We start from the raw sequence: 57,671 nt of genomic DNA on the forward strand, positions 1-57,671 counted from the left end.
TGCGCCGCCAGGTCGCGAGCGAGCAACCCGCCCAGATTCTTGCCGCCGCCGGCAATCAGCGCCACTTTTCCCTTGATGCTGTGATCGGCCATGCTGGACCTCCTTTTCACGAGTGAAGCTTTGTTGGAGGTCAGCTTATCGTCTTGGATTTCGATATAAAGCTATCCATTTGAACATGACATGTTACAATCTAATACCAATCTGGTAGTAGGCCGTGGACCGCATCGATCTCTTCCGCATCTTCGTTCGCGTCGTCGACAGTTCGAGTTTCACGCGTGCCGCCAACACGCTGGGGCTGCCACGCCCCTCGGTCTCGGCCGCCATCAAGGATCTGGAGGCGCGCATGGGCGCGCGCCTGCTGCATCGAACCACCCGCAAGGTCTCCCCCACGCAGGACGGCCTCGCCCTCTATGAGCGCTGCCTGCGCCTTCTCAGCGATTTCGAGGAGACCGAAAGCCTGTTCCGGCAAGCCGCCACCGGCCCGGCAGGCCGCCTGCGTGTCGATCTGCCCGGTCGCATCGGCCGGCTGATCGTGGCGCCAGCCCTGGCCGAATTTCTCGACCTCTATCCCGAGATCGACGTCGACCTTGGCGTGACGGACCGCACCGTCGACCTGGTCGAAGACAGCCTCGACTGCGTGCTGCGCGTCGGCCCGCTCAGCGATTCGGGCCTGATCGCCCGTTCCATCGGTGAACTGGCCCTGATCAATGTGGCGAGCCCTGACTATCTCGAGCGCTACGGCGTGCCCCGCAGTCCCGACGATCTCGACGAACATCTGGCCGTGAACTACGCCTCCCCCAGCACGGGCCGGGTCGAGCCCTGGGAATGGGTAGGCCATGGCGGGATCCAGACGCGTTCGGTGCGCAGCCGTGTGGTCGTCAACGGCGCGGAGGCCTATATCGCTTGCTGCCTGGCTGGTTTCGGCCTGATCCAGATCCCGGCCTACGACGTCAAGAGTCACATGGCGGCCGGCGAACTCGTCGAGGTCATGCCGGACTATCGCGCCGCCTCCATGCCGATGACGCTGCTCTTCCCCCATCGTCGGCATTTCTCACGCCGGGTGCAGCTGTTCGCGGACTGGCTCGAGGCCCTGCTCAAGCGCGAGGTCCTGATACGGTAGACTTTGAATCGCGCATCCGTCATTGCGAGCGCCGCGAAGCAATCCAGAAATTCAAACGCCGCCTTCCAATGCCTGGATTGCTTCGCGGCGCTCGCAATGACGATCGAGACCACGCGAGGCAGAGAATCCGAGGCTATTCCAGCCCGAAGCGCAGGGCCCAAGCCGCCGCCACCGTGCCGAGCACGATGGAGAACAACGTCATGGCGCAGAGCAGCAGGAAGGGCGGCAGGAAGGGCATCGGGCCGGTGATCGCGGCGGTCGCGGCCGCCACCCCGAAGATCAGCACGGGAATGGTGAGCGGCAGGATCAGGATGGAGATCAGCATGCCGCCGCGCCGGAGCGCCACGGTCAGCGCCGCGCCGATGGCGCCGAGGAAGGTCAGGGCCGGCGTACCCGCCAGCAGGGTCAGCGTCACGGCTGCCAACCCCTTGCCGGGCAGGTTGACGAACAGGCCGAGCAGCGGCGTGGCGATCACCAAAGGCAGGCCGGTCGTCACCCAATGCGCCAGCGCCTTCACCGCCACCGCCAGTTCGAGAGGCGGGCCCCCGAGATGAATGAGGTCGAGCGAGCCGTCGTCGAGGTCGGCCTGGAACAGGCGGTCGAGGCCGAGCAGCGTCGCCAGCAGGGCGCCGAGCCAGAGCACGGCCGGGCCGATGCGGGTGAGCAGGTTGAGATCCGGGCCGACGCCGAAGGGAATGACCGTCACCACCGCCAGGAAGAAGATGACGCCGACGGGCGCCCCGCCGCCGGCCCTGACGGCTAGCCGCAGCTCGCGCATGAACAGGGCTGCGAGCGCACTCATCAGCATCGGACCTGATTTCGGAATCGAGTGCGATGCTTCAAGTTTCTGTTGTCGCATCGCTTCCTCCGAAAACCGGTGCCCACTTTTCGGAAGATGCTCATGCCGCACCGATTGTGAGGGTGAGGCTCGGCGCCAGTCCGAGGTCGCCATGGGTGGCGGCCAGGATCAGCCCGCCGCCGGCGAGATGCTCGCCCATCAGCTCGGCAAGACGAGCCTGGGTGGCGGTATCGAGCGCCGATGTCGGCTCGTCCAGGAGCCAGACCGGCCGCCGGGACACCAGCAGCCGGCACAGCGAGAGCCGGCGCTTCTGGCCGGCCGACAGATAGGCCGCCGGCAGGTCGATGAGATGCTCGATGGCGAAGAGATCGAGCGCATCCTCGATCGGCAGATAGGCATCGCCGTAATAGGCGCGCCAGAAGCCCAGATTCTCGCGCACGCTGAGCGAGGGTTTCAGGGCATCGGCATGGCCGCAATAATGCATGTGCTCGGCGGGCGTCTTCTCGGCATCGCCGCCGTCCAAGCGTATCGCCCCATCCCTGCGCGGCACCAGACCGGCGATCACCCTGAGCAGGCTGGATTTGCCGGCGCCGTTGCGGCCCGTCACGGCAACGAGGTCGCCGGCACCGGCGGAAAAGCCGACCCCTTCGAATACGAGCCGGCCCCCCCGCTCACAGGCGAGGTTTTCGATCGTCAGGCGCAGGGGCGGGGCATTGCTCACACGACGCCGATATTCAACAGGTCGAGCATATGGACCACCCCCACGGGCCGCCCACCTTCCACGGCGAACAGCACGGCGATGCGCCTGGTATCCATCACCTCCATGGCTTCGCTGACCAGGGCGTCAGGGCGGATGACCTTGGGCGTACGCGTCATGATGTCATCGACCCGCCGCGTCATCAGATCATCGCTCATGTGGCGCCTCAGATCGCCATCGGTGGCGATGCCGACCAGCATGCCCGACGCGTCGAGGACGCCGACGCTGCCGACCCCCTTCTTCGACATCACCAGGATGGCTTGCGACATCAGCGTGCCCTCGGTGACCAGCGGCACCGCATCGCCGGTACGCATGACGTCGCGCACGAATTTCAGCGAGGCGCCGAGCTTGCCGCCGGGATGGAAGACACGGAAATCGGCGGCGGTGAAACCGCGCGACTCCAGCATGGCCATGGCCAGGGCATCGCCGAGCGCCAGGATCATCAGGGAGGAGGTTGTCGGCGCCTGGCCGTTCGGGCAGGCTTCTCTGGCCTGGGGCAGGACCAAGGGCAGGTCCGCCGCCTTGGCCAGGGTGGAGCTCGCCACCGAGGTCACCGCCACCAGCGGCACGTTGAACCGGGTGGCGTAGTCGATGATGTCGCCGAGTTCGCGCGTCTCGCCCGACCAGGACAGGGCGATGACGGCGTCATCGGCGGTGATCATACCGAGATCGCCATGGCTGGCCTCGCTCGGATGCACGAAGAAGGCCGGTGTACCGGTCGAGGCGAAGGTCGCCGCGATCTTCTTGCCGATATGCCCCGATTTGCCCATGCCGGTGACGATGACGCGGCCCTTGAGGCCGGAAAAGCGCTCGATGCAGGCGCTGAACACGGGGCCGAGATCGCCTTCGATCGCCTCTGCCAGCGCCTCGAGGCCGGCCCTTTCGGTCGCGATGGTGCGCAGGGCCGATTGCTGCGCCGCCTTCAGCGTGCGATCACTTTGGCCATCACCTTGTTTCAAACCTGCCTCGTCACGATTTGTTTCGCGGCGGTGTTTATCACAGAATCGGTAAAGAGAATCAGGATTCGGGAACGCGCCCATGTCATGCACGCCTTCTAACACCATCGCGCGCACGATGCGGCTCGGATCCATACAGGGGCTCGCGATCCTCGGCCTGATGGTCCTCGGCCTGACCTCGCCTGCCCGCGCCGACAGCTATCTGAACTTCGTCACTGCGCTATGGCCGCGGGCCGAGAAGGCGGGCATTTCCCGCGAGACCTTCGATGCCGCCTTTGCCGGGCTCGGCGTCGATCCCAAGGTCGTCTCGCTCGCGGGCACCCAACCCGAATTCAACCAGACCATCCGCGCCTATGTCGAGACCCGCCTGAGCGCGGACCGCATCGCCCAGGGCAAGGCGATGGCGCAGCGCTGGAAATCCTGGCTCGACAAGGCCGAGGAGCGCTATGGCGTCGACCGCTATGTCATCCTCGCCATCTGGTCACTGGAGAGCAATTACGGCGCCTCGCCGGGCAATTCCGACATCGTCCGTTCGCTCACCACCTTGGCCTGCTGCACGACCAAGCGCCCCGAGCTCTTCCGCGACGAACTGATCGATGCCCTCAAGATCCTGCAGGAGCACGACATCACGCCGCGCGGCATGACCGGCTCTTGGGCCGGCGCGCTGGGCCAGGTGCAGTTCATGCCCTCCAGCTTCCTGAAATATGCCGTCGACATGGATGGCGACGGCAAGCGCGACATCTGGAACGAGGAGCCCGACGTGATCGGCTCGATCGCCAACTACCTCAAGCTGCACGACTGGGATGGCGGCAAGCGCTGGGGCTATGAGGTCAAGCTGCCGGCGAAATTCGATTTCACCGCCATCAATGCCCGTGACGGTGGCCCCTCCGGCGCCTGGGCCAAGCTCGGCGTCGCCAGGGTAGACGGCAAGCCACTGCCGGACGGCGACAAGGCCTGGCTGTTCCTGCCGGCGGGCGCCAAGGGGCCGGCCTTCCTGACCTTCCAGAACTACTGGGCGATCAAGACCTACAATATCTCCGATTCCTACACGCTGTCGGTCGGCCTGCTTGCCGACCGCATCCGCGGCATTGCCTCGCTGAAGGGGCGCTGGCCGGCGCAGGAGACCACGCTCAACCGTGCCCAGATCACGGCGATGCAGAAGAAGCTGAAAGCGCTCGGCTATCCGATCGAGACGATCGACGGCAAGATCGGCCCGGCGGCCCGGGCGGCCCTGCGCACCTGGCAGGCCAAGGCGGGACTGGTGGCGGACGGCTATCCCACCCCGGCCGTGTTGCAGAAATTGAGCGCCACGCCCTGAGGCGTGCTAGTCTGATCGAGAGCGCTTCATCCCCGCGAAAACGGAGACCGGCCTTGAAGCAGCGCCTCCTCCTGATCGTCCTGTTCGTGCTGGCGGCTGTCGTGCTGTCGCAACGACCTATCATGGCGCGTGACAGCGGGGGCGACACGCCGGGCGAGGCCCTGCGCCAATATCGGGAGATGCAGAACAAGGTGCGCCAGCAGAACGCCCGGCCGGCACCGGTCCGGCGCACCAAGGTCCGTGCCTCTCCCTTCGCCATGCCCAAGCCGGCGAAGGTCGCGCCGGCACCGGCCGTGCCGCCCTCCTCCTTCGTGCATGTCATCGGCGATTCCATGGCGGACCAGCTCGCAGCCGGGCTGACCGACGTCCTGGACGATCGGCCGGATATCGCCATCATCCGCAATACCAAGGCCGATAGCGGCCTGGTGCGCAACGATTTCTACGACTGGAACAAGGGCGTCGCCGATCTCCTCGCCGCCAACGCCCAGATCGATGCCGTGGTAATCCTGATCGGCTCCAACGACCGCCAGACCATCCGGGAGAACGGCACCCGCCTCGAACCGCAATCGGACGAGTGGGAGGCGGCCTATCGCAAGCGCATCGACGCGTTGATCGCGCCCCTGAAAGCCCGCGGCGTCAAGATCTTCTGGGTTGGCCTGCCGCCGATGCGCAGCGACGCCCTCAGCGCCGCCATGGTGCGTTTCAACAGCCTCTATCGCAGCCAGGTTACCGTGGCGGGCGGCATCTATGTCGACATCTGGGACGGCTTCGTCAATTCGGACGGTTCCTATGCCGCCAGCGGCACCGGGCTCGACGGTCAGCCAGCGCGCCTGCGCAAGGCCGATGGCGTACATTTCTCCGATGAAGGCGCCAAGCTGGCGGCGCATTTCCTCGAGAGCGATCTGAGGCGCCTGCTCGGCGAAGCACCGCCGGCGCCGATGGTTGCGACGGCCCCGGTCGCCGAGCCGACCTCCGAGACTCCAGGCGATTCACCGGCTGAAAAGCCCGAATATGGACCGGTCCTGCCACTCGATGCCTATGAGACCGCGCCCGGCGGCCAGCTGCTCGGCGGCGGCACCCCCAGACCGGGCAGCGCCGACCCCAGCGTCGCCAAGGTGCTTGGGCAGGGCGAAAGCCTGCCGCCACGCGAAGGCCGCGCCGACGATTTTCGCTGGCCGGCGCAGGCCATGCCCTGAAGGAAGCGCTTTGTTTTCACCGCCGTGCGGTGTCGAGCGCCATGCGGGCCGCGAGGCCCATCAGCACCGTACCCATCAGCCAGCGCTGCACCGTCGTCCACAGCGGGCGGCCGGCGAGAAACGCCGAAATCGTGCCCGCCATCACGACGAAGCAGGCATTGAAGAAGGCGCTGACCAGGATCTGGATGAGGCCGAGTTGCAGGGTCTGCGCGAGCACCGTGCCGGAATGGTCGACGAATTGCGGCAACAGCGAGAGATAGAGCGCCGCGATCTTGGGATTGAGCAGGCTGGTGAACAGGCCCATTCCATAGAGACGCCGCACCGAATCGGGCTTGAGCGCACGCACTTCGAAGGGTGAGCGGCCGCCGGGCTTCAGGGCCTGCCAGGCCATCCAGGCGAGATAGGCCGCGCCGGCAATGCGCAGAGCGTCATAGGCATAGGGCACCGCGAACAGCAGGGCGGTGATGCCGAAGGCCGCCAACAGCATGTAGATCACGAAGCCGGTGACGACGCCGATCAGCGAGATCAGCCCGGCGAGGCGCCCCTGGCAGATCGAGCGCGAAACCAGATAGGCCATGTTGGGGCCGGGCGTCAGCACCATGCCGACGGCGATAGCGGTGAAGGCGAGAACAGTGGTGAGGGAGAGCATGGCGGAAACCTCGGGTTTTGCCTTGCTACGCCCGCTCCTCCCATCCAGGCAAGCACCGACCCGCATCCATCATCACTTTGAATGCTGGCGTCAAAATCGGTGATGGAAAGGTGTGCCGGTCTGAAGACCGGCACACCGAAAACCGCCGCTCAGCGCGGCAGCGTCGTCGCACCCATCAGCGCCTCGTCGATGGCGCGGGCGGCCTGGCGACCCTCGCGGATGGCCCAGACCACCAGCGACTGGCCGCGGCGCATGTCGCCGGCGGCGTAGACCTTGTCCATCGAGGTGCGATAGTCCCGGTCGGTGGCCGACACATTGCCACGCTTGTCGAGCTCGACGCCCGACTGGTCGATCATGCCCACCTTGACGGGGCCGGTGAAGCCGAGGGCGATGAAGACCATGTCGGCCCTGAGCACGGTCTCGGTGCCCTCGATCGGCCGGCGCTTCTCGTCGGCACGGGCGATCTTGACGCCGGTGACGCGACCGTTCTTGCCGACGATGCCGAGCGTCACCGCCTGGAATTCACGCTCGGCGCCTTCGGCCTGCGAGGAAGAAGTCCGCATCTTGGTCGGCCAATAGGGCCAGATCGCCAGCTTGTCTTCCTTCTCCGGCGGACGCGGCCGGATGTCGAGCTGCGTCACCGAGATTGCCCCCTGGCGGAAGGAGGTGCCGACGCAGTCCGAGGCCGTGTCGCCGCCGCCGATCACCACGACATGCTTGCCGGTGGTCAGGAGGGGTTCTTCCTTGGAAATGTCCTCGCCGCCGACGCGACGGTTGCTCTGCACCAGATAGGGCATGGCGAAATGCACGCCTTCGAGCTCGGCGCCCGGCAAGGTCGGGTCACGCGGGGTCTCGGCGCCCCCTGCCAGCAGCACGGCGTCATGGCCGGATTTGAGATCGGCGAAACTCATTGATACGCCGATATTGACGCCATAGTGGAAGGCGACGCCCTCGGCCTCCATCTGGCGCACGCGGCGCTCGATGTGGTGCTTCTCCATCTTGAAGTCGGGGATGCCATAGCGCAGCAGGCCGCCGGCGGCGGGTTCGCGCTCATAGACATGCACGTCATGGCCGGCACGGGCGAGCTGCTGGGCGGCAGCCAGGCCGGCAGGGCCCGAGCCGACAACAGCGACCTTCTTGCCGGTCTTAACCTTGGCGATCTCGGGCTGGATCCAGCCCATGGCCCACGCCTTGTCGGCGATCGACTGCTCGATGGTCTTGATGGTGACAGGCACGTCCTCGAGGTTGAGCGTGCAGGCTTCCTCGCAGGGGGCCGGGCAGATGCGGCCGGTGAATTCCGGGAAGTTGTTGGTGGTGTGCAGGTTGCGCGCCGCCTCCTCCCAGTCGTCGTGATAGACGAGATCGTTCCAGTCCGGGATCTGGTTGTTCACCGGGCAGCCCGTCGGGCCATGGCAGTAAGGCACGCCGCAATCCATGCAGCGCGCCGCCTGCTTGCCGACATCCTTGTCGTCGAGCGGAAGGGTGAATTCGCGGTAGTGACGGATGCGGTCGGCGGCCGGAAGATACTTCTGGTCCTGCCGATCGATCTCGAGAAATCCTGTTGCCTTGCCCATGTTGAGTCCTCCGGTCGAACCGGACGCGCGCCGCGCCATCCGGGGCCGTGTCAAAAGATTCATGCCGCGGATCCCAGCATCCGCGACGATGCTGAAATCACTCCGCCGCCATCATGGTGCGGGCTTTTTCCATCTCGCGCAGGGCGCGGCGATATTCGACCGGCATCACCTTGACGAAGCGGGTGCGATAGGTGGCCCAATCGTCCAGCATGGTCTTGGCAAGCGTCGAGCCCGTGTAATGCAGGTGGTTCTCGATCATCTTGCGCAGGCGCTCCTCGTCATAGCGGCCCATGTCGCCGGAGACGTCGATGCGGCCCTTGAACTCGAGGTCGCCACCATGATGGTGCAGGCGCTCCATCAGATCCTCTTCCTCTTCCACCGGTTCGAGGTCGACCATGGAGAGGTTGCAGCGTTTGGCGAAGCTCTGGTCCTCGTCATAGACATAGGCGACGCCGCCGGACATGCCGGCCGCGAAGTTGCGGCCCGTCTGGCCGAGCACCACCACCACGCCGCCGGTCATATATTCGCAGCCATGGTCGCCGGTGCCCTCGACCACCGCCGCGGCGCCCGAATTGCGCACCGCGAAGCGCTCGCCCGCCACGCCGCGGAAATAGCACTCGCCCGCGATGGCGCCGTAGAGCACGGTGTTGCCGACGATGATCGACTTCTCCGGCACGGCCTGCGTTTCTTCGCTCGGCTTGATGATGATGCGCCCGCCCGACAGGCCCTTGCCGACATAGTCGTTGGCCTGGCCCACCAGCGTGAGGTCGATGCCTGCCGCCAGGAAGGAGCCGAAGCTCTGGCCGGCGGTGCCCGTCAGGTTCACCTTGATGGTGCCGTCGGGCAGGCCCTCATAGCCGTAGCGCATGGCGACCTCGCCCGAGAGCATGGCGCCCGCCGTACGGTCGACATTGGAGATCCTGCCCTCGATGGTGACCTCGCGGCCATAGTCGAGCGCCGGCGCTGCCTCGGCGATGAAGCCGCGGTCGAGCACGCTGTCGATCGGATGCTTCTGCTTCTCCTCGTGGCGGATGCCGACATTGGCCGGCATGTCCACCTTGTGGAAGAGCTTGGTGAAGTCGAGTCCCTTGGCCTTCCAGTGGTCGATCGCGTCCTGCTTGTCGAGCAGGTCGGAGCGGCCGATCAGCTCGTCGAGCTTGCGGAAGCCGAGCTCGGCCATCAATTCGCGCACTTCCTCGGCGACGAAGAAGAAGTAGTTGATGATGTGCTCGGGCGTGCCCTTGAAGCGCTTGCGCAGCACGGGGTCCTGCGTCGCCACGCCCACCGGACAGGTGTTGAGGTGGCATTTGCGCATCATGATGCAGCCGGCCGCAATCAGCGGCGCAGTGGAGAAGCCGAACTCGTCGGCGCCGAGCAGCGCGCCGATGACGACGTCGCGGCCGGTCTTGAGCCCGCCATCGACCTGCAGCCGCACACGCGAGCGCAGCCGGTTGAGCACCAGCGTCTGCTGGGTCTCGGCGAGGCCCGTTTCCCACGGGCTGCCGGCATGCTTGATCGAGGTCAGCGGCGAAGCGCCCGTGCCCCCTTCGAAGCCGGAGATGGTGATGTGGTCGGCACGCGCCTTGGCGACGCCGGCGGCAACGGTGCCGACGCCGACTTCCGAGACCAGCTTGACCGAAACATCCGCCGCCGGGTTGACGTTCTTCAGATCGAAGATCAGCTGCGCCAGGTCCTCGATCGAATAGATGTCGTGATGCGGCGGCGGCGAGATCAGGCCGACGCCGGGGGTCGAATGGCGCACCTTGGCGATGACGGCATCGACCTTGTGGCCCGGCAGCTGGCCGCCCTCGCCGGGCTTGGCGCCCTGCGCGACCTTGATCTGCATCATGTCGGCATTGACGAGATATTCGGCGGTGACGCCGAAGCGGCCGGAGGCAACCTGCTTGATGGCCGAACGCTTGGAGCGTCCGTCCGGCAGGATCTTGAAGCGCTCGGCTTCCTCGCCGCCCTCGCCGGTGTTGGACTTGCCGCCGATGGCGTTCATGGCGATGGCCAGCGATTCATGAGCTTCGCGCGAGATCGAGCCGAAGGACATCGCGCCGGTGGCGAAACGCTTCACCAGTTCGCTAGCGGGCTCGACCTCGGCCAGGGGCACCGGCGCCATGCCGCGCTCGCTAGCCGCCTTGATGCGGAACAGGCCGCGGATGGTCTGGAGCTGGCCGTTCTGCAGGTTCACCGCATTGGCGAAGTCGCGATAGCGGTCCTGCGCATTGGCACGCACGGCATGTTGCAGCGTCGCAACGCTGTCCGGCGTCCAGACATGGTCCTCGCCGCGGATGCGGTAGGCATATTCGCCGCCGACATCGAGGGCGCTGCGATAGATCGGCGCATCCGAGAAGGCGTCCTTGTGACGTGACACGGCCTCGGCCGCGACCTCATCGAGGCCGACGCCCTCGATCATGGTGGCGGTGCCGAAGAAGAACTCGTTGACGAAGCCCGAGGAGAGGCCGATGGCGTCGAAGATCTGCGCGCCGCAGTAGGACTGGTAGGTCGAGATGCCCATCTTGGACATCACCTTCAGCACGCCCTTGCCGATCGACTTGATGTAGCGCTTGACCACCTCGTATTCGTCGACTTCCTCGGGGAATTCGAGCTGGGCATGCAACGTGGCCAGCGTCTCGAAGGCGAGATAGGGGTTGATCGCCTCGGCGCCATAGCCGGCGAGGCAGCAGAAATGATGGATCTCGCGCGCTTCGCCGGTCTCCACCACCAGGCCCGCCGCGGTGCGCAGTCCCTTGCGGATGAGGTGATGGTGCACGGCCGCCGTCGCCAGCAGAGCCGGGATCGGGATGCGGTCCGGGCCGGTCTGGCGGTCGGAGAGGATGATGATGTTGTAGCCACCATGCACCGCCGCCTCGGCGCGCTCGCACAACCGCTCGAGCGAACCGCGCATGCCTTCGGCGCCCTGGATGGCCGGATAGGTCATGTCGAGCGTCTTGGTGTCGAAGCGCTCCTCGACATGGCCAATGCAGCGGATCTTCTCCAGATCCTCATTGGTGAGGATGGGCTGGCGCACTTCCAGGCGCTTCTTGCGCGAGGTGCCTTCGAGGTCGAGGATGTTCGGGCGCGGGCCGATGAAGGACACCAGGCTCATCACCAGCTCCTCGCGGATCGGGTCGATCGGCGGGTTGGTGACCTGGGCGAAGTTCTGCTTGAAATAGGTGTAGAGCAGCTTCGACTTGTCGGAGAGCGCCGAGATCGGCGTATCCGTGCCCATCGAGCCCACGGCCTCCTGGCCGGTGGTCGCCATCGGCGGCAGCAGCAGCTTGATGTCTTCCTGGGTGTAGCCGAAGACCTGCTGGCGATCGAGCAGCGACACGTCGGTGCGCGAGGCGCGCGCCTCCACCGGGCGCAGATCCTCCAGCACGATCTGGGTGCGCTTGAGCCAGTCGCGATAGGGGTTGGCCGTGGCGAGCGAGGCCTTCATCTCGTCGTCGGAGACGATGCGGCCTTCCTCCAGGTCGATCAGCAGCATCTTGCCGGGCTGCAGGCGCCATTTTTCGACGATGTCGGCCTCAGGAATCGGCAGCACGCCGAATTCGGAAGCGAGCACCACCAGCCCGTCCTTGGTGACGAGATAGCGGGCAGGCCTGAGGCCGTTGCGGTCGAGCGTAGCGCCGATCTGGCGGCCATCGGTGAAGACCACGGCGGCCGGCCCGTCCCAGGGCTCCATCAGCGCGGCGTGATATTCGTAGAAGGCACGCCGGTCCTCGGACATCAGCGGATTGCCCGCCCAGGCCTCGGGGATCAGCATCATCATGGCGTGGGCGAGCGAATAGCCGCCCTGCACCAGGAATTCGAGCGCGTTGTCGAAGCAGGCGGTGTCGGACTGGCCCTCATAGGAGATCGGCCAGAGCTTGGAGATGTCGTTACCGAACAGCTCGGAGTCGACCGAGGCCTGGCGCGCCGCCATCCAATTGACGTTACCGCGCAGCGTGTTGATTTCGCCGTTATGCGCGACCATCCGGTAGGGATGGGCCAGCGTCCAGCTCGGGAAGGTGTTGGTCGAGAATCGCTGATGCACCAAGGCAATGGCGCTCTGGAAGCGCTCGTCGGTGAGGTCCTTGAAATAGTCGCCGAGCTGGGTGGCGAGCAGCATGCCCTTATAGGTGATGGTGCGGCTCGACACCGAGACGGGATAGAAGCCCGCCGTCACCGGCCGACGCTCCACATCATTGTAGATGACGTTGGAGATCACCTTGCGGATGATGAAGAGACGGCGCTCGAATTCGTCCTGGTCGGGCGTGGCCGGCGAGCGGCCGATGAAGGCCTGCATGTGGATCGGCTCGGTCGGCAGCACGCTCTCGCCCAGGCCCGAATTGTCCACGGGCACGGCACGCCAGCCCAGGAACACCTCGCCTTCCTCGGCCACGACCTTCTCGACCACGCGCATGGCATGCACGCGGCCTTCCTCGTTGCGCGGCAGGAAGAAGAAGCCGACGGCGTAATCGCCGGGCGCCGGCAGCTCGAAGCCGAGATTGGCACATTCGGCGGCGAAGAAGTCGTGCGGGATCTGCACCAGCATGCCGCAGCCGTCACCCGCCTTCGGATCGGCGCCGACGGCGCCGCGATGGTCGAGATTGTGCAGGATCTGCAGCGCCTGGCTGATGATCTTGTGGCTCTTGCGGTTCTTCATGTCGGCGATGAAACCGACGCCGCAGGCATCCTTCTCATTGGCCGGATCATAGAGGCCTTGGGCTTGGGGCAGGCCGGGATCGCGCAGGACGGGCACGCGCGTCGCTTTGGGATCTTTCGTCACGGTGGCAATCGTTTTCGTCGCAGCGTCGATCGCCGCTGCCGAAACCGTCTGCTGTCCGTGTTGGAAGATCGCGCTCATCGCCTGTTTCCTCTTCGCCTCAATCACCTGTTGCCGCCAGCCCGCACACTCGCCCGCTCATCGCCTGCCCATGCAAGGGTCGGGCCGCGACTATGCCGCCGGATTGTGAAAGCTGTCACTCAATTGTCCACCACTTCGCGCTGAAACGCGAGAGCGGCGTTCTTGTCCTACGGCCAAGCCGGGCCTGTGGGCCATCTTCGGTTGGTCCGCGGGCTGCCGCAGAAAGCGGCAGCATCCATAATGGGACAGCATAGCTGTCCTAATATGGATGGCTGACATGGCATGATTCCAAGCTGGGGACAAGCATATAAAAGCGGCAGCGCGACTTTTTCTTGCGCGCAACCCCAGCGCGACAGCAAGAAAAGAAATGTGATCACATCAAAGCGAGACAGAGAGTTCTGAAAAATCGCCATTGTGGCGAGATCTTGTCAAGCGATGCGAAATTGTTTCGTGCGGGGCAGGACATCAAACCGCCCTATCAGGCGACGCCGATATCCGTCTGGCTGAAATCATTGCCCTTGAACAGGAGAGGCTCGCCCATCGCCTTGGCCAGGGCGTAAGAGAAGCAGTCCCCGAAATTCAGCCCAGCCTTATGGCGCCCCTTGCCGAAATCGAGAAAGGCCTGGCGAGCCAGTTCGCCCTGGTCGAGCGTCACCGGTTCGACGACGATGCCGGCTCGGCGAAAGAAAGCCTCCGCCTGCCGCATCCCCTCGGAACCGAGCTGGTTTTCGATCACCATCGACAATTCAACGTAATTTGCCACGCTGATGCGGCAGATGTCCGCATCGTGAATGCGCTGGGCATAGGCCGCCGCTTCCGGCTCCCTATAGAGAATGGCGACGACGGCCGAAGTGTCGAGGATCATTTCGGCAAGCCTTTTTCATCGTAGAGCAGGTCGGCGTGATCGGCATAAGGTTGCCGCACATGCGTGGCGGCCCGATCGGCGATGGCCAGCAACTCGGCGACGCTTGCTTTGGCCTTGCGCTGTTCGATCTTGGCAAGGCTGTCGCGCAGGGCCTCGATGACCACGCGCGTCATGTTCTCGCCCGTGGCACGGGAAATGGCCTGCGCCAGCTGATAGGCCTCGGGATCCTTGATATTGAGGCTCATCACAACCTCCATTCTAGAAAGATTCCTAAATTTCCACCTTTCTACCTCACCTGTCAACCGACACTGCTTCGGAAGCCCGGCGCTAGACCCGCAGCCCGAGAATCCGCCGCACGATGATCGGCAAGGCAATCGCGGCCACCAGCAGGACGCCGAGAATGACGGCGATGACGATGCCGGGAACGTTGATCAGCGTGAGGCCGAAAGTGGTGAGGCCGAGCACGAAGACGGCGATCACCACGCCCGGCATGGTGCCGGAGCCTCCGGCGATCGAGATGCCGCCAAGCACCACCATGGTCACCACTTCGAGCTCCCAGCCCAGCGCGATATTAGGCCGGGTCGAGCCGATGCGGGCGGTGAGCAGGGCCGAGGCAAGTCCGGCCAGGAGGCCCGTCAGCACGAAGAGCAGGAAGCGGATGCGATTGACCGGGATGCCCGAGAAGCGTGCCGCCACAGGATTGTTGCCGATGGCATAGAGCATGCGCCCCCACACGGTGTAATGCACCACGATAGTGAACAGCACGGCCAGGGCCAGGAACAGGATGAAGGCGAGATAAAGCGGCGGCTCCTGGATGATGTAGAGCTGGGCGAGGTTGGTGTATTCCTCCGGATAGGTGGTGATCGCCTGGTCCCCCAGCACGACCTGGGCGATGCCGCGATAGAGCGACATGGTGCCGATGGTGACCACGATCGAGGGCAGGCCGAAGCCGGTGACCAGCCAGCCGTTGAAGGCACCGCAGACGATGCCGACGCCAAGCCCGATGGCGATCAGCATGACAGGCCCATAGCCCGCCTGCGCGCCATAGCCGATGGCGAGCGAGGCCAGCGCCACGATGGCGGCGACGGACAGGTCGATCTCCCGGGTCAGGATCAGGAGCGCCATGCCGAGCGCGATGATCGCCTTCTCCGAGAAGTTCTGGGTCATGTCGGAGAGGTTGTAGAGATCGAGGAAATAGGGCGAACCCAGCGCGTTGACCACGATCACCGCCGCCAGCAGCAGACAGAGAATGGTCTCCCAGCGCAGCAGGCGGTCCGCCAGTGTGCGGGGCGCGCGGTCGAGCACCTGGTAGCGGGCGGTGTCCGTCATCAGCGGGCTCCCTCTCGGGCTGCGGCGCGGCGGCGCGCCTCGGGCAGGATCAGCTTGCCGCCCTTGCGCTCGGCGCGGGCATTGACCACCACCGCGGCCAGGATCACCGCGCCTGAGATCGCCATCTGCCAGAAGGGCGAGACATTGATCACCGGCAGGGCGTTGACCACCACGCCCAGGAACAGCGCGCCGAGCAAGGCGCCGCTGACCGAACCGATACCGCCGCCGATCGAGACACCGCCGATCACACAGGCCGCGATCACACTGAGCTCATAGCCGAGCGCGATCTCGGTATAGGCGATGCCGAAGCGAGCCACCCACAGATAGCCGCATAGGCCGGATACCGCGCCAGACAGGGTGAAGACCAGCAATTGCTGGCGGGCGAGATCGATGCCGCAATAGCGCGCCGCCAGGGGATTGCCGCCCACCGCATAGAGCCCGCGGCCGATGGTGGTGCGCCCGAGGAAGAGGGCCATGGCCAACGCTACCGCGATGGCGAACCAGACCAGGCTCGACAGGCCGAGAAATGTGGCATGCGGAAAGTTCAGGAAGGCCGGGGTCATCTTGTCGGAGCTGATCCACTTGCCGCCCGAGACGATGAAGACGAGGCCGCGATAGATGGCGAGCGTGCCCAGCGTCACCACGATGGAGGGAATGCCGACAAAGGCGATGAACACGCCGTTGATGAAACCGAAGAACGTGCCGACGGCGATGGCGACGAGGATGACCAGGCCTATCGGCAGATCGGGCGCCGCGATCGAAAAGAGCGCCGCGACCATGCCGCTGAGCGCGAGATTGGCCGCCACCGACAGGTCGATGCCGCGAATGAGGATCACAGTCATCTGGGCGAGCGCCAGCATGGCGAGGATGGCGGTATCCTTGAGCACGCCCATCAGGCTGTCGGCACTGAGGAAGACCGGCGCCCGCAGGCCGATGGCGAGCACCATGCCGGCCACGATGAGGGCGAGAATGATCTCGCGGCCGTAGCGGCGCCACAGGGTTTTCATGCCAAACCTTCCTGTCATGTCTGGCCTCCTGTGGCTGATGTAACGATGGCGGCGGCATCCATTTCGGCCCGCGCGAATTCCTTCACGATGCGCCCCTCATGCATCACCAGGATGCGGTCGGACATGCCCATCACCTCCGGCAGTTCGGAGGAGATCAGCACTACGGCGAGGCCCTCGGCGGCCAGGTCCACCATGAAATCGTGCACGGCGGCCTTGGAGCCGACGTCGATGCCCTTGGTCGGCTCGTCCAGGATGATGACCTTTGGATTGGTGGCGAGCCATTTGGCGATCACCACCTTCTGCTGGTTGCCGCCGGACAGGTCCTGCAGTTTCTGGTCCCAGGAGGCGGCCTTCACCGCCAGCCTCGTGCCGAGCCGGCGCGTATCCGATATCTCCGAGCGCTGGCTGAGGAAGCCGAAGCGGGCATGGCGCATCAGGCTCGCCAGCGTGGTGTTCTCGCGCACGCCGAAAGGCAGCACGGCGCCCTGGATCTGGCGATCCTCCGGCACATAGGCGATGCCGGCGGCGATGGCATCGGCCGGGCTCTTGATCGCAAGCGCCTTGCCGCGCACCCGGATCTCGCCCTTGTCCAGCCGGGACAGCCCGAACACCGCCTGCATCGCTTCGGACCGGCCGGCGCCGACCAGCCCGTAAAGGCCGAGAATCTCGCCCTGACGCAGCGTGAAGGAGATCTCGGCGAACTCGCTGTCATTGGCGAGGTCCCTGACCTCGAGCGCGACGTCGCCGATCGGCACCTCGCGCTTGGGAAAGACCTGGTCGATCGAACGCCCGACCATCAGGCGGACAAGTTCGGCCGGGGTCGCCTCGCTGATCGCGCCATCGCCGACATATTCGCCGTCGCGCAGGCAGAGCCAGCGGTCGGCGACGCGGAAGATCTCCTCGAATTTGTGGCTGATGAACAGGATCGCCCGTCCCTCGGCCTTGAGCTGGTCGATGATACGGAAGAGATCGTCGATCTCGCGGGCCGAGAGCGCCGCCGTCGGCTCGTCCATGATGACGATGCGGGCCTCGTGGGACAAGGCACGGGCGATCTCGACCAGGTGCTTCTGGGCCACGCTCAGGGCCTTCAGCGGCTCGCCCGGATCGATGTCGGCATCGAGGCGCTTGAGCAAGTCGCGCGTGCGCGCATGGACGATGCCCCAATCCACCAGGCCGCCGGCGCCCTTGGGCATATGCCCCATGAAGACGTTCTCGGCGACCGAGAGCTCGTCGAACATGATGGTTTCCTGGTGGATGGCGGTGATGCCGGCCGCCCAGGCATCGCGCGGGCTCGAAAAGCGCACCGCCTCGCCGCCGACCCTGAGCTCGCCCTCGTCCGGCGTGTAGATGCCGGTGAGGATCTTCACGATCGTGGACTTGCCGGCGCCGTTCTCCCCGAGCAGCGCCGTGACCTCACCGGGATGGAGGGTAAGACGCACGTCATGCAGCGCCCGCACGCCGGGAAAACGCTTGGAGACGCCGGAAAGGGAAAGCAGGGGAGTGGAGGTCATGAAACAGTCCGGCAAGGAAACGCTGCCATGCCGAATGAGGCGCGACAGGCCTTCTCCCCTTGCGGGAGAAGGTGGCATTGCGAACGCAATGACGGATGAGGGGTGTTAGAGCGGACTCTGCAAGGTTGCGTCTCTCCCCTCATCCGCCCCTTCGGGGCACCTTCTCCCGCAAGGGGAGAAGGCTGGGCGCGCCCCATTCACCCAGATCCGATCTTCAGAAGATCTTGGCGTATTTCTCGACGTTCGACTTGTCGAAGGTGAAGGGCTCGCCCATCACCGCCTCACCGTCCTCGCCGATCTTGGTCTCGCCCATGCGGCCCATCTTCACGGTGGAGCCGGGCTTGGCGTCCTCGCCGCCAATGATGCCGGCCAGGATCTGCGTGGCCGAATAGCCGTAATCAACCGGATTCCAGATCGCGAACGAGTCGCAGGCACCCTTCAGCACGGCGTCCTTCATTTCGGACGGCAGGCCGAGGCCGGTGATGAACACCTTGCCGGCCAGGCCGCCGTCGATGATCGCCTTGGCGCCGGCGCGGATGCCGATGGTGGTGGGCGAGATCACGCCCTTGAGATTGGGGTGCGTCTTCACCAGGCCCTGCATCTCGCGGTAGGACTTGTCGTCCTGGTCATCGCCATAGACGGTGTCGACCAGCTTGAGCTTGGCGTATTCGGGCTTCTCCCATTCCCGCTTCATGGCGGCGATCCAGGAATTCTGGTTCGTCATGGTGGAGGCGGCCGAGAGAATGGCGACCTCGCCCTCGCCCTTGAGGGTCTTGGAAATCATCTGCACCTGCTTGGCGCCGATCATCTCGGTGGAAGAGGCATTGAGATGCATGATGCGCCCGCCCTTGGCGATGGCGCTGTCGAAGGAGATCACCTTGATACCGCGCTGTGCGGCCTTCTTGCCGACGGGCACCAGAGCGTTGGCGTCATTGGCCGAGACGATGATGCCGTCGACCTTCTGGGCGATCAGGGCGTCGATCACCGCGATCTGGTCTTCGGCGGTCGCCTTGGTCGGGGCGGTGTAGATGATCTCGATGCCGCCGAGTTCCTTGGCCGCCTGCTGGGCGCCGTCGCGGCAGGCATCGAAATAGGAATTGCCGAGATTCTTGACCACCAGGGCGATGCGCTTGTTGGCGGCGAAGGCCGGCGTGACCGCGCCGAGCGGCAGGGCGCCTGCCAGCAGCGAGCCGCCCAGGATCTTCAAGGCGCTGCGACGAGACTGATCGTCGAACATGTCGTTCCCTCCAGTTTTATTTCTATTCTTGGCCAGCCGAGCCTTGCCGGTCTGTCTGCCCGCAGGTGGCTTGACCGCCGACTCTCCCGCGCAGAGGCGCCATTCATGCTCGCCTCGCCGGCGAATGCAAGAGTCGGCTGCAATTTGTCTGATTAATTTTGGCAAGGCAGCCATCGTCTTGTCCGAGCCTTCCGCGCGAATGTCTTGATGACCGGGGGTCCAGCCGCTACGACAGTGGAAATCGTCCCTTCTCCACACATTGCCTTTGGAACCGATGACTTCCCTTCCTTCCTTTGCGGCCTGGACCGTCTGCGGCATCGACGAGCTCGATCAGTTCAGCGGCTCCGGCGTCAGCCATGTGCTCTCGATCGTCGATCCGGACTGGCCTGAGCTGAGCGCCTTCGGTGCCTATGGCGCGCACCAGCGCACCATCCTGCAGTTCGACGACATCATCGATCCCCTGGCCGGCAAGATCATGCCGGCCCGCGAGCACATGGCCGAAATCCTGCGCTTCGCCCGCGACGAAGCCGGCGCCATCCTCGTGCCGGAACGCCTGCTGGTACATTGTCATATGGGCGTCTCGCGCTCGACGGCGGCGATGGCGACTTTGATGGCGCGCTCCGATTCGAACCTGCCCGAGGACGAGATCTTCGCCCGCCTGCGCAAGATCCGCCCGCAGGCCTGGCCCAATTCCGTGCTGATCGGCTTTGCCGACGATCTCTTGGGCCGCGGCGGGCGTCTGACGCAGGCCCTTCGCCGGCACTATGCCTTCCAGAAACAGCACCGCCCCGACATGGCCGATTGGATGGTCCGGCTCGGCCGGGCGCGCGAAGTCGAGATGGCGGCCTGAGGCTCATCCGAAGCGCCCGGTGGCATGGAGTGTCGACCTGCCGGTCGACGCTCCGCATGCTCTTCCGTCAAGCGACCTGCGGCAGCGCCGAGCGCCAGGCGGTCTTGTAGCGAAGCAGGGCCTCGGCATCGGCATAGGCCATTGCCGGTCTTGCCGGCTCACGCGCCGGCATGTCGGGCCAGGTCGCGAGAAGCGAGGTGCCATAGGCGGTGCCGGAGCTGTCGAGGCTGGGCAGGACCGCCTGCCCCGGGCGCAGTGCTGCGAGCAGGCTGCAATAGACCGGGTTGGCGGCAAAGCTGCCCTCGATCAGCAAGGGTCCGCTGTTGGCACCGAGCGCCTCGAGGAGATAGTCGGTCAGGAGCACGCAATAGAGGCTGGCGAGCGCCGCCCGCATGCCCTCGCCGTCTGGCAGCGTGCCCCGGATCGCGCCGGGATGCCCCGGAAATGGCCCGCCATTGGGCACGAAGCTCGGCAGCGCCAGCACGCCGGCCGCCATCACGGCCGCGGCATCGGCGAGCGAGCAGGTCGGCGACGCGCCATCGAGGATAACAGCAAATTCCCGCCCGCCCATGAATTTGGCCGCCGGCACCGGCCGGGCCTCGACATCGGCATAGGCCTGCATGTCCCTGGCCGCATCGAGCCGGCCGGGATCGGCGCCCAGGGCCATGATCACCGCCCAGGTGCCGGAGGAAACCAGCGTGAAGGGCGGCTCGAAGGCAATCAGGTGCGGCAGGATCGAGCCGTTGGAATCGTGGATGCCCGCACGCACCCTGACCGTATCCGGCAAGCCGGTCTCGGCCCGCACCTCGGGCCGCAGCGGGCCCAGCACGGCATAGGCCGCGATCGGCGGTGGGAACAGCGCCTCCCAGTCACGCCGGGTCACCAGGGAGGAGAGGCGCTTTTCACGGACGGCCCACAAATCGGAATGGCCGCCGATGCCGGTGACCTCGTTGCGGGCGATGCCGGTGAGGCGCCAGGTGAAATATTGCGGATAGGGCACGATATGCCGGACACGCGCGAATGCTTCGGAGTGGTGCAGCTGCTGGTAGAAGATCTGCTTGCCGGAATTGAGCCCCGCCGACATCGGCGGGGACAGAGTTTCGGCAAAGGGCGGGCGGAACGGCGCATACTCGGCCTCGACCGCGCCGACGCCCTCGAACTCGTAGTCCATCACCGGCAGGGCCAGATCATTGTCGCCGATCAGCGCCATGGCGGCGCCATGGGTGGTGACGGCGATATCCGCGATGGCGTGCTCGGCACCGGCCTGGCGCAGCCCTTCCATCAGGAAGCGCCAGATCGTCTCGACATCGGCATGCGGATAGGGCGGGCCGGCCAGCGTCCGGTTCGGCATCGAAGCCTGCCAAAGGCTGGCGGCTCCGTCGAACAGGACCAGTTTCACATTGGTCTTACCGACATCGAGCACGGCGGTGACGGACATGGTCGGCTCGCAGGATTATCTTTCACCAAGACATTTTCAAAGGAAGCAGACTTCCTGATCAAGAAAATGCCTCGAAACGAGGAACTAGAGCAACAAGCGTGCAGTGATGAATACGCTTGCTCTAGAGATCGGCATATTTGTCGAAATTCTTGGCATCGACCACGAAGGGACGCAGCGTGGCGACACTGTTCTCGCCGAGGGCGATCTGGCCGAGGCGGCCGGCGGTGACCAGGCTGCCAGTACCGGTGGTCATGGTGTTCCTGGCCAGCGCCGCGGCAATCTGCATGGCGGCATAGCCGATATCCACCGGATTGGCGGTTGCGAAATACTCCACCGCCTTGGCCGACATGGCGGCCTTCAGCGTGGCCGGACGGCCGAAGCCGGTAACGAAGACCTTGCCGGCAAGGCCCCTGTCCGAGACGCATTGTGCCGCCCCCACCAGCGCCGCCGGGCTGAAGACCAGCAGGCCCTTGAGGTTGGGGCGTTGCCTCAGCACGAAGTCAGCGGCGGCATAGCCGGCCTTTTCATTGTCATTGTCATAGAGCGTGTCGGCAAGCTTGAGCTTGCCATAGGCCGGCTTGAGCCATTGCTGCATGGTCTCCGAAACCAGCCCCTGCCCATCCGCGCCAGTGCGCGCACCGGCCAGGATGGCGACGTCACCGCCATCCTTGGCATCGTCGGCCAGCATCTGAAGGAAGGTCTCCGCTTTGCCGCGACTGCTGACGGGATCGACATGGGCCGTACGCGAATTGGCCGGCAAGGCCTGCTCGAAGGAAACTACCTTGATGCCGCGGATCATGGCGCGCTTGCACAGCGGCGCCAGCAGGCCGGCATCAACAGGGCTGATCAGGATGGCATCGACTTTCTGCTTCACGAAGCCGTTGATGAAGAGAGCCTGTTCGCGCACCTGACGCTTTTCCGGCGCCGCCACGGCCATGTCGAGCGTGCCGATCTGCGTCGCGGCCTCCTGGGCCCCGTCGGTGCAGGCCTTGTAGAAGGGATCATCCTTGACCGGCACGATCACCCCGACGCGCAACCTGCCCTCGGTCACCGGCAAGATCGGCGTCGGATCGGCCTTGGGCTTGGGTTTCGGACTGGGGGCCGACAAAGCTGATGACGACATGCCGACAAGCCCCAAGCCCCCCAGCAGCGTGACGATCTGGCGGCGGTTGAAGGTATCGGTCATGGGAACTCCGTCCGGGATGGTGCAAAAACGGCAAGTAACGCCGCGAGTTCGGCCGAACAGCCGGACAGGCAGCGAGAGCGGCCGAATCACGGCCGCGCCCATCTCATCACATGCCATGATCTTTGCAATCACGGCGTTAGCGCTAAATCGCGTTGCTTCAGGCCATCAACTCGCGGGCCTGCCGCCCCGCGGCCTGCAAAACTTCATAAACCCTGAACTTCTTCTCGTGGAAGGCACGGATCTCACCTTGACCGGGCGCGTAGGTGGCGCCGAGCGCGGACATGCCGCTCATCGCCTCGCCCAACGTGGGATAGGCCTTGCCGGCCACGGCGCCGAGCATGGCCGCACCGAGCAGGACCGGCTCCGGTGTCTCGGCGACCGCGACCTCGATGCCGGTGGCGTCGGCGATGATCTGGCGCACCAGCGGGCTCTGGGCCGCGCCGCCCGAGATGATGATCTGCTGGAGCACGATGCCCTTGGCCGCCATGGCCTCGACGATCTGCCGCGCGCCATAGGCCAGACCGCACAGCCCGGCGACATAGAGCCTGACCAAGCTGTCGAGATCGTCTTCGAGGTCCAGCCCCGCGATTACAGCCCGGGCATCGGGGTCGGCATGGGGCGCCCGATTGCCGAGAAATTCGGGCACGACGTGAATGCTGCGCGCCAGGGTAGCATCGCCGGCGAGATTGGCCTGCGCCTCCAGCCAGGCCAGCAGGGGGCGCCCGGCGGTCTCTGCCCGCTCCACGGCCTGGGCGTAGGCGGGATGCAGAGTGAGGAGATGGTCGAGCGCCGCGCCGGCTGCCGATTGCCCACCCTCGTTCAGCCAGAGGCCAGGCACCATCGCCGAGAAATAGGGGCCCCACACGCCCGGCACGAAGGCGGCCTCGCGCGTGCTCGCCATGGTGCAGGCCGAGGTGCCGAAGACATAGGCGAGGCGCGCCGTCACGTCGGCACCCTCGCCGTCCCTGCCGGCCGCGCCGACGGTGCCGATGCCGCCGGCATGCGCATCGATCAGGGAGGCGCCGACGGGAATGCCCGCCGTCAGGCCGAGATCGGCGGCAGCGGCCTCGGTCAGGCCGGAACCGAGCGGCGAACCGACATCCACGATGGTGTCGCCGATGCGGGCAAAGCCTTCATCGGCGAGCGCGCCGAGGCCGATCTTGTGGAAATAGCCGGCGTCCCAGCGCTTCTCATGCGCGAGATAGGTCCATTTGCAGGTGACGGTGCAGACCGAGCGCGACAGTGAGCCCGTGGCGCGCCAGCTCAGATAATCGGGCAGGTCGAAGAAAAAACCGGCCGAGGCGAAGATCTCCGGCTTGTGTTCCCTCAGCCAGAGCAGCTTGGGTGTCTCCATCTCCGGCGAGATCACGCCGCCGACATAACGCAGCACCTCTTCGCCGGTCTCGTTGATGCGCCGGGTCTGGTCGAGCGAACGATGGTCCATCCACACGATCACGTTGCGATTGGGATCTTCCGACGGGCCGACCGAAAGTGGCTCGCCCTGCTTGCCCACGACCACCAGCGAGCATGTCGCATCGAAGCCGATGCCGGCGATGGCGCCGGGCTGGACCGCAGCCTCGGCCAGTGCTGCCTTCGTGGCCGTGCAGACCGCCTGCCAGATGTTCTCGGAGGATTGCTCGACGATGTCGCCCGGCTCGTGCCAGATGGTGATCGCCTGCTTGGCCGACCCGACCAGCTCGCCCTTGGCGTCGAACACGCCGGCCCGGGCCGAGCCCGTGCCGACATCGACACCGATGAAATAGTGATCGCCCATCTCGCGGTTCGCTCCCGGATATGTTGCAGCCTTCCGCTGCTCTGAGCCTTCAGCTTAAAGGGGCGCCCCGGCTTGGCAACCTCGATTGGCAGGCAGAGCTGATACGAATTTCACCGGCGCAATCGCCTTTCGGGCGGAACACTAAAGCGCTTTCTAGAAAAGCTGATAGATTTTTCGATTAAGAAAACGCATCAAAACAATGCGTTAGAGAGAAAGTGCGAATGCATGGTCGCGAACGCTCGCCACAGGCGATTGCCTTTCGATCAACGAAGAGCGCTCCCACCGCGCTGCCGGCGTTTGGCAACCACCGCTACGCCGAACTGCGGCGCACCACCTCAAAACCGATATCGACGATCCCCACGGGAACCGTCTCTTTGCGTATGCGCGCCAGTACCAATTCGCCGGCGCGCGTTCCAATGTCACGCCCAGCGATGCGTATCGTCGTGAGATCAAGGCCACTCGGCTGGGCGATCGCGAAATCGCCGAAGCCGGCGACGGCGAGCGCTTGCGGTGTCTCGATGCCCCGCCGCTGTGCGGCCAGCAGCACACCGGCAGCGATGGCATCAAGCGAGCAAAACACGGCATCCGTATCGGGAAAACGGGCCAGCAGTTCATCAAGGAGCGCCGGACCGCTTTCCATGCCGGCGACCACAGCCGCTACGGCAATTTCGCGCGGCGCTATGCCCAGAGCCGCCAGTGCCGTGCGATAGCCCTCGCGCCGCTGCAGGCCGCGCCGATCCTTCTCGTCACCGGGACCGATGAAACCGATGCGTCGATAACCATAGCCGTGCAGCGCCATCGTCATCGCGCGACCAGCAGCCGGATTGTCGAAGCCGACCGCCATGTCGACCGGTTCTGCCGGCAGTTCCCAGGTCTCGACGACGGGCACGCCGGCCGTGCTCAGCAAGCGGCGCGCACGGGGCGTATGCAGCGTGCCGGTCAACACGACTCCATCAGGACGGCGGCCGAGGATCGCACGCAGCAAACGCTCCTCGTCGGTCGCCGAATAATCCGACGAGCCGAGCAGAATGGAAAAACCAGCCGCTTCGACGCACCGTGTGAGGCCGGCAATGGTCTGTGAGAAGATCGCGTTCTCGAACGTCGAGACCACCGCGGCGATCAATCCGCTCCGCCGTGCAGCAAGACTGCCGGCCAGGAGGTCTGGCACATAGTCCAATTCGGCCATCGCCGCTTCGATGCGAGCCCGCGTTGCCACGGCAACAAGCTCGGGCGTGCGCAGCGCGCGCGACACGGTCATCTGCGAAACGCCAGCGCGTTCCGCCACATCGTCCATGCGGAGCCGGCGGTCTGTTTTGGGCTGTGATCTGGGGGCTGCCATGCGCCTTTATTCACTTCATCCGGTTCGGCGCATCGTCGCGCAAAAGGCCGACTTCGCCTCGTATTATTTTTTTCCGCACAACTCAATGCACTTGACTCCAGATCATGTTATCGCAAACATGTTTGCGCAATCATGTTTACGCAAACAGACATTCGCCGTTCAAGCAAGAAACGCCATGTCTGAAGGAGGAAAAATGCTCAGTGAAGCCCAGATCCAGGCTTATCACGACGATGGCTACATCCTTGTCGAGGATGTCGTCACGGGTAAGGAACTCGAAGAACTGCGACGTTTGACCTACGAAAAGATCGATCAATCGCGGGCCGTATCAGCAAGCGACGAGGTATTCGACCTCGACGACGGGCACTCGAAAGACAACCCGAAGTTGACGCGCATCAAGATGCCGCACATTCAGATGCCTGCGTTCTGGGACGTGTTGAAATCCAGCAAATTCCGCTCGGTGCTGGAAGCCCTTCTTGGTCCGGCCGTGCGCTTGCAGACTTCGAAGCTCAATACGAAGGCACCCGGCGGCGGGGCCGCCGTCGAATGGCACCAGGACTGGGCGTTCTATCCGCACACCAATGATGACGTGCTTGCGATCGGCCTCATGCTTGAGGACGTCGAGGAGGAAAGCGGTCCGCTGCTCGTCATACCGGGCACGCATAAGGGGCCGGTGCTCAGCCACTTCGTCAACGGCGTATTCGCCGGCGCGATCGATCCAGGCGATCCGCTGTTCGAGAAGGACAAGATCGTCACGCTGACCGGCAAGGCCGGCTCGATGACGGTACATCATTGCCGCACATTGCACGGGTCTGCGCCGAACGTGTCGAACCGGGCGCGTCTCATCTGTTTCTATGAGATGTGCGCGGCAGATGCCTGGCCACTTGCGGGTGGCGCGGGCGCCTTCCTCAACATGAACCAGCGCCAAGTCTATGACACGGTACAAAGCCGGATCATCTTCGGCGAGCAGACGATGCGCCCGCGCCTGAAAGACGTGCCGGTGCTCCTGCCGTTGCCGCCGGCGCCGGACGCGACCTCGATCTTCAAGACACAAAAGAGCGCGGGCGCGGTCAGCGCCTTCGCCAAGGCCGATCAGAAGGCCGGGCACGCGGCCTAGCCGCGCCGCTTGCGAGCGCGCAAAGCGCAGCCGGCGTCCAACGAGGCGCCGGTCATTCGATACAAAACAAATGCCTCCGGGGAGGATCCTCTATGCCAAAAGCTGCGATGGAAATGCATCCACGCAAGGTCATCGTCGCGTCTTGCGTCGGTTCTGCACTCGAATGGTACGACTTCTTCATCTATGCGACGGCCGCCGGTCTCGTGTTCGGCAAGCTGTTTTTTGCTGATTTCGGCGGTAAGGGCACGTTGATTGCCCTCGCAACGTTCGGCGTCGGCTTCATCGCTCGCCCTTTCGGCGGCCTGTTCTTCGGCTATCTCGGCGACCGCATCGGCCGAAAGCCGGTGCTGCTGATCACCTTGATGATGGTTGGCATCGGCACAGTTCTCATCGGCCTGTTACCGACTTACGACCAGATCGGTATCTGGGCGCCAATCCTGCTCGTCGCGATGCGCCTGATGCAGGGTTTCGGCGCGGGTGCCGAATATACGGGCGCCGTTATCCTGCTCGCCGAGTATGCGCCAACCGGCAAGCGTGGCTTTTGGTGCTCATTTGCGCCCGCCGGAGTCGGCCTCGGAATGATGTTGGCATCGAGCGCCTTCTGGCTCGTCTCGCAATTGCCGCAAGAACAATTCATGGACTGGGGCTGGCGCCTGCCATTCCTGGCCAGCATCGTCATCATCGCGTTCGGTTTGTTCGTGCGCTACCGTATCGATGAAACACCGGTGTTCGAGACGATTGCCGCCGAGCCGGAAAAGAAATCGAAAAATCCGATCGTCGAGTCCCTGACCAAGCAACCGCGCAACTTCTTCGTCGTTCTCGGCGCGCGTCTTGCCGAGAACGGCTTTGGCTATTTATTCCCGGTATTCGGGCTTAGCTACGCGGTGAACACGCTCGAGTTCCCCAAGGATCAATCATTGTTCGTGCTGATGACCAGCTATGTCGTGCAGGTAGCTTGCGTGATCGGCTTCGCCGCGCTGTCGGATCGCATCGGCCGACGGCCGGTCTACATCGCCGGCGCGTTGTTTGGATGTCTCATCGCGTTCCCGTTTTTCTGGCTTCTCGAGTCGAAATCGTTCCTGGCTTCGATCGCCGCGTTCTGGCTGGCGCAGATAGCGGTCGGTATGATGTTCGGCGTACAGGCTGCATATTTCTCCGAACTTTTCGGGCCGGCGCGCCGCTTCTCGGGTTTCGCTTTCGCGCGCGAGCTCGGGTCGCTTCTCGCCGGCGGCCCAGCACCCGCATTGGCGACCTTGATGGTGTCGTGGGCTTCAGGCTCATCGTGGCCGGTAGCGCTCTATTCTATCTTCCTCGGCCTCTGCACGGCCTATGCCGTATGGATGGGTCCGGAAACCTATCGCGACGATATCGCAGTCGACCAACTCGAGAGCGACGCCACAACTCTGCGGGCGCGGGCGCAAGTAGCGTAGCGAGGAATAGGAACGAGAAGAATGACAAAGGTCCGGGTTCGCAAGCGCGAACTCGGCATTGCCGGCCTCGTTGTGATCGGGCGCCGGAGGAGGCCTCGTCTGCACGTGGTGCTTGGCCATGCGGTTGAGGTCGCCATTGCCGTCATGCCCCTTTTCTTTCCGATGCCGCGGCATTCCGCTGCCCTGAGCCTTCCGCGTAAAGGGCCCCCGGCTTGGCAACCTCGATTGGTGGGCGGGGCTGATAAGAATTTCACCGGGCAGGCCCATCGAATGCCGGGTTCGGCTAGGGTTTTCCACCACGCTCGGCCCGCATCTCAGGGGGCGGCGGCTGGCTCGAGACGCCGCCGGCGCCAACCCAGCCACAAAATGGCCAGCCCGGCGATCGCCATCCAGGGCAGCAGCAGCAGGTTGAGCGTCTGCCAGCCGAAAGCCTGCAGCAGGCCTCCGGCGCTGAAGGAACAGACGAGCCCCACGACGAAGATGGTCATGTCGTTCGTTGCCTGTGCACGCCCCTTCTCCGCCACCGTATAGGTGGCGGTCAGCAGGGTCGTGCCGCCGATATAGAGAAAGTTCCAGCCCATGCCGAGCAGCACGAGCGCCGAGGCAAAGGAGCCGAACGAGACACCGCTCAACGTCATCAGGACATGGCCGGCGAGCAGGACGACGCCGGCCAGCATGATACGCAGCACACCGAAACGCGCGATCAGCGAACCCGTGAAGAAGGATGGCAGGAACATGCCGAGGACGTGAAGCTGAATAACCATCGCGGCGACGGAAAGATCATGGTGGTGATGAACCATCGCAAGCGGCGTCGCCGTCATCGCCAGGATCATGACGCCGTAGCCGGTCGCCGCGCCGAACAGGGCGACGAGATAGGCCGGCTGCGAAACGATGGTCCGCCACGGCCGGCCGGCGGCCGTCTTGCCGGCCTCCACCGTCGCAGCGGGGATATGCAGGCCGAGAAGCACGCCGGCACCGGCCATGGAGACCAGCGTCAGCAGCAGGAAGGAACCGACATAATGCGGTTCCAGCAGAGGCGCACCAAGAGGGCCGAGCGTGGGGCCGCCGAGCGCGGCGACGATGCCGCCGGCGAGCACCAGCGAGATCGCGCGCGGCCGGAAGGCCTCGTCCGCGATCTCGCCGGCCGCGAAACGGTAGAATTGCGCGAAAGCCTGGTAGACGCCAACGAGGAAAGTGCCCAGCGACAACAGCGGGAGCATGCCGAGCCAGAGGCCGGCCGCCGCCGCCAAGCCCCCCGCCGCGCCGAGGAGCGCTCCGGCGGTAAAGCCGGCCCGCCGTCCGACCCGCGTCATCCACATCGATGCTGGAAAGGTCGTCAGCGCCGTCCCGAGGAACATGGCCGCAATCGGCATGGTCGCCCATTCCGGGCGGGTGGCGATCTGCGCGCCGGCAAGGCCTCCGACCGTCATCACGAGGACGGAGGCGGTCTGAAACAATGCTTGGGCCGCGGCAAGCAGGAGAACCTGCCGATGCATGGGGAGGCCGGACGACACGGGCGAGTTCCTCTCGATCGGCAACCGGAACGGGCTAAAAATCAACTATTCAACTAATTGCTTGAATTCTTGTCTGATGTTAGAATTCTGTCAATGGCAAGTGCAAAGAATCGTCTTTTCGAGCAGTTTGCAGATCTGGCACGGGTGCTCGGGCATGCGCATCGGCTGGAATTGCTTGAGCATGCCTCCCAGGGCGAACGCTCGGTCGAACGATTGGCGCAGCTCACGGGCCTGTCCCTCGCCAATGCATCCCAGCATCTCCAGCACCTGCGCCGGGGAGGCTTCGTCCAGTCCCGGCGCGTCGGAAACCGGGTTCTCTACCGGCTCGGCGACGGCCCGATCCTCGAACTGCTGTCGGCCCTGCGCTGCTATGCCGAGCACAGCCAGTCCGAGGTGCGCGAGATCGTCACCGACTATTTCGATCGGCTCGACCGGCTCGAACCGGTTTCGCGCGAGGAACTGCTGAACCGCCTCGAAGACGGCAGCATAACCCTTCTCGACGTGCGGCCGGAGGACGAATTCGCGCTCGGCCATCTGCCGGGTGCCCTCAACCTGCCCTTCGACGAGCTGGAACGGCGTCTTTCCGAACTGCCGCCGAACCAGGAAATCGTGGCCTATTGTCGTGGGCCCTATTGCGTCCTGTCCTTCGAGGCCGTCGCCCTGCTTCGCACCAAGGGATATCGGATCCGGCGCCTCGAAGACGGCTTTCCGGAATGGAAGGCAGCCGGATTGCAGGTCGATGTGACCGCCTGACCGTCGCCGCCTTCAGCCCTCATCCACGACAACGATCTCGACCTCGACGCCGGCCTCCGCCAGCATGTCGCTCACGGCGGGCGGAATGCCGTCATCGGTGATCAGCCTGCGGATGCGCGACAGGGGTGCCACCGCCATCGAGCCGCGCGGCTCGAATTTCGAGGAATCCGCCAACACGATGAGATCGGCCGCGCGATTGAGCAGCTTGGCTTCGGCCCGTGCGATCAGCGGATCGCTCTCGATCAGCCCGAGCGGGCCGATCGAGGCCGCGCTCATGAACATCTTCGAGGCCGTATAGTGCTGGATCGAATCCTCGTCGAAGGGCGAGAGGATCAGGCTCTGGTCGCGATAGATCTCGCCACCGGGCAGGATGATGCGATTGTCGCTCTCCTGCATCAGGGCCGCGGCGATCGGGAAGGAATTGGTCAGGATCTGCAGGCGGGAGGCCCGCAGGAACTCGACCATGTGGAAGGTGGTCGACCCGCCATTGATGATGATGGATTCGCCGTCGCGGCACAGCGTGGCCGCACGCTCGGCGATCGCTCTCTTGCGCCCGGCGTTGAGGGCCTGACTGACACCGAAACGCTGTGCCTCGAGCTTGGCTCCTTCCGGCGAGGCCAGCGCACGGACACCGCCATGCATGCGCCTGACCATGCCTTGGGCGGCCAGATGGGTGAGATCGCGGCGGATGGTTGCGGGCGAGGCCCGCGTGACGGCGGCGAGTTCGCGGGCCGAGATCACCGAGCGTTCCTGCACAAGCCTGACGATGGCTTGCCAGCGTTCCTGTTCGTGCATGCCCCCTCCATTCGCTCACAATCTCGTTCATTCGCTCACACATGTCAACGATATGAGCGATTTGTTGCAACGCACGACAAATTTTACGCACCAAATGAGCGATAATGATTGACCATGAGCGACAGCATTCATAAGGTTGGCAGCAATGACACAGGAAACGCACGCCATGGCCTCCGCACGACTCGCAGACCTCTGGGACGACACCGTCGCAAATTCCCTCGATGAACCAGGCAAGCTGCTCTATCGCTCCAATTTGCTGGGCTCGGACCTGCGCATCACCAATTTCGGCGGCGGCAACACCTCGGCCAAGGTCAAGGCGACCGATCCGCTGACGCGCCAGGAGGTCACCGTGCTCTGGGTCAAGGGCTCGGGCGGCGACATCGGCTCGATGAAGCTCGACGGTTTCTCGACCCTCTATCTCGACAAGCTCGAAGCACTGAAGGGCCTCTATCGCGGCTTGGCACATGAGGACGAGATGGTCGGCTACCTGCCGCACTGCACCTTCGACCTCAATCCACGAGCGGCCTCCATCGACACGCCGCTGCATGCCTTCGTGCCGAAGATCCATGTCGACCATGTCCATCCCGACGCCGTGATCGCCATCGCCGCCTCGAAGAACGCCGAGAAGCTGACGAAGGACATCTTCGGCGGCGAGATCGGTTTCCTGCCCTGGCAGCGGCCCGGCTTCGATCTCGGCCTCAAGCTTTCCAAGCTGGCCACGGAGAATCCCCATCTCACCGGCGTGGTGCTCGGCGGGCACGGGCTGTTTACCTGGCATGACGATGCCAAGGCCTGCTACCAGCTCACCCTGCGCATCATCCAGAAGGCCGCCGACTGGCTGGAAGCCAAGGCAAGCAAGCCCGCCTTCGAGGGCGAGAAGGTCGCCTCCCTGCCTGCTGCCGAGCGTGCCGCCATCGCCACCCGCCTGATGCCGGCCATCCGCGGCCACATCGGCAAGGCCCAGGCCAAGTCGGGCCATTTCACCGACGCGCCGGAGGTGCTGGAATTCGTCAATTCAAACGCCTTGGCCAAGCTCGCGCCGCTCGGCACCTCCTGCCCCGACCATTTCCTGCGTACCAAGATCCGCCCCTTGGTGGTTCCCTTCGCCGGCGACATCGAGGCCACCATCGCCTCGCTCGACGGCCTGATCGAGGCCTATCGCGCCGACTACGCCGCCTATTACGAGCGCTGCAGGCATGCCGATTCGCCGGCCATGCGTGATCCCAATGCCGTGATCTACCTGGTGCCGGGCGTGGGCATGCTCTCCTTTGCCGCCGATAAGGCGACGGCCCGCATTGCCGCCGAATTCTATGTCAACGCCATCAATGTGATGCGCGGCGCCAGCGGTGTCGACAGCTATGTCGGCCTGCCCGAGCAGGAAGCCTTCAACATCGAATACTGGCTGCTCGAGGAAGCCAAGCTCCAGCGCATGCCCAAGCCCAAGGGCCTGGCCGGGCGCACCGCCCTGGTCACCGGTGGCGCCGGCGGCATCGGCCGCGCGATTGCCGCCCGCTTGATGCAGGAAGGCGCCAATGCCGTGCTGGCCGACATCGACCAGGCCTCGCTCGACACGGCCGTTGCCGATTTCGGCAGGGTGTTCGGCAAGGACAAAGTGCGCGGCATCCGGATGGACGTCACCGACGAGGCCAGCGTGATCGCCGCCTTCGAGGAAACGGCACGCAGCTATGGCGGCATCGACATCGTGGTCAACAATGCCGGCATCTCCTCGGCGGCCGCGGTCGAGGACACCACGCTGGAACTGTGGAACCGCAACATCTCCATCCTCGCCACCGGCTATTTCCTGGTGGCCCGCGAGGGCTATCGCCTGATGAAGACCGAGGGCAATGGTGGTTCCCTGGTCTTCATCGCCTCCAAGAACGGCGTCTCCGCCTCGGCCGGCGCCTCGGCCTATTGCACCGCCAAGGCGGCCGAAATCCACCTCGCCCGCTGCATGGCCCTGGAAGGGGCGCCGCACGGCATCCGCGTCAACGTCGTCAATCCCGACGCCGTGCTGCGCGGCTCCAAGATCTGGCAGGGCGAATGGCGCCAGCAGCGCGCCGCCTCCAACAAGATCGGCGAGGACGATTTGGAGGAGTTCTACCGCAAGCGTTCCCTGCTGCAGCGCTCGGTCTATCCCGAGGACATCGCCGAGGCTGTCTACTTCTTCGCCTCCGACCTTTCGGCCAAGTCCACCGGCAACTTCCTCAATGTCGATGCCGGCAATGTGGTGAGCTTCACGCGCTAAGATGCCAGGTTGCAATTGAACTCGTTAGACAGAATTGTTATTTTGTCTAACGAGGAGCCGCCAATGCTGAAATCGTCCCGTCAAAGCCCGACACTTCCCCAGAACCCGAGGCGGCAGTCGGTGATTGATACGGCGCGCCGGCTTGGGCTGCTCGGCGGCGAAAATGGCCGGATCGGCGGGCGGGTGCAGCGTGATCTCGTGGCGGCGGCCAAGGAGAAATCGGGAATCGCATCCGACACTGAACTGTTGGAATACGCCCTGGCCAGGGTCGCGCTCGAGGATGATTTCGGGGCTAAGCTCGTCCGCCGCAAGGGTCGGATCGAGAAAGACATCGACCTTGAATTTTGAGCTGGCGCGCGCACTTCGGCGCGTCAAACCGCAACGTGTCGCCGGTACGATTCGGCGACGGCCCCTTGCCGACCTGCCGAGCGTCATGACACCGATTTCGGCCGGCACCGAATTGCTGATCGACAGTTGCGTTTATATCGACGTACTGCAAGGCCATACACCAGTGAGCGTCGACGATCTGCTTTCTGCGCGGATCATCAATCACTCCACGATCTGCTTGGCTGAATTGACGCATCTGTTCGGCCGCCTCGACCCGAAGCACCCGGCGGCCAGGAACGTCCTGCGTGAAATACGGTACACGATCGAGGGCATTCCGGATCACCGACTTTCGTGCCCTTCCCATACGGCAATCGGTGAAGCAGGCATGCTGGCCAGCCTGGTGGCCCGCTTGTCTGGCGTCGACAATCGCGCGAACCAATCTCTCCTCAACGATGCAGGCCTCTATCTGCAGGCTGTGGAGAATGGCTGGACTGTGCTCACCAGCAATATTCGGGATTTCGATTATTTCGATCAGCTCCTGCCGGCCGACCGGGTACTCTTCTACGAGAAGACTGCGACCACGCCAAAGCGCTGACAAACGATAGTCCCGGCACCAGCCCACGGCAGAAGGCAGGGGATTGTGCAGCCAACATTCGCGGGCTAAGCGGAGGGGTCTGTTCCATCTGCGGGAACGGCCTCCCGCAGCGCTCAAGCAGTTCACCGCTTCCCATGGCCCGGATCGCCTTCCACGCCCCGCTCAAACCAGCCGATCACCCGGTGCCGTCGGGGGATCGGGAAACGGCGCGCCTCTTTCTTGCCGCGCTGCAGGGCGCCGGTTTCGAGACCGGCATCGCCTCGGCGCTGCGGACGGCGGATCCCGTCGGCGGGCGGGATTTTTCAGAACCGGCACAGGCAGAGGTGGCCCGCCTGCTTGCTCTCTATCGCGAGCACCCGCAGGAACGGCCGGCCCTGTGGTTCACCTATCACGTTTATTACAAGGCACCGGACCTCATCGGCCCGGCGATCGCCCGCGCCCTCGGCATTCCCTATGTGATCGCCGAGGGATCTCGGGCTCCCAAGCGCGCCCAGGGCGCCTGGTCCAGAGGGCATGCCCAGGCGGAAGCCGCCCTCGACGCAGCCTCGCTCATTGTCATCCTCAATCCGAACGACCGGGCCATGCTGGAAGCCGCAAGGCCCGATGGCCAGGTCCTTGTCGACCTGCCGCCCTTCATTGATGCCGCAGGCTGGCCGCTGCTGGAACCAGGCCGGCCGGAGTCCAGCGCGCCGTCGCCTCCCTGCCGCCTCCTCACCGTCGCCATGATGCGCGAACCCGACAAGCTGGCGTCCTATGAGATTCTGGCGGCCGCTCTGGCCGGGCTCGATGCCGATCCTTCCTGGCATCTCGACATCGTCGGCGACGGCCCGGCCCGGCACCGGGTCGAGACGCTGTTCGCCCCCTTCGGCGAACGCGTCGCCCTGCATGGCCGCATCGACGATCGGGCCAGGCTGGCCGCCCTCTACGCACAGGCCGATCTGCTGGCCTGGCCGGCGGTGAACGAGGCCTTCGGCATGGTTTTCCTGGAGGCGGCCCTGCAGGGTTGCCCCGCGATCGCCGGCAAGTTCGGTGGCGTCGGCTCGGTGGTACTGGACAGGCAGACCGGCCTGCTGACCAGGCCCGGTGACGCCGCCGATTTCGGCCGCTCCCTCGCCGGTCTGATGCGCGACACTACCCTGCGGCAGCGCCTTTCCGGCCAGGCCCTCGCCTTCGCCCGGCAGGAGCGCTCGCTCGCCTCAGCCTCCCGCCGCCTACGCGAGGCCCTGCTGCCCCTGATCCAACCGGAAAAGCCCGACGCATGAGCCGCTCCGTCCTCATCCTCGTTACCCATCTGCTCGGCGTCGGCCATCTCGCCCGCGCGGCCGCCCTGGCGCGCGGGCTGGTCGTCGCCGGCCATCGCGTCACCCTGGTCAGCGGCGGCCGGCCCGCCCCCCTGATCCGGGTCGAGGGCGCGACCTTCGTGCAATTGCCGCCCGTCCACTGCGTCGGCGTCGATTTCCGCACGCTGCTCGGCTCCGATGGCCGTGAAATCGGCGACGAGGTCCGCCAGGCTCGCATCGCGGCGATCCTGGCCGCTCTCGCCAGCGCCGATCCGGACGTGGTCGTGACCGAAACCTATCCCTTCGGCCGCCGTCAGCTCGCCCCCGAATTCCGCGCATTGGTCGAGGCGGCGCGCCAGCGCGCCAGGCCGGTGGCCATCCTCGCCTCCATCCGCGACATCCTCAACCCGCCGGCCAAGCCGGGCCGGGTAGAAGAGACGGACGCCGTCCTCGCTCGCTTCTATGACGGCGTGCTGGTGCATGGCGATGCCCTGGTCACGCCGCTGTCGGCGTCCTGGCCTGCCAGCCCGGGGCTGGAGCGCATGCTGACCTATACCGGCTACATCGCCGACACGACCGAGCCCGTCGACGCCGTGCCTTCCGGCGAAATCCTGGTCTCGGGCGGCGGCAGCGCCGCCAGCCTGCCGCTCTACCGCGCCGCCATCGAGGCTGCGGCACTTGCCGATATGCCCGCGCGCTGGCGCCTGCTGGTCGGGCACGGCGTCACCGCGAGCGATTTCGAAGCCCTGGTGGCCAGTGCCGGCCCTCAGGTCGTCGTCGAGCGGGCCAGGCCGGACTTTCCTGCCTTGCTGGCGGGCGCGGCCGCTTCGGTGAGCCAGGCCGGCTACAACACCATGATCGACCTCGCCCGCGCGGGCGTACCGGCGGTGATCGTGCCGTTCGAACAGGGAAAGGAAGCCGAGCAGCGCCTGCGCGCCGAGCGTTTCCATGCCCTCGGCCTCGCCGGCATCGTCGGCGAAGCCGATCTCTCCGGCTCCTCCCTGGCGGCAGCCGTCAAGGCCGCCCTGGCACGCGCACCCGGCAAGGCGCCCGTCCTTGCCCTCGACGGCATCGCCGCCAGCGTGCGGACCGTGGAGGCGGCGGCGCAGCGGGCCGAAGAGCTGGCTGAGGCCTGGACACGTCTCGACGAGGCGCTGGCCGCCCGCCGCGAAGTCCGCCTGTGGTGGCGCGACGACGATGCCGTGGCCGCCACGCCGGCACTCGACCGCCTGCTCGGCCTGGCACGCCGCCATCAGCTGCCATTGTCCCTGGCCGCCATCCCCGCCACCGTCTCACCGAGCCTGGCCGAAGCGATCGCCGAAGAACGACATCTCGACATTCTCGTGCATGGCCATGCCCATGCCAATCACGCCCCGCCCGGCGCCAAGAAGCAGGAACTCGGCTATCGCCCTGCCGCCGAGGTGCTGGCCGAACTCGGCCAGGGCCTCTCGACGTTGCGCTCCCGCTTCGGCGCGCGCTGCCTGCCCGTCCTGGTACCGCCCTGGAACCGCATCGATCCGGTGCTGATCGGCGGCCTCGCCACCCTCGGCTTTCGCGGCTTGTCCGTCGCCGGCCCGCGGCCTGCCGCCCGGCTGCATGATCTTACCGCCGTCAATATTCACATCGATCCGATCGCCTGGAAACAAGGTGGCGGCCTCCTTGACCCCATCCTTGTATTGTCACAGTTCATCAATGCCCTTGAACATGACGAACCCTTAGGCATACTCACGCATCACCTCGTACACGACGCCTGGATTTGGAGTTTCCTGGATAGATTGCTCAAAAGGCTCAAGAAGCACGAGAATATACGTTTCCTGCCGGCACATTCGTTATTTGCATGAAGCGCTGGATCGAAAAACGATACACACGCCAGATAGCAGTGGCGCGCGATTGCGCGTGGGAATAGTCTGGCAACCGACAAGCACCGGAAAACGGGCATCGGAGAGACTGCGGAGCGGGGATGATCAACCAGCCGTTGCTGAGCGTGCGCGACCTCAGCGTAGACTTCCAGGGCGACACCGGCCTGGTTCATGCGGTGAAGAACGTGTCTTTCGACGTCTTCGAAGGGCAGACGCTGGCGGTGGTTGGCGAGTCCGGATCCGGCAAGTCGGTGACGGCGCAGGCCATCATGGGCCTGCTTTCCAAGACGGCGCGGGTCACCGGCGGCAGCTGCCTGTTCCGCGATCCTGCCACGGGCACGACGACGGATCTCGTCAGGCTCAATCCGAACGGGCCCGAAATGCGTGCCATCCGGGGCGGGCGTATCGCCATGATCTTCCAGGAGCCGATGACCTCGCTGTCGCCGGTGCACACCATCGGCGACCAGGTCACCGAGGCCCTGATCGTGCATACGGGCTGTTCCCGGCGCGAAGCGAATGAGCGGGCGCTCGATCTCTTCGCCAAGATCCATTTCCGCAATCCCAAGCGCATGCTCACCACCTATCCCTTCGAGCTGTCGGGCGGCATGCGCCAGCGCGCCATGATCGCCATGGCCCTGATCTGCCGGCCGGCCCTGCTGGTTGCGGACGAGCCGACCACCGCGCTCGACGTCACCACCCAGGCGCAGATCCTCGCCCTCATCAAGGAAATCCAGGACGCCAAGAGCGCCGTGAACCAGAGCATGGCTGTGATCTTCATCACCCATGATCTCGGCGTGGTCGCCAACATGGCTGACGAGGTGGTGGTGATGTATCGCGGCGAGGTGATGGAGCTTGGCGGCCGCGATGCCATCTTCCAGAACCCGGAGCACGACTACCTCAAGGCCCTGATGCGGGCCGTGCCCCATTTCAACATGAAGCCGGGCGAAAGACTGAAGCCCCTGCGGGAGATCGCCGTTCCGCCTCGCGGGGCCGCGGCGCCGGCCCCGGCCACTGCGGGCGGCGGCCCGGTCCTCCAGGTCGAGAATGTCTCCAAGACCTTCACGATGCGGTCGGGCATGTGGTCGGGCCGCGCAGAGACGATCCAGGCCCTGACCAATGTCTCACTCTCGCTTGAACGCGGCACCACGCTGGGCCTCGTCGGCGAATCCGGCTCGGGCAAGACCACCCTGTCGCGCATGATCATGCGCGCGCCCGGCAGCGCACCGGACAGCGGCGAGGTCCGCTTCGACGACGGCAGCGGCCCGCGCGACGTGTTCACGCTGGAAGGCGAGGCGCTCAAGGCCTATCGCCGCTCGGTCCAATTCGTGTTCCAGGACCCGTTCTCCAGCCTCAACCCACGCATGACGGTGTTCGACATCCTGTCGGAACCCCTCCGGATCCACAGCATCGGCACCGCCGACGAACGCCATGAGCGGGTCAAGTCCCTGCTCGAGCTGGTCGGGCTCGAACCGCAATATATGCGTCGCTACCCGCATTCCTTCTCGGGCGGCCAGCGCCAGCGCATCGGCCTTGCCCGCGCCCTGGCGCTGGAGCCCAAGGTGATCCTGTGCGACGAGCCGACCTCGGCCCTCGACGTCTCGGTCCAGGCCCAGATCCTCAATCTGCTCAAGGACCTGCAGGCAGCGCTCGGCGTCTCCTATCTGTTCGTGTCCCACAACCTGGCCGTGGTGGAATACATGGCCCGCGATATTGCCGTGATGTGCCGCGGCCATATCGTGGAACAGGCGCCGCGCGAGGTGCTGTTCCGTTCGCCCCAGCATCCCTATACCAAGGCCCTCCTGCAGGCCATTCCGGACGTCGACCTCGCCAACCCGCTCGATTTCGCCAAGCTGAAGACCGGCAATGCCTCCCAGCCCGAGCAATGGCCGGCCCCCTTCGCTATCCTGCCGAATGCGCCGCCGCCCGTCATGGTGGAGGTGGAGCCTCGCCATTTCGTCCGCCTCGGCGCCGACGCGGCCGACCAGCGCAGGGGGGAAGCGGCGTGAACACCACCCTCAAGCATGTTGCAGCCGCTCTCGGCCTCGCCCTCTTCCTGGCAGGCCCTGCCATCGCGGATCCGCCGCCGGCTCCCGCCGAACCGCCTTCCCTGGTCGCCAAGATCGCTAGCGGCGACCTGCCGCCACTGCTCGATCGCATGCCGAAGGTGCCGCTGGTGGCCGACATGCTCGCCCGCAACCGCAGCCTGGGTGATTATGGCGGCGAGATCCGCACCCTGGCCGCCAAGGCCCGGGACCTGCGCTACATCAATGTCATCGGCTATACCCGCCTCGTCGGCTATGACGAGCATCTCAACCTCGAGCCGGACATCCTGCAGGCCGTCGACAGCCAGGACGACAAGGTCTTCACCTTCACCTTGCGCGAGGGCCATCGCTGGTCGGACGGTGCCCCCTTCACCACCGAGGATTTCCGCTTCTACTGGGAGGATGTCGCCCTCAACCCCAAGATCAATCCCGCAGGCCCACCTGCCTTCATGCTGGTCGACGGCGAGAAGCCGAAGGTCGAGATACTCGACGCCACCCATATCCGCTACAGCTGGTCCAAGCCCAATCCGGCCTTCCTGCCCTCGCTGGCAGCGCCTGCGCCGAACTGGATCTATTCGCCGGCTCACTATCTCAAGCAGTTCCACAAGAAGTACGGGGATGCAAACAAGCTCGCCCAGATGACCGCAGACCGGCAGATGACCTCCTGGGCCGCGCTCTACAACAAACTCGACGATCCCTACACGAACTCGAACCCCGATATGCCGACGCTCGACCCCTGGCATGTGGTGACCAAGCCGCCGGCCCAGCAATATGTGTTCGAGCGCAACCCCTATTTCCACCGGGTCGACCCGCGCGGGCGGCAGCTTCCGTATATCGACCGCATCGTGGTCTCGATCTCGTCCGCCGGCCTGTTCGCCGCCAAGGCCAATGCAGGAGAGGTGGACCTGCTGGCCTGGGGGTTGAGCACCAGCGACATTCCCACGCTCAAGGAAGGCGAAGCCAGCCACGCCTATCGCACGCTGGCCTGGCCGATCGCACGCGGCTCCGCCTTCGCCCTCTACCCCAACCTCACCTGCAACGACGCAGTATGGCGGGCGGTGCTCAGGGACGTGCGCTTCCGCCGGGCCCTGTCCATGGCCATCGACCGGCACACGCTCAACAATTCCTTGTGGTTCCGGCTCGGCATCGAGGGCAACAACACCGTGATGCCGGAAAGCGCGCTCTACAGCGAAGACGACCGCAAGCGTTGGGCTACCTATGACCCGGCGCTCGCCAAGAAGCTGCTGGACGAAGCCGGCCTCAACAAGCGTAACGCGGCCGGCTTCCGCCTGCTGCCCGACGGTCGGGAAGCGGAACTGATCGTCGAGGTGGCAGGCAATGCCCGCGACATCGCCGACGCGCTCGAGATCACCAGCGAGTTCTGGCAGGATGTCGGCCTCAAGGTGGTGGTGAAGGCCGAGGACAGCAACGACCTTGCCAAGCGCTCCTTCTCGGGCATGACCCTGATGGTGGCGAGCGAAGGCCTGGAGAATGCCATTCCGACCGCGTTGATGCCGCCCAACGGCCTGGCGCCCCTGCGCCAGGACAATTACTCCTGGCCCAAATGGGGCCAATATGCCGAAACCGGCGGCATGGCGGGTGAAAAACCCGATATGCCCGAGGCGATCGAATTGATGTCCCTGTGGGAGCAGTGGATGAATGCCACCACGCTCAACGCCCAGGCAGCCGTCTGGCGCGAAATGCTCGCCCTCCACGCCGACCAGCAGTTCAGCATCGGCACCGTGCAGGGCGCACTCAAGCCCATCATCGTCAACAAGGCCATCCGCAACATCCCCAAGAAGGCGGTCTTTTCCTGGGAACCGACCGCGCTGATCGGTGTCTACCGCGTCGACGAATTCTACTACGACAACATCGTCGTGACGGGGAATACGCCATGATGCGTTACGTGCTGCGCCGCTTCGCCACCATGGTGGTGACGCTGCTGCTGATCTCGCTCCTGATCTTCATCGTGATCAAGCTGCCGCCGGGCGACTTCCTCACCAACAAGATCAACGAACTGAGGGCCCAGGGCGAGACTGCCAGCATCGCCAAAGCGGAGGCGATGCGGGTGCAATACGGCCTCGACAAGCCATTGCTGCACCAATACGCCACCTGGCTCGGCGTGCTGCCCGGGCCCAACGGCTTCAACGGCCTGCTGCAGGGCCATTGGGGGTGGTCGTTCGAATATGAGCAGCCGGTGAAGGCCGTGGTGGGCGATGCGCTGCTGCTGACGGTTCTGCTCAACCTGGCGGTGATCGTCTTCATCCATCTCGTAGCCATCCCGATCGCCATCTATTCGGCCACCCGCCGCAACTCGGTCGGTGCCCATCTGGTGACCTTCCTGGGCTATATCGGCCTGGCGACGCCCAGCTTCCTGCTCGCCCTCGCGCTGCTGTTCTATCTCAACCGCTGGTTCGGCATTTCGATCGGCGGCATGTTCGGGCCGGACTATACCGATGCGCCCTGGTCGTTCGGCAAGCTCGGCTCCTTCCTCAGCCATATGATCGTGCCGGTGGTGGTGATCGGCCTGGCCGGCACCGCGGGCATGATAAGGCGGCTGCGTGCCAACCTGCTCGACGAGCTCGCCAAGCAATATACGGTCACGGCCAAGGCCAAGGGGCTGCCGCCGGGCCGTGCCCTCCTGAAATACCCCTTCCGCATCGCGCTCAATCCCTTCGTGGCCGATATCGGCAATCTCCTGCCCAGCATCGTCTCGGGCTCGGCCATCGTTTCGATCGTGCTGAGCCTGCCGACGATCGGCCCGATCCTGGTGCAGGCCCTGCGCATCCAGGACCAGTATCTGGCGGGTTTCATCCTGCTCTTCGTTGCCTTCCTCACGGTGGTCGGCATGTTCATCGCGGATCTCGCCCTCGCCGTGCTCGATCCGCGCATCCGTATCGGCACCGGCAAATAGGACTGTAATGACCGAGTTGCGATCGCCCCATTACGTCAATCCGGCTCCCTTCGACCCCTATGTCGCCAAGAAGATGACGGCCGAGGAGGAGCGCTTCTATCGCGCGTCCTCGGCCACGCTGATCTGGTGGAAGTTCCGGCGCAACCGGCCGGCCCTGTTCGCCGGCATCTTCCTGGCGCTGGTCTATCTGTCGCTGCCTTTCGTGGAGGTCATCGCCCCCTATTCCCTGAACCAGCGCAACGCCGACTATCTCTATACGCCGCCGCAGAGCGTGCATCTGTTTCACGACGGGCAGTTCGTCGGCCCCTTCGTCTATCCCGTGAACTTCGCCATCCGCGACATCGAGAGCCCGCAATTTCCCGGCATCTACCAGGTCGACAAGACCAAGCCCCAGGCCCTGCGTTTCTTCTGCAGCGGCGAACGCTACAAGATGTGGGGCTTGTTCGAGGGCAATTTCCATCTGGTCTGCCCGCCCGAAAACGGCACCGCCTTCCTGCTCGGGACGGACCGGCTCGGCCGTGACATGCTCTCGCGCATCATCTATGGCGCCCGCATCTCCCTCACCGTGGGTCTGATCGGTATCGCGGTCTCCTTCACGATCGGCCTGACCCTGGGCGGCCTTGCCGGCTATGTCGGCGGTATCGTCGACGCCCTGGTGATGCGTCTGATCGAGGTGCTGCGCTCGCTGCCGGAACTGCCGCTCTGGCTCGCTTTGTCGGCCGCCCTGCCGGCCAATTGGAGCCCGGTGATCGTCTTTCTCGGCATCACCATCATTCTCGGCCTGCTCGACTGGCCGGGCCTGGCCTTGGCGGTGCGCTCGAAGGTGAAATCGCTGCGCAACGAGGATTTCGTGCATGCCGCCGAGATGATGGGAGCCTCGCGGGCCCGCATCATCGGCCGCCATCTCCTGCCCAATTTCATGAGCCACCTGATCGCCAGCGCCACCCTGTCGATCCCGGCGATGATCCTGGGCGAGACGGCGCTGTCCTTCCTCGGGCTCGGCCTGCGCCCGCCCGTGGTGAGCTGGGGCGTGCTGCTCAATTCCGCCCAGAATCTCGGCGCCATCAACCTCTATCCCTGGCTGCTGATCCCGATGGTCCCGGTGATGCTGGTCGTGCTCGCCTTCAACTTCTTCGGCGACGGCCTCAGGGATGCGGCCGATCCCTATCATTGAGGCATGCGCCGATGACATATGATCGCTCTCGCCTCGAAGAGGCGTTTCGAGCCAAGGCCCGTTTGAAGTTCGTGTTCTTCTGGGGGCATCAGCCCGCCAAAGCGTTTTGCGATTTGGTGGAATCACCAAGCATCGCAAAGACGCGTCCAATCAAAGAGCTAAAGCAATGCAGCGTTTCCGTCTAAACGCGCTTTGCTTTAGGGACGGCCGGATCACCACCTCCTGCTTCAGCCAGTGGTGGCCTGCCTCCTTCGACGTGGCGGGGGGTTCGCTATCCCACCGCCGAGCACTGGATGATGGCTGGGAAGGCCAGGCTCTTCGGCGATGAGCAGAGCCTTTCAGAGATCCTCACAGCGGCCAGCCCGAAGCAGGCAAAGCAACTCGGCCGCGGGGTGAAGGGCTTCGAGTCCTCGCACTGGGATGCGCAAAAATATCGCATCGTAACGGAGGGCAGCATCCACAAATTCGGCCAGAATCCTGCGCTAAAGGAATTTCTGCTGTCGACCGGCGAGGCCGTCCTCGTCGAGGCAAGTCCCGTCGACAGGGTGTGGGGCATCGGCCTCGCCGGCGATGATGAGCGGGCGGGCAATCCGCTTCTCTGGCGCGGCGAGAATCTGCTCGGATTCGCGCTCATGCAGGCGCGAGACCACCTTCGCGGTTGAGCGGCCGTCGTAAAATCCGCTCCGCTCGGCCTCCATTCCGACCTCACCGTGGCTCGAACCCGTGGAGATCACATGGCAGCCTACACTTTCAGCATCATCGGGGTGCTCGCACTCTGCCTGACCTCGATCGCCTTGGCCATCAACTCGGGATACTCCAAGGGCCGGGCCGGCGTGCTCTCCGGCCCGATACTTCCCGCCGCCGACGAAAACCCGCTCTACCGCATCGACCGTGCACATCTGAACTCGGTGGAGGCCCTGGCCCCCTTCGTCGTACCAGCCGTGCTGGCGATGATGGTGGGTGTGGGGCCGACCCTGCTCGCGACCTTGGTGTGGCTCTACGTCCTGGTCCGGTTGGCCCATGTGGCGATCTATCTGCGCGGCGGCAACGCGGCAAAGGGCGGCAGTGTGCGAACCGTTCTCTATATCGCCGGCTGCATGGTCACCGTGATCCTCATCGTCGTGACCGGATGGGTCGCCATCGCCTGAGGAACCGGAGCTGGCCATCCCTGACCTCCGGTTCCGCACAACCTCAGGCCGCCTCCCAGACCGGGAAGGGATCGCTGAGATGGCGATAGGCCTTCGGGTCGAAGCGGCTCCCGCCGGCAGGCTGCACAAGGCAATCGTCCAGGGCCTTGCGGATCGCGGCCTCGTCCAGGCTGGTGCCGATGAAGACCAGCTCCTGGCGCCGGTCGCCCCAGACGTCGTCCCAGTTGCGCTCGAGGATGCGCCACCAATCGGGGTGATCGGGCCAGTGCCGCCGCGGGATGGCCGCCCACCAATGCCCCATCGCGCTCACGCGGGCGATGGCGCCGGCCAGCGAGAACTCGCCCACCCAGTCGGGCCGCGTCGCCAGCCAGAAATGGCCCTTGGCCCGGATCAGGCCCGGCCAGGTCCTCTCGACGAAGGCGTTGAACTTGTCGGGATCGAAAGGCCGCCGCGCGCGATAGACGAAGCTGGCGATGCCATATTCCTCCGTCTCCGGCACGTGGTCGGCGAAGCCGTAGAGTTCCTTGTACCAGAGCGGATGGCGCTGCGCCTTCTCCTCGTCGAACAGGCCGGTATCGAGCACGGCATCGAGCGCAACCTTGCCGAAATCAGTCTCCACGATGCGTGCATCGGCATTCAGGGCCTGCACGACCTTGCGCACCAAGGCGAGCCGATCGGCAGAGACCTGCGCGGCCTTGTTGATCACCACGACATCGGCGAACTCGATCTGCTCGACCAGGAGATCGACGATGGTGCGCTCGTCCCCGGCTCCCGCCGTTTCGCCACGATCACGCAGGAAATCATTGGAGCCGTAGTCGGCCAGCAGGTTCGCCGCATCGACGACCGTGACCATGGTGTCGAGGCGGGCGACATCGGAAAGGCTCACGCCCGCCTCGTCGCGGAAGGAGAAGGTGCTGGCGACCGGCAGCGGCTCGGCAATGCCGGTGCCCTCGATCAGGAGATAGTCGAAGCGGCCTTCCTCGCTCAGGCGCCGGACCTCGGAAAGCAGGTCGTCGCGCAAGGTGCAGCAAATGCAGCCATTGGTCATCTCCACCAGCTTCTCGTCGGTCCGCGACAGGCCGCTGCCGCCGTCACGCACCAGATCGGCATCGATATTGACCTCGCTCATGTCGTTGACGATCACCGCGACCCGCCGGCCCTCCCGGTTGTTGAGGACATGGTTCAGCAGGGTGGTCTTGCCTGCCCCCAGAAACCCCGACAGCACGGTGACCGGCAGCCTCTTGTCTTCGATCTCCATAATGACTCCATAAGTAATGTTATAACATAACATTACTTATGGCTTTGCTGCTTGGCAAGCCGCTTCGGCATCGAGAGGCGTGAACCTGCCGGAGTGGCATTCGAACCATGCGGATACGCAACGCCCGCTTGCCTTCCGTCCTGCCCTGGCGGATATGCAGGACATGCAGTCCCCGCTCGCCTCCGCCCTCCTCGCCCGCATCCAAGCACGACAGGCCGTGATCGGCATCATTGGCCTCGGCTATGTCGGCCTGCCGCTCGCTATCGCCATTGCCGGTGCCGGTTTCAAAGTGCTGGGTTTCGACATCGATCTCAGGCGCGTGGCGGCCCTCAACCAGGGCGACGGGCTGATCAAGCACATCTCCAACGCGCCGATCCGCGAGGCCATCGCCAAGGGCCTGTTCGAGGCCACCGCCGATTTCGCCCGGCTCGACGAGCCGGATGCCATCCTCGTCTGCGTGCCGACGCCGCTGACGCGCCAGCGCGAGCCCGACATGTCCTATGTCGCCAACTCGACCGCCTCGATCGCGAAAAAGCTCCGGCGCGGCCAGCTCGTCATCCTGGAATCCTCGACCTGGCCCGGCACCACAGAGGAACTGATGAAGCCGGTGCTGGAGGCTGCCGGCCTCGTCTGCGGCCAGGATTTCTTCCTCGCCTTCTCGCCCGAGCGCGAGGATCCTGGCAATCCGGTTTACGGCACCCAGAACATTCCCAAGGTCGTCGGGGGCGACGGCGCCGACGCGCTCGCCTTGGCCAAGACCCTCTACGACGCCTTCGTGAGCGCCACCGTGCCGGTCTCCTCGCCGGCGGCGGCGGAGGCTGTCAAGCTCACCGAGAACATCTTCCGCTCGGTGAACATCGCCCTCGTCAACGAATTGAAGGTGATCTACGACGCCATGGGGCTCGATGTCTGGGAAATCATCGAGGCCGCCAAGACTAAGCCCTTCGGCTACATGCCCTTCTATCCCGGCCCCGGGCTCGGCGGGCACTGCATCCCGATCGATCCCTTCTATCTGACCTGGAAGGCGCGGGAGTTCGACATCGCCACGCGCTTCATCGAGCTGGCCGGCCAGATCAACACCGCCATGCCCCGCCATGTCGTCGACCGGCTGGCGGAGGCGCTCGACAAGCGCTTCAAGCGCGGCCTCAACGGTGCCCGCGTCCTGCTGATCGGCATCGCCTACAAGAAGAACGTCGACGACACCCGGGAGAGCGCCTCGTTCAAGCTGATCGAGATCCTGGAGGAGCGCGGGGCGCAGGCCGATTTCCACGATCCCCATGCCCAGGTGATCCCGAAGACGCGCGAGCATGCCGCCCTTGCCGGCCGCCGTTCGGTGGCACTCTCTCCCGAGATCCTTGCCGGCTACGACGCCGTGCTGGTCGCCACCGACCATGACGGCATCGATTACGGCCTGGTCGCCAGTGCCGCCCGGCTGGTGGTCGACACCCGCAATGCCTGCGCCAAGGCCGGCGCCGACATGGCGAAGGTGGTCAAGGCGTAAGGGGCCGGCGGCCGGTGTGCCGATCTCCAGATCGGCGTCCTTGGAAACGAGATGCTTGCTGGTGAGGAAAATGCCGATCTGGAGATCGGCACACCAATCCCACACTCATCTCCGCAAACTCAGTGTCCGTGAGCCGAGCGTTTGCCGTCCCGGGCATCAATGCCCGATCATCCATTTGTGACGAGTGGAGGGGCCCTTCTTGCCGACCTTGCAGATTCCGCAGCCGCAACCGGCGAGGTGGGCCTTCTTCACCACTTTCGGCTCGGTACCGCTCTTTTCCGAACGGGTAAGCGCTCGGCGCAGCGTGCCGTTCATCAGGCTGAGCTGCGGGGCGGCGACGTCACGCTGGCCGGGCTCGCTGCAGGTCGGGCAGGCGCAGGCCTTGCCGGCATCCGCCATCGGCACCCATTCGTCGAAGGGACCGCAATCGTCACAGACATAGTTGTAAAGCGGCATGGTTCTCTCCAACCGATACGCGGAAGATGCCGCGGGGCGTACCCCGCGGCAGGTTCACAGCTTGCCTTCCAGCAGCAGCAGGCCCGGGATCCAGCCGGTGACGATGCCGGACGCCACAGTCGCCAGCCCCGTCACCTTGAGGATCGGGCGCTTGAGCGCCAGCAGCAGGAAATACATGAACCAGAGCACGGCCCAGATCGCCCAGTTCAGGCCGAGCCAGGTATCGGTCAGGCTCTGAGCCGAGGTCAGGCCCTGGACGGCGATGGGCACGACAGTGACGGCCACGAACAGGCTGAACCAGCCCAGGCCCCGGCCGTCAACCGTCACCACCCGGTTGTAAGCGACCCACAGATAGGTGGTGGTGAACAACAGCGTCAGGGCCGCCGCCTTGATCGAGGCGGCATCGGCCTTGGCGCCGAAGGCCGAGGACAGGGCGACGCACAAGGTGACGAAGCCGGAGACCACGTTGATGACGACGATCTCCTTGTCGTCGATCCTGCCCATGAGCCACAAGCCGTTCAGGAACAGGACGGCACCCACGTAAAGCAATGCAAATCCGAGCAGCATGATCGCGTTTCCTCTACACGCAACGCGCCGGCCGGAGATGGCAGTCCGGCCGAGGCGCTGGTTTCATGATGTGTGCGAGGCGATGATCAGCTGGTCCTGGCGACGTCGGCACCCGAGACCTTCTTGGTCGGACCCGACGCGTTCGGATTGATGTCAAAGTCGAAGATGGCCGTGGGAATGGCCAGCGTCGCGCAGACATTGGGGATGTCGACGATGCCGGCGATCCGCCCTTCCACCGGCGCCGTGCCCAGGATCGAGTAGGCCTGTTCGCCCGAATAGCCGAACTTCTTGAGATATTCGATGGCATTGAGGCAGGCGCGCCGATAGGCGACATGGGCATCGAGATAATATTGCTCGCCCGTATGCTCGTCGACCGAGATGCCCTCGAAGATGAGGTAGTCGTCGAAATGCGGGTCGATCGGGCTCGGCTTGAAGATGGGGTTGATGATGCCGTATTTGGCCATGCCGCCCTTGATGACATCGACGCTGATGTCGATCCAGCCGGCCATCTCGATGGCGCCGCAGAAGGTGATCTCGCCATCGCCCTGGGAGAAGTGGATATCTCCCATCGAAAGGCCGCCGCCCTTCACATAGACAGGGAAGTAGACCTTGGAACCTCGCGACAAGTTCTTGATGTCGCAATTGCCGCCATGCTCGCGCGGCGGCACCGTGCGCCAGGCTTCCGCAGCCGCCCTGTGGGCGGCATCGCCCGTCATCTGGCCCATCAGCGCCGTATCGCCGAACGGAAGTGCGGCGAGCGGCGGCACGCGCTCGGGATCGGTCGCGACCAGTGCCGCCTCGCGCCGGTTGGCCTCGGCCAGCAGCTTGTGGTCGGGCAGGCAGCCGATCAGGCCGGGATGGATCAGCCCGGGATAGCGCACGCCGGGCACATGGCGCGAGGTGGTGTAGATGCCCTTGAAATCCCAGATCGACTTGGTGGCGTTGGGATAGTGCTCGGTGAGGAAGCCGCCGCCATTTTCCTTGGCGAACAGGCCGTTGAAGCCCCATTCCGAATCCGGCAGGGCGCCGATGTCGAGGATGTCGACGACCAGGAGGTCGCCGGGCTCGGCACCCTCGACCCCGAACGGGCCGGAGAGATAATGCACGCGGGTGAGGTTGACGTCGCGCACGTCGTTGGCGCTGTTGTTGTTGCCGATCTGGCCGCCGGTCCAGTCATAGCACTCGACGCGGAAGACATCGCCGGGCTTGAAGGTCTCGACCATCGGAATATCGGGATGCCAGCGATTATGGGTCTTGATCGCCTGGTCCTCGGGTGCCTTTTTCAGATCGACGGAGAATACGGTCTTGGGCATCGGTTCCTCCTCCTGGGGCCGGCCTGCGGGGTACTCCGGGCCGAACCGTCACGATGTTCTGTGCCCGCGCCGCAAGGGGCCGCCGGGCCGTTCGTGCAAAGGGAGCCTAGGCGGGCCCTGTAACCGCCATGAATCGTCCGACCACGGTTTGTGTAATTTTTTGTAACCGGAAAGGCCCGCGCTTCTGCGACAAGCATCCCGGTTTCAGGGGCGGACGGGACATCCGCGGTCCCAGCCGCATCGTTTCCCATGCAATTCCAGCAAGGTTCGCGCCGGAAATGTCGCGGCTGGGACCGCGGACGTCCCGTCCGCCCATCTCGACCCCGGCCAGCAATACGACTATCCTGCCCGCCATGCCTGCAGCCGACACCAAGTCTCGCATCCTCGTCGTCGATGACGATCATCGGCTGTGCCGCTTTCTGGAGAAATTCCTGGCCAGCGAAGGCTATGCCACCGCCAGCGCCAATGAGGGGCGGGCCATGCGCCGGGCCATGGCCGACGAGAGCTTCGACCTGGTGATCCTCGACCTGACCTTCCCCGCCGGGGAAGACGGCCTCAGCCTGGCGCGCGCCCTGCGCAGCCAATACGACCTGCCGGTGATCATGCTGTCCGGCAAGAACAGCACCATCGACAAGGTGGTCTGCCTGGAACTGGGTGCCGACGACTACATCACCAAGCCTTTCGAGCCGCGCGAATTGCTGGCCCGGGTCCGCACGGTGCTGCGCCGCTTCGCCCGCCGCATCAATCTACCCGAAACAGTGGAGCCTAACGCCTCGCCCGCCATTCGCTTCGCCGGCTGGCAGCTCGATCCCTCGCGCTACGAGCTCTCCTCACCAGAGGGCGAGCGCGTACGCCTGACCAGCCAGGAGTTCCAGATCCTGTCGGCCCTGGTCGAACGACGCGGGCGCATCCTCTCGCGCGACCAGATCCTCGACATCGTCGCCAACCGCAGCTGGACGCCCTATGACCGCAGCATCGACGTGCTGATCGGCAAGATCCGCCGCAAGCTACGCGACGATGTGCGCGACGCCCAATATATCAAGACCATCCGTGGCATCGGCTACATGTTCTCGGCGGAGGCCCGGGGGGAGTAGGCCCCTCACCCCCCTGCCGGGACCCTTGCGGGAGAAGGTGGCGGCAGCCGGATGAGGGGTTTCTCAACCTCCCTCCCACCTTGCCTGCGGCAGATAGAGATTGATCGTGGTACCCTCGCCCGGCGCGCTGACGATACCGAGGCGCCCGCCGGCCTGGCGCACGAAGGCATCGACCATGGCGAGGCCGAGGCCGTTGCCCTCCCCCGAGGGCTTGGTGCTGAACAAGGGTTCGAGAGCCCTGCGCCGGACCGCCAGCGGCATGCCCTGTCCCGTATCGGTCGCCGACAGCAGTACATAGGAGCCCGGCAGCAGCCCCGACGCCACGCGGGCATCTTCGGCCGTCACCAGGAGATTGCGAGCGGCAAAGACGAGGCGCCCGCCTTCGGGCATGGCGTCGCGGGCATTGAGAGCGAGATTGAGCAGGCTCGGCTCGAGCTGGCCGGTCGGAATCTCGACGGGATGGAGATCCTCCGTCACCTCGAGAACCACCGTCACCCTGTCGCCCAGCGTGCGGGCGAGAACCCGCATCAGGGGCGGCAGTTCCCTGCCGAGATCGATGACCGCCGTCTCGTCCATGCGCCTGGCCCCGAAGCTGAGGAGGCGCGAGGCAAGCTCCGAGCCGGACCGCGCGGCGTCGAGCGCGTCGGCGACGAGTTCATGCAGCTCCGGCTGGCCGTCCAGCCGTTCCTGCAGCCAGCGCAGGTTGGAATAGAGCACGGCCAGGATGTTGTTGAAGTCATGGGCGATGCCGCTGGCGAGCTGGCCCATCGCCTCCAGGCGCTGGGTCTGACGGAGGCGCTCGGCAATCCGGCCCTTCTCCTCCACCAGGCGGATGCGCTCGAAGCAGCGATCGAGCAGGGCCAGCAATTCCTCGGTGTAGAAGGGCTTGGAGAGGTAGTCATAGGCACCCGCCTTGAGGGCCTCCACCGCGGTCTCGATCGAGGCATAGGCCGTGACCATCACGCAGACGAGATCGGGGCTGTGCTGGCGCAGGGTGCGGACGAGATCGACGCCATCGCCGAGGCCCAGGCGGACGTCGACCAGCGCCACGGCGATACGCTCGCGGCCGAGCATATCGAGGGCCGCCGCCGGGTCATGGGCAATCGGGGTGTGGTAGCCTTCCAGGCGCAGCAGGCCGGCGAGGCTGGAGGCGAAATCGACGTCGTCGTCGACGATCAGCACGCAGCGCGTTTCGGCCTCCTCGCCCCCGGGAGAAGTTCCCGACGCGCCGATGATGTCCGCCGGCAGTTCGCTGTCTTCGTCCTTCATGGCCGGGCCGCCGGAACACAGGGCAGGACCAGCGATATCATCGCGCCCTCGCCTGGCTCGCTTTCGACCCTGACCTCACCGCCATGCTGTTCGAGGATGCGCTTGACCAGCGGCATACCGAGCCCGACACCGAAGGCCTTGGTGCTGAACAAGGGCTCGAAGATGCGATCGACCACCTCCGGGGACATGCCGCTGCCCTTGTCGGCGATGGCGAGCACCATCCGTTCCCCTTCCCGGCGCGTGGAAATGGTGATGGCTCCCTCGTCCGGTACCCGGCCCTCGCAGGCCTGCACCGCATTGACGAGCACGTTGGAAAAAGCCTGGCGGAGCCGTTCGGCGTCGGCAGGCACGGCACAATTCGCCTTGAGGTCGAGGGTGATCAGGGCGCGGATGGCCGCTTCCTGCTCGCCGGCCTGCTGGCGGACCCAGGCATCGATGGCGACCGGCGCGAGCACCAGCGGGCGCTTGCGCGAGAAGTCGAGCAGATCCTCGATGATGCGCACGCAGCGCCAGGCATTGCGCTGCAGGCGCTGCAACTCGCCCATTACCGGCTCACCGGCGTCGCGCAGCGAACGCCTCAGTACATCCGCCGAGGTCACCAGCGTGCCGAGCGGATTGCGCAATTCATGGCTCACCGTGGCGGTCATCTGGCCGATCGCCGCCAGGCGCTCATTGCTCGCCAATTCCTGCTGGGCCTGGTGCAGGCGTCCCAGCGAAGCGACGAGGTCGCGCTCGGCGAGTTCGCGACTTTCATGGGAGAGCACGATCCACCAGGCGCCGATGCCGAGCAGCGGCAGGAGGGCCAGGAAGACCCGGAGCAGCAGGGCGCCGCTGTCGAGATGCGGCTCCTCGGCACCGGGTTCGATCAGGCGGTAGGTGATGAGGAAGACCGCGGCTGTGACGATGGTGAGCGCAAATCCGACACCCCCGACCTTGAGCAGGCGCTGGCCCATATGCGGGGCGATCTTGCCGATCAGCGTGCGCCCGAAATAGCGCGAGCGCTGGTCCTCCAGCACCCCGCCGGGTGATTTGCAGACATCATGGCAATGCGAATCCAGGCTGCAGCACAGCGAGCAGATCGGCCGGTCGTAGAAGGTGCAGTGCACCATGTCGGGGCGCTCGTAGTCGAGGCCGCAGATCTCGCATTTGACGATGGCCTGCCGGCGGGCGGCCACTTCCTCCCGAGGGCGCGCGAGATAGTAACGCCCACCGGTCGCCACGCCGATCGCGACCGCGCTGACGAGTGCGGTGAAGAAGGCGATCGGGGCCGCATAGGCCTCGGCCAACGTGCCGAAACTGCCGATAAAGCAGAGCACGGCGACGATGGAGGCGAGCGCCATCGAGCCGCAGCCGACCGGGTTGAAATTGTGGAGATAGGCCCGCTTGAACTCGGTGAAGGGCGGGCTGACCTTGAGCGGCTTGAGGATGGCGAGATCCGCGAAGATCGAGCCGATCCAGGCCGAGGCGATGATGGAGTAGACGGCCAGCACCAGCGCCAGGGTCTGGAAGATGCCGAGCAGCATCAACAGCAGCGAGATCAGGATGTTGAAGATCAGCCAGACCACCCGGCCCGGATGGTAGTGGGTGACGCGCGAGAAGAAATTCGACCAGGCGAGCGAGCCGGCATAGGCGTTGGTGACGTTGATCTTGACCTGCGAGATCAGCACGAACACCACGGCGGCGGCCAGCACCACGGCGGTATCGGCGCTCACATAGTCATAGGCCTTGATATACATGTGGACCGGTTCGAGCGCCGTCGCCTGCGGCAGGCCTGAGCTGACCACCAGCACGGCCAGGAAGCTGCCGCACAGGATCTTGAAGCCGCCGACCACGATCCAGCCCGGCCCGGCCGCGATCACCGCCGCCCACCAGCGCCAGCGGTTTTCCTCCGTCTTGTCCGGCAGGAAGCGCAGGAAGTCGACCTGCTCGCCGATCTGGATCGACAGGGCACCGAGCACGCCGATCGCCGAGCCGAAAGCGAGGAGGTTGAACCCCTCTCCGCCTGCCGCGCTGCCGGCGAAAGCGACCCATTCGCCGAGCGTGCCGGGATGGCCGATGGCGATATAGACGAAGGGGAGCAGGTGCAGGGCGATCCAGACCGGCTGGGTGATCATCTGCAGCTTCGAGATCATGGTGACGCCCATGAAGGTGATCGGGATGATCACCAGCGAGGAGATGATGTAGCCGAGCACCAGCGGCACATTGGCGAACAGCTTCAGGGCCTGCGCCATGATCGCCCCTTCCAGGGCGAAGAAGATGAAGGTGAAGGTGGCGTAGATCAGCGAGGTGATGGTCGAGCCGATATAGCCGAACCCTGCCCCGCGGGTGAGCAGGTCCATGTCGATGTTATAGCGGCTCGAATAATAGGCGATCGGCGTCGAGGTCACGAACACGAACAGGCAGGTGACCAGGATGGCCGGGAAGGCGTTGGCGAAGCCATAGCTCAGCGTGATGGTGCCACCGATCGCCTCTAGCGCCAGGAAGGAAATGCCGCCGAGCGCCGTATTGGCGATGACGAAGGGCGACCAGCGCCGGAAGGATTTCGCCGCATAGCGCAGCGAATAGTCCTCCAGGGTCTCGTTGGCGATCCAGGAATGATAGGACCGCAAGGCAGGCAGGCGCGGAATGTCCACTAAAGGACCCGCCCGGAACGGCGCTTGCGCCTCAGGCCGACCGTATCAGACATGCCTCTCCCCTCCCGGCCCGGGCACCGCTTTCATGCGGCGGCGGCGAGCTCGATACGGTCCGCGATCCCGGCGTTACCGGATTGAAGCGGCCGAATCTCCTTCCCTCCGACAATATCATCCCTCGGCGTCGGTATTGTGATCCGCCCTCGCGGATACCGCAAGGCGGCGCCTGCCATTTCCGGGAGCACGGATGAAGGCGTTCATAGGCGCTGACTTGAGGGATTGGGCAAGATGAGGCGGTTGGCGATAAAGCTCGACGTATGAGCCGCCTCGACCCATTCTTACGGGGCGAAGGGGCGATTGGCGTCGCGCCCCTCGCCTCAAGTTAACGCCGACGGAAGACGTCCGCCCTGCCGGAAACCCAATCTTGGATCTTGACGAAGCGTCTCGCGCCTCCTATAAATGAGCATGTACTCACTCAAATGAAGTCGAACCGTGGCACGGCCCCTCAGCGAAGCAAAGCGCCAGGCGATCCTGGCATCCGCCACCCGGTTGGTGGCGGCCATGGGGATCGGCGCGCCGACGGCGAAGATCGCCCAAGGCGCGGAGATCGCCGAGGGCACGCTGTTCAAATATTTCGCCAACAAGGACGAGTTGCTCAACCAGCTCTATCTGACCCTCAAGACCGAACTCGGCGGTACCATCATGCAAGGCTTCCTCCCGGATGCCAGCATCAGGGAGCGTGCCTGGCACATCTGGAGCCACTGGATCGACTGGGGCGCGAAATATCCGGTGAAGCGCAAGGCCATGCGCCAGCTCGGCGTATCCGAGCGCATCACTCCGGCCACCAGGCAGGCCGGCAGTGCGGCTTTCCGCGATGTCAGTGCTGCCTTCGAACAGGCCCATGCACTGGGCCCGCTCAAGGACCAGCCCATGGCGTTCCTGAGCGCCTCCTTCGAGGCGCTCGCGGAGACGACCCTGGAATTCACGGCGCGCGATCCGGAAAGGCGGGAAGCCTACAAGCAGGCCGGCTTCCAGATCTTCTGGGGCGGCCTGGGAAGCTGACGGCGGCTTGAAAAACGAAGCTGTTTTACAGGTTAAATGAGTGAGTGCACACTCTTTATTTACCGAAACGGGAAGTGAATCATGTCTAAGATCTGGCTGATCACGGGTGCCGGCCGCGGGCTGGGGCGTTCGATCCTCGAAGCGGCGCTGGCCGCCGGCAACAAGGTGGTGGCGACGGCGCGCGATCCGGAGCGCCTTGCCGACCTCAAGCGGCTTTATGGCGACAACCTGCTCAATCCGGCGCTCGACGTCACCAATCCGGCCATGGCCCGCCGCGGCGTCGACGTTGCCGTGGCGGCCTATGGCGGCCTCGATGTCCTCGTCAACAATGCCGGCTTCGGCCATCTCAGTCCCTTCGAGCAGACCCGGGAGGAGGACTTCCGCTCCCAGGTCGAGACCAATTTCTTCGGCGTGGTCAATTTGATCCGGGCGGCGCTGCCGGTGATGCGCAGCCAGCGATCCGGCCACATCATCAATATCTCCTCCGTCGGCGGACGCGTCGCCACCCCCGGCCTCAGCGCCTATCAGGCTGCCAAATGGGCGGTGGGCGGCTTCACCGAGGTGCTGGCCCAGGAGGTCGCGCCCTTCGGCGTCAAGGTCATCGCCCTGGAGCCCGGCGGCATGCGCACGGATTGGGGTTACACGGCCCGTGACGCTGCCAGCAACATCCTGCCCGACTATGAGCCCAGCGTCGGCGCGGTCCTGAAGCGCATGAAGGCCTATGTCGGCAACGAGGTCGGCGACCCCGAGAAGATCGCCAGGCTCGTCGTCGACATCTCCTCCCGCGAGACACTGCCGGCTCACCTGCTCCTGGGCAGTGACGCGCTCCACGTCTTCCGTCAGGCGGAGACGGCCCGGCAGAAGGCCGCGGCCGATTGGGCCGAGGTCAGCGCCTCCACCGACTTCGACGGCGCCGAACTTCCGGCCTTGCTGAGGGCCTGACACAATGAGTGCAACCAGCCTGGACTGGACTATCAGTGACATGCCGCCCCAAAAGGGGCGGCGCGTCCTGATCACCGGCGCGACCGGCGGCCTCGGCTACGAGACGGCCCTGGCCCTGGCACGGGCGGGTGCCGATGTCCTGCTGACCGGGCGCAACCCGGCCAAGGGGCAGCAGGCGCTCGCCCGCATCCGCGCCCACAGCCCCGCCGCCACCATCCGCTACGCAGACCTCGATCTGGCGGATCTCGACGCCGTCGCGACTTTTGCCGCCCGCCTCCGCGACGAACAGGAGGCGCTTGATCTTCTCGTCAACAATGCCGGCGTGATGACGCCGCCGGTCCGTCATGAAACCCGGGACGGCTTCGAGCTGCAGTTCGGCACCAACTATCTCGGTCATTTCGCCCTCACCGGCCGGCTGTTGCCCCTGCTGCGCCGGGGCAAGGCTTCCCGCGTCGTCAATCTCAGCAGCGGCGCCCACCGGCTGCTGGCCGATATCCATTTCGACGACCTGCAATGGCGCACAAGCTACAAGCCCTGGCGGGCCTATGCCCAGTCCAAGCTCGCTATGATCCTCTTTGCCTTCGAATTGCAGCGGCGCAGCAATGCCTTTGGCTGGGACCTGACCA

At 65.0% G+C, this 57,671-nt stretch carries 47 protein-coding genes and 1 pseudogene (1 of these 48 running past the window's edge); 23 read left to right on the forward strand and 25 right to left on the reverse strand.

The genetic code is table 11. From position 1 onward, the window contains the following. Positions 1-92 (reverse strand): annotated as a pseudogene (locus BA190_RS36025) (short-chain dehydrogenase); the annotation flags it as partial. Between the two features lie 122 nt (positions 93-214). On the opposite strand from BA190_RS36025, the gene BA190_RS19425 reads away from it, so the two are divergent. Next, positions 215-1,120, forward strand: coding sequence for a LysR family transcriptional regulator (locus BA190_RS19425; RefSeq protein ID WP_068291011.1), 906 nt, complete (start codon positions 215-217; stop codon positions 1,118-1,120). A gap of 133 nt (positions 1,121-1,253) precedes the next feature. On the opposite strand, the gene ccmB is transcribed toward BA190_RS19425, so the two are convergent. The 3 genes from ccmB to BA190_RS19440 form a co-directional block, all read right to left on the reverse strand. After that, positions 1,254-1,922 carry a heme exporter protein CcmB gene (ccmB, locus tag BA190_RS19430; protein ID WP_068291249.1) on the reverse strand — a complete coding sequence of 223 codons (669 nt, stop codon included), beginning with the start codon at positions 1,920-1,922 and terminating at the stop codon, positions 1,254-1,256. 97 nt (positions 1,923-2,019) lie between these two features. Further along, entirely contained in the window at positions 2,020-2,622 is a 603-nt protein-coding gene (gene ccmA / locus BA190_RS19435; RefSeq protein WP_068291252.1) for a heme ABC exporter ATP-binding protein CcmA, read from the reverse strand. 14 nt (positions 2,623-2,636) lie between these two features. After that, positions 2,637-3,635, reverse strand: a complete 999-nt coding sequence (locus tag BA190_RS19440) for an SIS domain-containing protein (protein WP_068291013.1) — start codon at positions 3,633-3,635, stop codon at positions 2,637-2,639. A 79-nt stretch (positions 3,636-3,714) separates the two neighbouring features. On the opposite strand from BA190_RS19440, the gene BA190_RS19445 reads away from it, so the two are divergent. Next, positions 3,715-4,950 (forward strand): lytic murein transglycosylase, encoded by a 1,236-nt coding sequence (locus BA190_RS19445; RefSeq protein WP_082979876.1) that lies wholly within the window; start codon positions 3,715-3,717, stop codon positions 4,948-4,950. A 53-nt stretch (positions 4,951-5,003) separates the two neighbouring features. After that, a complete protein-coding gene (locus BA190_RS19450; RefSeq protein ID WP_082979877.1) occupies positions 5,004-6,146 on the forward strand; it encodes an SGNH family hydrolase in 1,143 nt (380 codons plus the stop codon). Positions 6,147-6,162: 16 nt separating this feature from the next. Here BA190_RS19450 and BA190_RS19455 read toward each other — a convergent pair whose 3' ends face one another. The 9 genes from BA190_RS19455 to rhaS all read right to left on the reverse strand — a co-directional run bounded on the left by BA190_RS19455 (position 6,163) and on the right by rhaS (position 19,146). Further along, the gene (locus BA190_RS19455; protein ID WP_068291014.1) at positions 6,163-6,795 is read right to left on the reverse strand and encodes a LysE family translocator; all 633 of its coding nucleotides are present in this window, start codon (positions 6,793-6,795) and stop codon (positions 6,163-6,165) included. Between the two features lie 149 nt (positions 6,796-6,944). Then, on the reverse strand, positions 6,945-8,369 hold the full coding sequence (locus BA190_RS19460) for a glutamate synthase subunit beta (protein WP_068291016.1): 1,425 nt from the start codon (positions 8,367-8,369) through the stop codon (positions 6,945-6,947). A gap of 97 nt (positions 8,370-8,466) precedes the next feature. After that, on the reverse strand, positions 8,467-13,227 hold the full coding sequence (gene gltB, locus BA190_RS19465; protein WP_082979878.1) for a glutamate synthase large subunit: 4,761 nt from the start codon (positions 13,225-13,227) through the stop codon (positions 8,467-8,469). Between the two features lie 478 nt (positions 13,228-13,705). Beyond that, positions 13,706-14,092, reverse strand: coding sequence for a type II toxin-antitoxin system VapC family toxin (locus tag BA190_RS19470; protein ID WP_068291019.1), 387 nt, complete (start codon positions 14,090-14,092; stop codon positions 13,706-13,708). Then, the gene (locus tag BA190_RS19475) at positions 14,089-14,337 is read right to left on the reverse strand and encodes a type II toxin-antitoxin system VapB family antitoxin (RefSeq protein WP_068291260.1); all 249 of its coding nucleotides are present in this window, start codon (positions 14,335-14,337) and stop codon (positions 14,089-14,091) included. The genes BA190_RS19470 and BA190_RS19475 overlap by 4 nt, the downstream gene beginning before the upstream one ends. Before the next feature lie 82 nt (positions 14,338-14,419). Further along, entirely contained in the window at positions 14,420-15,421 is a 1,002-nt protein-coding gene (locus BA190_RS19480; protein WP_068291020.1) for an ABC transporter permease, read from the reverse strand. Beyond that, entirely contained in the window at positions 15,421-16,428 is a 1,008-nt protein-coding gene (locus BA190_RS19485; RefSeq protein ID WP_068291022.1) for an ABC transporter permease, read from the reverse strand. The genes BA190_RS19480 and BA190_RS19485 overlap by 1 nt, the downstream gene beginning before the upstream one ends. Positions 16,429-16,442: 14 nt before the next feature. Next, complete coding sequence (locus tag BA190_RS19490) at positions 16,443-17,939, reverse strand: sugar ABC transporter ATP-binding protein (protein ID WP_068291024.1); 1,497 nt, start codon at positions 17,937-17,939, stop codon at positions 16,443-16,445. A gap of 214 nt (positions 17,940-18,153) precedes the next feature. Beyond that, complete coding sequence (rhaS, locus tag BA190_RS19495; RefSeq protein WP_068291262.1) at positions 18,154-19,146, reverse strand: rhamnose ABC transporter substrate-binding protein; 993 nt, start codon at positions 19,144-19,146, stop codon at positions 18,154-18,156. 304 nt (positions 19,147-19,450) lie between these two features. Here rhaS and BA190_RS19500 point away from each other — a divergent pair, with 304 nt between their 5' ends. Continuing rightward, positions 19,451-20,026 (forward strand): tyrosine phosphatase family protein, encoded by a 576-nt coding sequence (locus BA190_RS19500; protein WP_068291026.1) that lies wholly within the window; start codon positions 19,451-19,453, stop codon positions 20,024-20,026. A 67-nt stretch (positions 20,027-20,093) separates the two neighbouring features. Here BA190_RS19500 and BA190_RS19505 read toward each other — a convergent pair whose 3' ends face one another. From BA190_RS19505 to BA190_RS19520, 4 genes are all read right to left on the reverse strand, one after another. Continuing rightward, positions 20,094-21,464, reverse strand: a complete 1,371-nt coding sequence (locus tag BA190_RS19505) for an FGGY-family carbohydrate kinase (RefSeq protein WP_068291027.1) — start codon at positions 21,462-21,464, stop codon at positions 20,094-20,096. A gap of 121 nt (positions 21,465-21,585) precedes the next feature. Next, the gene (locus tag BA190_RS19510; protein ID WP_068291030.1) at positions 21,586-22,650 is read right to left on the reverse strand and encodes a substrate-binding domain-containing protein; all 1,065 of its coding nucleotides are present in this window, start codon (positions 22,648-22,650) and stop codon (positions 21,586-21,588) included. A 157-nt stretch (positions 22,651-22,807) separates the two neighbouring features. After that, positions 22,808-24,424 (reverse strand): FGGY-family carbohydrate kinase, encoded by a 1,617-nt coding sequence (locus tag BA190_RS19515; RefSeq protein WP_068291032.1) that lies wholly within the window; start codon positions 24,422-24,424, stop codon positions 22,808-22,810. 310 nt (positions 24,425-24,734) lie between these two features. Further along, positions 24,735-25,763, reverse strand: a complete 1,029-nt coding sequence (locus BA190_RS19520; RefSeq protein ID WP_082979881.1) for a LacI family DNA-binding transcriptional regulator — start codon at positions 25,761-25,763, stop codon at positions 24,735-24,737. Here BA190_RS19520 and BA190_RS19525 point away from each other — a divergent pair. Both BA190_RS19525 and BA190_RS19530 read left to right on the forward strand, forming a co-directional pair. Continuing rightward, on the forward strand, positions 25,762-26,877 hold the full coding sequence (locus tag BA190_RS19525) for a phytanoyl-CoA dioxygenase family protein (RefSeq protein ID WP_245314849.1): 1,116 nt from the start codon (positions 25,762-25,764) through the stop codon (positions 26,875-26,877). The two genes, BA190_RS19520 and BA190_RS19525, sit on opposite strands and share 2 nt — an antisense overlap. A gap of 92 nt (positions 26,878-26,969) precedes the next feature. Next, complete coding sequence (locus tag BA190_RS19530; RefSeq protein WP_068291040.1) at positions 26,970-28,307, forward strand: MFS transporter; 1,338 nt, start codon at positions 26,970-26,972, stop codon at positions 28,305-28,307. Positions 28,308-28,621: 314 nt separating this feature from the next. Here BA190_RS19530 and BA190_RS19535 read toward each other — a convergent pair whose 3' ends face one another. Continuing rightward, entirely contained in the window at positions 28,622-29,821 is a 1,200-nt protein-coding gene (locus BA190_RS19535; protein ID WP_245314850.1) for an MFS transporter, read from the reverse strand. 93 nt (positions 29,822-29,914) lie between these two features. Between BA190_RS19535 and BA190_RS19540 the strand changes: the two genes are divergently transcribed. Then, positions 29,915-30,574: a metalloregulator ArsR/SmtB family transcription factor gene (locus tag BA190_RS19540; protein ID WP_068291043.1), complete on the forward strand. Its 660-nt coding sequence runs from the start codon at positions 29,915-29,917 to the stop codon at positions 30,572-30,574. A gap of 12 nt (positions 30,575-30,586) precedes the next feature. Here BA190_RS19540 and BA190_RS19545 read toward each other — a convergent pair whose 3' ends face one another. Next, complete coding sequence (locus BA190_RS19545) at positions 30,587-31,369, reverse strand: DeoR/GlpR family DNA-binding transcription regulator (RefSeq protein WP_068291046.1); 783 nt, start codon at positions 31,367-31,369, stop codon at positions 30,587-30,589. A 166-nt stretch (positions 31,370-31,535) separates the two neighbouring features. Between BA190_RS19545 and BA190_RS19550 the strand changes: the two genes are divergently transcribed. From BA190_RS19550 to BA190_RS19600, 11 genes are all read left to right on the forward strand, one after another. Continuing rightward, on the forward strand, positions 31,536-33,614 hold the full coding sequence (locus BA190_RS19550) for a bifunctional rhamnulose-1-phosphate aldolase/short-chain dehydrogenase (RefSeq protein ID WP_245314851.1): 2,079 nt from the start codon (positions 31,536-31,538) through the stop codon (positions 33,612-33,614). Between the two features lie 63 nt (positions 33,615-33,677). Then, positions 33,678-33,962 carry a hypothetical protein gene (locus tag BA190_RS19555; RefSeq protein WP_068291052.1) on the forward strand — a complete coding sequence of 95 codons (285 nt, stop codon included), beginning with the start codon at positions 33,678-33,680 and terminating at the stop codon, positions 33,960-33,962. Further along, the gene (locus tag BA190_RS19560; RefSeq protein ID WP_068291054.1) at positions 33,952-34,536 is read left to right on the forward strand and encodes a type II toxin-antitoxin system VapC family toxin; all 585 of its coding nucleotides are present in this window, start codon (positions 33,952-33,954) and stop codon (positions 34,534-34,536) included. The genes BA190_RS19555 and BA190_RS19560 overlap by 11 nt, the downstream gene beginning before the upstream one ends. Before the next feature lie 134 nt (positions 34,537-34,670). Next, on the forward strand, positions 34,671-35,798 hold the full coding sequence (locus BA190_RS19565) for a glycosyltransferase family 4 protein (RefSeq protein WP_068291059.1): 1,128 nt from the start codon (positions 34,671-34,673) through the stop codon (positions 35,796-35,798). After that, positions 35,795-37,657, forward strand: coding sequence for a glycosyltransferase (locus tag BA190_RS36595; RefSeq protein WP_068291061.1), 1,863 nt, complete (start codon positions 35,795-35,797; stop codon positions 37,655-37,657). The genes BA190_RS19565 and BA190_RS36595 overlap by 4 nt, the downstream gene beginning before the upstream one ends. Positions 37,658-37,776: 119 nt before the next feature. Then, positions 37,777-39,681, forward strand: a complete 1,905-nt coding sequence (locus BA190_RS19575) for an ABC transporter ATP-binding protein (RefSeq protein ID WP_068291064.1) — start codon at positions 37,777-37,779, stop codon at positions 39,679-39,681. After that, positions 39,678-41,615 carry an ABC transporter substrate-binding protein gene (locus tag BA190_RS19580; protein ID WP_068291066.1) on the forward strand — a complete coding sequence of 646 codons (1,938 nt, stop codon included), beginning with the start codon at positions 39,678-39,680 and terminating at the stop codon, positions 41,613-41,615. Before BA190_RS19575 ends, BA190_RS19580 begins: the two co-directional genes overlap by 4 nt. Next, entirely contained in the window at positions 41,612-42,631 is a 1,020-nt protein-coding gene (locus tag BA190_RS19585; RefSeq protein ID WP_068291068.1) for an ABC transporter permease, read from the forward strand. Before BA190_RS19580 ends, BA190_RS19585 begins: the two co-directional genes overlap by 4 nt. A 7-nt stretch (positions 42,632-42,638) precedes the next feature. Continuing rightward, entirely contained in the window at positions 42,639-43,805 is a 1,167-nt protein-coding gene (locus tag BA190_RS19590; RefSeq protein ID WP_068291070.1) for an ABC transporter permease, read from the forward strand. 242 nt (positions 43,806-44,047) lie between these two features. Further along, entirely contained in the window at positions 44,048-44,467 is a 420-nt protein-coding gene (locus BA190_RS19595) for an NADAR family protein (protein WP_256390540.1), read from the forward strand. 72 nt (positions 44,468-44,539) lie between these two features. Further along, positions 44,540-44,953 carry an MAPEG family protein gene (locus BA190_RS19600; RefSeq protein WP_068291075.1) on the forward strand — a complete coding sequence of 138 codons (414 nt, stop codon included), beginning with the start codon at positions 44,540-44,542 and terminating at the stop codon, positions 44,951-44,953. Between the two features lie 43 nt (positions 44,954-44,996). Here the strand turns inward: BA190_RS19600 and zigA are convergent, their stop codons facing one another. Then, positions 44,997-46,211, reverse strand: a complete 1,215-nt coding sequence (gene zigA / locus BA190_RS19605) for a zinc metallochaperone GTPase ZigA (protein WP_068291077.1) — start codon at positions 46,209-46,211, stop codon at positions 44,997-44,999. A 163-nt stretch (positions 46,212-46,374) separates the two neighbouring features. On the opposite strand from zigA, the gene BA190_RS19610 reads away from it, so the two are divergent. Further along, on the forward strand, positions 46,375-47,712 hold the full coding sequence (locus BA190_RS19610; protein ID WP_371260348.1) for a nucleotide sugar dehydrogenase: 1,338 nt from the start codon (positions 46,375-46,377) through the stop codon (positions 47,710-47,712). Between the two features lie 156 nt (positions 47,713-47,868). Here BA190_RS19610 and BA190_RS19615 read toward each other — a convergent pair whose 3' ends face one another. The 3 genes from BA190_RS19615 to fmdA all read right to left on the reverse strand — a co-directional run bounded on the left by BA190_RS19615 (position 47,869) and on the right by fmdA (position 50,048). After that, the gene (locus BA190_RS19615; protein ID WP_068291080.1) at positions 47,869-48,168 is read right to left on the reverse strand and encodes an FmdB family zinc ribbon protein; all 300 of its coding nucleotides are present in this window, start codon (positions 48,166-48,168) and stop codon (positions 47,869-47,871) included. A gap of 54 nt (positions 48,169-48,222) precedes the next feature. Continuing rightward, entirely contained in the window at positions 48,223-48,735 is a 513-nt protein-coding gene (locus BA190_RS19620) for an AmiS/UreI family transporter (RefSeq protein WP_068291084.1), read from the reverse strand. Positions 48,736-48,821: 86 nt separating this feature from the next. Beyond that, positions 48,822-50,048, reverse strand: coding sequence for a formamidase (fmdA, locus tag BA190_RS19625; RefSeq protein WP_068291088.1), 1,227 nt, complete (start codon positions 50,046-50,048; stop codon positions 48,822-48,824). A 353-nt stretch (positions 50,049-50,401) separates the two neighbouring features. Here fmdA and BA190_RS19630 point away from each other — a divergent pair, with 353 nt between their 5' ends. Continuing rightward, on the forward strand, positions 50,402-51,142 hold the full coding sequence (locus BA190_RS19630) for a response regulator (protein WP_068291267.1): 741 nt from the start codon (positions 50,402-50,404) through the stop codon (positions 51,140-51,142). 63 nt (positions 51,143-51,205) lie between these two features. Here BA190_RS19630 and BA190_RS19635 read toward each other — a convergent pair whose 3' ends face one another. Further along, positions 51,206-52,411 carry a response regulator gene (locus tag BA190_RS19635; RefSeq protein ID WP_082979883.1) on the reverse strand — a complete coding sequence of 402 codons (1,206 nt, stop codon included), beginning with the start codon at positions 52,409-52,411 and terminating at the stop codon, positions 51,206-51,208. After that, a complete protein-coding gene (locus BA190_RS19640; protein ID WP_068291090.1) occupies positions 52,408-55,044 on the reverse strand; it encodes an ATP-binding protein in 2,637 nt (878 codons plus the stop codon). Before BA190_RS19640 ends, BA190_RS19635 begins: the two co-directional genes overlap by 4 nt. Positions 55,045-55,533: 489 nt before the next feature. Between BA190_RS19640 and BA190_RS19645 the strand changes: the two genes are divergently transcribed. The 3 genes from BA190_RS19645 to BA190_RS19655 all read left to right on the forward strand — a co-directional run. After that, positions 55,534-56,103 carry a TetR/AcrR family transcriptional regulator gene (locus tag BA190_RS19645; protein WP_068291094.1) on the forward strand — a complete coding sequence of 190 codons (570 nt, stop codon included), beginning with the start codon at positions 55,534-55,536 and terminating at the stop codon, positions 56,101-56,103. A gap of 81 nt (positions 56,104-56,184) precedes the next feature. Continuing rightward, positions 56,185-57,045, forward strand: a complete 861-nt coding sequence (locus BA190_RS19650) for an SDR family NAD(P)-dependent oxidoreductase (RefSeq protein ID WP_068291095.1) — start codon at positions 56,185-56,187, stop codon at positions 57,043-57,045. 4 nt (positions 57,046-57,049) lie between these two features. Next, positions 57,050-57,671 carry the 5' portion of an SDR family oxidoreductase gene (locus BA190_RS19655; RefSeq protein ID WP_068291097.1) on the forward strand. 347 nt of this gene lie beyond the right edge of the window, so 622 of the gene's 969 nt are visible here — the first part of the coding sequence; its start codon is at positions 57,050-57,052; the stop codon falls past the right edge of the window.

The sequence above is a fragment of the Labrys sp. WJW genome, from assembly GCF_001676615.1.
Taxonomy (GTDB): Bacteria; Pseudomonadota; Alphaproteobacteria; order Rhizobiales; family Labraceae; genus Labrys; species Labrys sedimenti.

What these genes read in the sequence shown, in the direction of transcription:
- ccmB (WP_068291249.1), bottom strand. Translation starts at nt 1,922, where the DNA reads ATGAGTGCGCTCGCAGCCCTGTTCATGCGCGAGCTGCGGCTAGCCGTC.
- BA190_RS19445 (WP_082979876.1), top strand. Translation starts at nt 3,715, where the DNA reads ATGTCATGCACGCCTTCTAACACCATCGCGCGCACGATGCGGCTCGGA.
- BA190_RS19455 (WP_068291014.1), bottom strand. Translation starts at nt 6,795, where the DNA reads ATGCTCTCCCTCACCACTGTTCTCGCCTTCACCGCTATCGCCGTCGGC.
- BA190_RS19460 (WP_068291016.1), bottom strand. Translation starts at nt 8,369, where the DNA reads ATGGGCAAGGCAACAGGATTTCTCGAGATCGATCGGCAGGACCAGAAG.
- gltB (WP_082979878.1), bottom strand. Translation starts at nt 13,227, where the DNA reads ATGAGCGCGATCTTCCAACACGGACAGCAGACGGTTTCGGCAGCGGCG.
- BA190_RS19470 (WP_068291019.1), bottom strand. Translation starts at nt 14,092, where the DNA reads ATGATCCTCGACACTTCGGCCGTCGTCGCCATTCTCTATAGGGAGCCG.
- BA190_RS19475 (WP_068291260.1), bottom strand. Translation starts at nt 14,337, where the DNA reads ATGAGCCTCAATATCAAGGATCCCGAGGCCTATCAGCTGGCGCAGGCC.
- BA190_RS19480 (WP_068291020.1), bottom strand. Translation starts at nt 15,421, where the DNA reads ATGACGGACACCGCCCGCTACCAGGTGCTCGACCGCGCGCCCCGCACA.
- BA190_RS19485 (WP_068291022.1), bottom strand. Translation starts at nt 16,428, where the DNA reads ATGAAAACCCTGTGGCGCCGCTACGGCCGCGAGATCATTCTCGCCCTC.
- BA190_RS19490 (WP_068291024.1), bottom strand. Translation starts at nt 17,939, where the DNA reads ATGACCTCCACTCCCCTGCTTTCCCTTTCCGGCGTCTCCAAGCGTTTT.
- BA190_RS19500 (WP_068291026.1), top strand. Translation starts at nt 19,451, where the DNA reads ATGACTTCCCTTCCTTCCTTTGCGGCCTGGACCGTCTGCGGCATCGAC.
- BA190_RS19505 (WP_068291027.1), bottom strand. Translation starts at nt 21,464, where the DNA reads ATGTCCGTCACCGCCGTGCTCGATGTCGGTAAGACCAATGTGAAACTG.
- BA190_RS19510 (WP_068291030.1), bottom strand. Translation starts at nt 22,650, where the DNA reads ATGACCGATACCTTCAACCGCCGCCAGATCGTCACGCTGCTGGGGGGC.
- BA190_RS19515 (WP_068291032.1), bottom strand. Translation starts at nt 24,424, where the DNA reads ATGGGCGATCACTATTTCATCGGTGTCGATGTCGGCACGGGCTCGGCC.
- BA190_RS19525 (WP_245314849.1), top strand. Translation starts at nt 25,762, where the DNA reads ATGCGCCTTTATTCACTTCATCCGGTTCGGCGCATCGTCGCGCAAAAG.
- BA190_RS19520 (WP_082979881.1), bottom strand. Translation starts at nt 25,763, where the DNA reads ATGGCAGCCCCCAGATCACAGCCCAAAACAGACCGCCGGCTCCGCATG.
- BA190_RS19530 (WP_068291040.1), top strand. Translation starts at nt 26,970, where the DNA reads ATGCCAAAAGCTGCGATGGAAATGCATCCACGCAAGGTCATCGTCGCG.
- BA190_RS19540 (WP_068291043.1), top strand. Translation starts at nt 29,915, where the DNA reads ATGGCAAGTGCAAAGAATCGTCTTTTCGAGCAGTTTGCAGATCTGGCA.
- BA190_RS19545 (WP_068291046.1), bottom strand. Translation starts at nt 31,369, where the DNA reads ATGCACGAACAGGAACGCTGGCAAGCCATCGTCAGGCTTGTGCAGGAA.
- BA190_RS19550 (WP_245314851.1), top strand. Translation starts at nt 31,536, where the DNA reads ATGGCCTCCGCACGACTCGCAGACCTCTGGGACGACACCGTCGCAAAT.
- BA190_RS19555 (WP_068291052.1), top strand. Translation starts at nt 33,678, where the DNA reads ATGCTGAAATCGTCCCGTCAAAGCCCGACACTTCCCCAGAACCCGAGG.
- BA190_RS19565 (WP_068291059.1), top strand. Translation starts at nt 34,671, where the DNA reads ATGGCCCGGATCGCCTTCCACGCCCCGCTCAAACCAGCCGATCACCCG.
- BA190_RS36595 (WP_068291061.1), top strand. Translation starts at nt 35,795, where the DNA reads ATGAGCCGCTCCGTCCTCATCCTCGTTACCCATCTGCTCGGCGTCGGC.
- BA190_RS19575 (WP_068291064.1), top strand. Translation starts at nt 37,777, where the DNA reads ATGATCAACCAGCCGTTGCTGAGCGTGCGCGACCTCAGCGTAGACTTC.
- BA190_RS19585 (WP_068291068.1), top strand. Translation starts at nt 41,612, where the DNA reads ATGATGCGTTACGTGCTGCGCCGCTTCGCCACCATGGTGGTGACGCTG.
- BA190_RS19590 (WP_068291070.1), top strand. Translation starts at nt 42,639, where the DNA reads ATGACCGAGTTGCGATCGCCCCATTACGTCAATCCGGCTCCCTTCGAC.
- BA190_RS19600 (WP_068291075.1), top strand. Translation starts at nt 44,540, where the DNA reads ATGGCAGCCTACACTTTCAGCATCATCGGGGTGCTCGCACTCTGCCTG.
- zigA (WP_068291077.1), bottom strand. Translation starts at nt 46,211, where the DNA reads ATGGAGATCGAAGACAAGAGGCTGCCGGTCACCGTGCTGTCGGGGTTT.
- BA190_RS19610 (WP_371260348.1), top strand. Translation starts at nt 46,375, where the DNA reads ATGCAGTCCCCGCTCGCCTCCGCCCTCCTCGCCCGCATCCAAGCACGA.
- BA190_RS19615 (WP_068291080.1), bottom strand. Translation starts at nt 48,168, where the DNA reads ATGCCGCTTTACAACTATGTCTGTGACGATTGCGGTCCCTTCGACGAA.
- BA190_RS19620 (WP_068291084.1), bottom strand. Translation starts at nt 48,735, where the DNA reads ATGCTGCTCGGATTTGCATTGCTTTACGTGGGTGCCGTCCTGTTCCTG.
- fmdA (WP_068291088.1), bottom strand. Translation starts at nt 50,048, where the DNA reads ATGCCCAAGACCGTATTCTCCGTCGATCTGAAAAAGGCACCCGAGGAC.
- BA190_RS19630 (WP_068291267.1), top strand. Translation starts at nt 50,402, where the DNA reads ATGCCTGCAGCCGACACCAAGTCTCGCATCCTCGTCGTCGATGACGAT.
- BA190_RS19635 (WP_082979883.1), bottom strand. Translation starts at nt 52,411, where the DNA reads ATGAAGGACGAAGACAGCGAACTGCCGGCGGACATCATCGGCGCGTCG.
- BA190_RS19650 (WP_068291095.1), top strand. Translation starts at nt 56,185, where the DNA reads ATGTCTAAGATCTGGCTGATCACGGGTGCCGGCCGCGGGCTGGGGCGT.